This window comes from Anaerosphaera aminiphila DSM 21120, assembly GCF_900129925.1.
Taxonomy (GTDB): domain Bacteria; phylum Bacillota; class Clostridia; order Tissierellales; family Peptoniphilaceae; genus Anaerosphaera; species Anaerosphaera aminiphila.
On record NZ_FQXI01000010.1, the window covers coordinates 1 to 57671 of the forward strand.

Sequence of the window (57671 nt, forward strand, 5' to 3'; positions counted from 1 at the left end):
AATTCTTGTAGTAGGCTGTTTACAACAAGGACAAATACCTGTATTATTAGTAGACTTAATAGAAACTTCTATGGTTTCACTATTTTCTGTTATATTTGTTACAATAATATCTTTAATATTGAGAAGTTTTTGTATATAATTATCTTGCACGTATTTCACCCTTTCTATTTGGTTTAGTCACTTTATATGGTAAAGGATTTTTGGGATACGTGCATTCTTTTTTTGCAAAAAAATAAATGTTGGAGTACTCACCCCAACATTTATTATAGAACCTTTTTAAAATAAATATTATATTACATTGTATAAAACAAATAAGGGGAGTTTATTTAGTGAGTTATTGCTTTCTATTGTGAAAGTATGATATATTAATAGAAATTTATAAGGAGGAGGGATAGAATGAGTAAAAATAAACATATTGAAGAGATGACTACACTGGAAACTGAATTTAACCGTGAAATTGGTGTGTTTGGCGGGGTGAGTATTATTGGCGGAATAATGATAGGTTCAGGAATATTTTATTTAGGTTCTTATGTACTTCAGAGAACTGGAATGAGCTTAGGTCTATCATTATTAGCTTGGATTGTAGGAGGATTGGTAACCCTTTTAGCGGGTCTTTGCTATGCAGAATTAGGGGTTAGTATGCCAAGAGCAGGTGGCTCTACTGTCTACTTAACAGAGGCATTTCACCCTATGGTTGGATTTTTAAGGGGATTTACAGATTGGATTATAGGTGGGCCAGGTTCTGTTGCGGCGATGGCAATAGCTCTTCCTACGGCAATGAGATCTTTCTTTGAGATTTCAGATATGCAAATAAAAATTATAGCTACAGTACTTATAATACTTTTAACGTTTTACAATTTATTTGGAATAAAACAAGGAGCTTTTTTACAAAATATATCAATGGTGGCTAAATTAGTTCCAATACTTATTATACTATTTGCAGCACTATTTATGGGAGAACAGAGCCCTGATCTTACACTAAAACCTATGGTTGGTGGAGATGCTAGTATATTTCAAATAGTAAAAATGATTGCATTTGCAACAGTGGCAAGTTTGTGGGCATATGAGGGTTGGACAAACTTAAACTCAATGACAGAGGAAATGAAAGACCCTAAGAAAAACTTACCTAGAGCACTTATATTTGGAATAGGTGGAATTACAATACTTTACACTCTTTTTAACTATGCAATTTACAAAGTACTTCCATATAATGAAATAGTTTCAAATATTGACGCTGGAAATTTATACCTTGGAACAGAAGCTGCAATAAGAGTTTTGGGAAATACCGGAGGGGTAATAGTATCCATTGGTATGGCGCTTGCAATGTTTGGCGGGCTAAATGGACTGATTATAGCTCAACCTAGAATGTACTATGCAATGGCAGTTGAGGGACATTTTTTTAAATCATTTGCAAAACTTCATCCTAAGTACAAAGTTCCAACAGCGGCACTTATTGTTCAAATGCTTATTTCTATAGTACTGGTATTTTCAAGGGACTTAGATCAATTGACGTCACTAGTAGTATTTACAGCAATGTTATATAATCTACTTACTATAGTTGCGGTAATAGTTATGAGAAAGAAATATCCTGAAATTGAAAGACCTTATAAGATGTTTATGTATCCTTATAGTGTTATTTTGACAATTATATTATTTTCAGGTCTTGTATTAAATACTCTTTTTGAAGACCCTGTAAATGCGTTTTTAGGACTTGTAGTACAAGTGATAGGTGTTGTAGTTTATATCTACTTTGATAAGAAACTAAAAAAAGAGAAGGTGTAATAGTGAAAAAATTATTTTTTGGTGGAAAGTTTTATATAGACAGAGAAAAATTTGCAGAAGCAGTTTTAGTAGAAGATGATAAGATTATAAAAGTTGGAAATATGTCAGAGCTTGAAAAAATGGACTTTGATGAAAAAATTGACTTGACAGGAAAGACAGTACTTCCAGGCTTAAACGACTCTCACTGTCATATATCATCTGTTGGAGCAGCTTACATTCAAGTAGATCTATCGGATTGTAGCTCCATTGATGAAATAGTTGAAATTACAAAAAAATTTATTGAAGAAAATCCTAAACTTGTAAAAAATGGAATTAGAACAATGGGTTGGAATCAAGATTTATTTACAACTGGTGAAAAGAGAATACTAAATAAACATGATGTAGATAGAATTTCAACAGAAATTCCAATAGTTCTTGAAAGAGTATGTGGACACATATGTGCTGTAAATTCAAAAGTTATAGAAATGAAAAATATAACCATTGAAACAGAAGCACCGCGTGGTGGAACTATTGAATTTGATGAAAACAACGAACCTACAGGAGTACTTACAGAAAATGCAGTTCAGTGGATTGAACAAATAATTCCTGAATATACTCAAAAGGAAAAAATAGACTTTATGTGCAAAGCGCTTAAATATGCTGAGAGCGTAGGCCTTACAAGTGTTCAGTCTAATGACGTGGCAGCGCCAAATACCTATGGAGATTTTGATTCAATAAGAAAAATTTATGAAGATGACTTAGTAGATATTAGATATAGACACCAATTTTGTGCTAATACAGAAGAGGAAATGGACAGAGTTTTAAATGTAGAGGCCAAGAAGAGTATTTACAATGGAAATAAAATAAAATTGGGACCAATAAAAATGTTTAAAGATGGAAGTCTTGGTGCCAGTACAGCGCAGATGAGAAATGGTTACGTTGCAGACAAAGACAATCACGGCGTATGTGCTATGGAATATGACTTCCAAGAAAAACTGGTTGCAGAAGCCAGCAAGAGGGGATTTCAAGTTGTAACTCACGTTATTGGAGACGGCGCAATAGAAGAGACAGTTGACGCCTATGAAAAGAGCTTTGAAAATGGGAAAAATAACTTAAGACACTCTCTAATACACTGTCAAATAACAGATAGACCACTTTTAGAGAGAATTGCAAAATTAGACGTGGGAGTTTATTATCAACCAATATTTTTAGACTATGATATGCACGTTGTAGAAGACAGAGTTGGCACTGAACTTTCAAGTACATCCTATGCTTTTAACACACTTGATAAGCTTGGAGCACATATTGGATATGGAACAGATGCGCCTGTTGAGGACTTAAATCCATTTCCAAATATATATGCAGCTGTAACTAGATGTGATAAAACTGGATATCCTGAAGGGGGATTTTTTCCTGAAGAAAAAGTGGATATCTATACGGCAATTGACGCCTATACAATCGGTTCAAGTTATTTAGAATTTGAAGAAGATATAAAGGGAAGAATTAAAGAGGGTTATCTTGCAGATTTTACAGTATTAGACGAAGATATATTTGAAATTGACCCAATGAAAATAAAAGATATAAAAGCAGCAATGACAATTATTGGTGGAAAAGTAGTATATAGTAAATAAATAAAAATGCCAGATTTCTGGCATTTTTTCTATAAGTAAACCAATTAATATAAAAAAAGGAGTGGTAGTATGGATTTAAGTTTGTGGACAGTGCTGGACAATTTAAGAGAAAACTATGAGTGGATTGAGTTGACACATGATTTAAGCCCTGAAACTCCTCACTGGATTGGATGGGACAATCTTGAAGTTGAGGAAAAATGTAATTTGAGTAATTCTATATTTAATGCCAGTGCCTATAAAACTGTAGGTCAGTATGGAACTCATGTAGATGCTCCAATTCACATGGTAGACGGTGGAAGAACTCTAGATAAAATTGAACTTAGGGAAATGGTCTATCCACTGTGTGTAATTGATTTAGAGGATAAAGTTTCCAAAAATGAAAACTATGTAATGGAACTTAATGACATTTTAGAGTGGGAAGAAAAATATGGCAAAATTCCAAAGGGAGCTTTTGTAGTATTTCAAAGTGGATGGTCAAAGCGACAGGCAAAAGACATGGATAACTTTGATGATGAGGGAAATAGAAACTTTCCGGGATGGGGTTTAGATGCTTTGAAGTTTTTAGTTGAAGATAGAGAAATAGGAGCAATTGGGCATGAGACATCTGATACGGAGTCGCCAATTAGTTCAGGAAAGACGGACTATGAAGTAGAGTACTATATTTTAGAGCAAGATAAAATTCAAATAGAGTTACTTAAAAATGTGGATAAGTGTCCGCCAAAAGGTGGAATAATTTTCTGTACTTTTCCAAAATTAGTAGGTGGAAGTGGATACCCTGCAAGGTGTTTTGCAATAGTTCCAAAGAATAAGTAGTATAAAAAATAAAAACACCCTAGATTAAAATTTTAATTTAGGGTGTTTTCTAAAGCGTATTTTTATAAATTTAAAATACAACTGTCAACATCATTTTAAAATCCTCTAAGGCATGTAGAGAATGAGGAGAGCCTGCAGGCATTAAAATACTCTCGCCTTCGCTGACACTGAAATTTTCTCCATCTATTACTATTTCAGATTTTCCCTCTAAAATAGTCACAAGTGCATCTCCACTACTTTCATGAGTGCTTATTTCTTCACCCTTTGAAAATGCAAAAAGTGTAATGCTCACATTGTCATTTTGAGATATTGTCTTACTTACAACTTGTCCTTCTGCCAGATTTACCAATTCAGACAATTTTAAAACTTCGCTTGGATTAATATTCTTAGTGCGTCTATTCATTAAATTACATCCTTAAAATTTACTTTCTACGACTATTTCAAATATATTTATTACTTTAACTCATAGGAATTTTCAGATATTTTTTCCAAAGTGTAATTTGTATTAGATAAAACACCTTTCATATATTCACTTCTTAAATCCCAGTATAAGCTTTCATTTTTATAAGTGTTCCAGTATTCTGCATGAACATCTTCATGAATTGTAAATACTACGCTGTTTTCATTGTCTACTGCAGAAAGTACATGGTCACAGGGCATATCATCTAAAAATTTAGATATCATAAGTCGATAGGCATCAGAAGGTGAACCGTTAAAGTTTTCACTTTTTCCAAGCGCATTAAAAAGAGAAAAAATTTCTTCTTTAAATTCAGGTTTTTCACTTAGTAACAGTGAAGTTGCCGCTGCAAATTTTTCTTCAACTAATTCCACTCTCTTTTGAATCCAACCATGAATATTTAATTCATCTACAATTTCTTCCAGTGGTCCTTCTTCAAGAATACCCTTCTCATTAACTGTATAGACTAAGTCATTAAGTTTTTTTCTTTTTGCAATTTCTAAAATTGAATTTGTAACACTGTTTAAAAATGTTATTTTACCATACATTAAATGGTGTATAAATCCTAAAGTTTGACTCATTTGTAGCCCCTCTCATTTATATAGCCGAATATACTGAGTAATTTTTTAATATAGAAAGTAAAATAATTTTACTTAAAATCTTCTTAAAAAATTATTGCAATTAATACTTAAATATATAGTACATGTATTGGAAAAGTTTTTCTGTAACATATGTTACGAGTTCTCAGAATATATATAAGTGTTGTAGTTTAAATTTCAGTATTTTATATTATGCATGAAAGGGATATAATGGATATATAATTTAATTTTGGAGGTGTATTATGAAAAAAAAGGGAATTTTTAATAGTTTATTATTTAAATTAGTTTTGGGAATTATACTAGGTATGGTAGTTGGATTAATAGCCAATGAGTCGGTAATAGTAGTTATAGACGTTATAAAAAACATCTTGGGAGATTTAATTAGCTACGTTGTTCCATTAATAATCTTGGGATTTATTGCCCCGGCGATAGTGAGTTTAAAAGAAAGTGCAGGAAAAATACTTACGGTAACACTTTTAATTTGTTACATATCATCAGTAGGAGCTGCAACATTTAGTTTAATTGCCGGAGAAATTATAATTCCGCACTTAAACATAGTGAGTAATACTGCAGATGCCAGAGTAATACCGGAGTCGATATTTAGCCTTTCAATAGATCCGATAATGCCTGTTATGACAGCTCTTGTCACAGCAGTGTTAATAGGTCTTGCTGTAATATGGACTAAATCTGAAACTTGGGAAAAATTGTTGTTAGAACTTAACAATATTGTACTTTCAATAGTTGATAAAGTAATAATAGCAATACTTCCGGTTTATATTGCATCTACATTTGCAGAACTTGCATATCAAGGTACAATACTTTATGAATTACCTGTATTTTTAAAAGTTATATTAATTGTAATTGTAGGGCATTTTATTTGGATGGCCTTACTTTATTCAATTGGAGGAATTATTTCAAAGACAAATCCAAGTGAAGTATTTAAACACTATGGACCGGCCTATGTAACAGCACTTGGCACAATGTCATCAGCTGCAACACTGCCAGTGTCATTAAAATCTGCAAGAAAGGCAAAAATTCTAGATCCTAAAATTAGAGACTTTGTAATACCTCTTTGTTCAAATGCTCACCTATGTGGTTCAGTGTTGACAGAGACATTTTTTGTAATGGTAGTGTCACAAATTTTATATGGAAAAATACCTGAGTTTCACACAATGATAGTATTTATTCTACTTCTTGGTATATTTGCAATAGCTGCGCCTGGTGTTCCGGGAGGAACAGTAGTTGCTTCACTTGGACTTATAATTTCAGTACTTGGATTTGACAGTACAGGAACAGCGCTAATGCTTTCAATATTTGCACTTCAAGATAGTTTTGGAACAGCTTGTAACATAACTGGTGATGGAGCTATAGCTTTAATGGTAACTGGAATATTTAAAAAAGTTCCAGGAAGAAATGGAAATCCTGAGTATGTTCCACCTGTTGAAGAATAAAAGTAAGTGTATTTGGAGGAAGATATTATGAATTATATAGAGTATATGAAAAGGGAGCTAGTTCCTGCTTTTGGATGTACGGAGCCCATAGCTCTCGCTTATACTTCTGCAAAAGCAAGAGAAATACTGGGTGAAAATCCCGATAAAATAATTGCCAGAGTTTCAGGCAATATAATAAAAAATGCAAACAGCGTAAAAGTACCTGGAACTGATGGCAGAAGAGGTCTTGAAATATCTATAGTATCAGGAGCTTTTTTAGGAGATTCTTCCAGAGAATTAGAAGTATTGGCAGGTATTGATAAGAGCAAGTTAAAAGGATGTGACAGTTTAATAGAAGATGGAATAGTAAATATAGAACTGGTTCCGGGAATAGCGAATTTATATATTGAAATAGAGGCTCACAGAGGAGAGAACTATTCAAAAGTAGTAGTGGAAAATGACCATACAAATATTGTATTAATAGAGAAAAATGACGAGGTCATATTAAGCGAGAAGAGAAAAAACAGCAGTGAAGAGAGTGTAGATTTTTCTTTTAATAAGATATATGACTTTGCAAAAACTTGCGACTACAGAGATATTAAATCTATTTTAGACATGGAAATAAATTACAACTATGAAATAGCCAAAGAGGGAATAAAAAACGACTGGGGTTCTAATATAGGAAGTATAATATATAAAAATGCCAGAGATTTTAATGAAGAGCTAGTGGCCTATGCAGCTGCAGGTTCTGATGCCAGAATGAGTGGATGTGAAAAACCTGTAGTGATAAATTCAGGAAGTGGAAATCAAGGTCTTACAGTTTCAGTTCCAATAATATTTTATGCAAGAGAAAATAAAATAAACAGTGATGAACTCTATAGAGCATTAGTATTTGCAAACTTAATAGGTTTGTATTTAAAGCAGAGAATAGGTAAACTGTCAGCTTATTGTGGTGTGGTTTCGGCTGCATCGGCAGCAGTTGTGGGAATTGCATATTTAGAAGGTGCTTCAGAAAAAATATTGGAGGAGACTCTTTCAAACAGTCTTGTAGTAAATTCAGGACTGTTATGTGACGGAGCAAAGCCGTCATGTGCAATGAAGATAGCATCCAGTCTTAGAAATGCATTTTTGGCATATGAACAAGCTAAAAGCGGAAATAGTTTTGAAGTTGGAGATGGAATAGTAAAACCAACTGTAGATGAAACTATTAGAGCTATTGGAAATATTGCCAAGTATGGAATGAAAAAAACTGATGAAGTTATTTTAAATGAAATGCTTGGGAATGAAAACTATATAAAAGAATTTAGCAGTTAAAAATAGAGAGTAAATTATCAGTTGATAGTTTACTCTCACTCTTTTTTTAAGCTTAAAATAGAAACGGCAAAGAGTATAGATAGCATGCCAAGAAGATCCATTAGTGTAAACCTCTCACCAAGTAATAAAATAGAGAATACAAGGGCAGAGACAGCCTCTAAACCTGTAATTAAAGAACCCTTCACAGGTCCTATAATACTCACACCAGTTAAAAACAGTGAAAAAGAAAATACTGTTCCAAATAAAACCATACCAGATAATGCCAGAACAGTCATTACATCAAAGTTTACATTTTGAGTCCAAGGTTTATTTATAAGAGTTATAATTGCTCCGCCAATAATCATTGCAGATCCAGTGACTACAGAAGTTGGGTATTTGTGTAGTAGTTCTATTGGAAGAAGTGTGTACATAACGACGCCAAAAGCTGCCAATAGTCCCCAAAATAGTCCGTCAGGACTTATTACAAGGGTATTTAATTTTAAATGTGTTGCCAGAATAACTGTCCCAAGAACTGCCAAGATTATAGATGCAACTTCAACTATATGTGGAAGTCTCTTTTCTTTGACACATACTCCAATCATTATAAAAACGGTACTTAAAAATTGCAGCACTGTTGCAGTGGGGGCATTAGTTCGAGCGATAGCTTGTAAGTAAGCGTATTGACAGCAGAGTATTCCCAAAATTGCAAATAAGACTAGTTTAACAGTGTCATTTTTATTTTTAAATATTAAAAAAGTTTTTTCTCCGTTTTGAAACAGTGAAATAATAAAGAGTATAACTCCTGAAAACACCAGTCTAACGTTTACTATGTATTGAGGATTTAATCCCTTGGTATTTAAAAGATACTGGCCACAAGTTCCAGAGAAACCCCAAAAAATTGCACCCAGCATGGTAAAAATAAGACCTTTTAACATATTAGTTTCCCTTTTATGCATAAACACCCCACCTTTAATATATTTATTATATCTATTATAATAATAAAGGTAAAGGTAAAGCTAGAATGCATTGGGTATATAAAATTAGGAGATGATATTTTGGATAAGAAATTATTAATATATGGATTTAATAGAGATGAATTAAAATATAATACAATTTGTGAAACTGCAAAGAATTACGATATTGAAGTAGGCGAAATTTCCTATGAGGACATTTCACAAAAAGTTGGAACTCTTATGAAGTTTCCTGGATATGAAAGAGAAGACAAAAAAGCAGTGGAGGCTCCTGAAATAGAATTTTTACTATTTTCGGATTTTGATAGGGAACCACTAATGAGCTTTTTAAAAGATTTAAGAGAAGCAGGTTTGGCAGTTCCCTATAAATCAGTTGTTACAGAAACTTCAAAAGATTGGGAATTTTCTTACCTACTGGAGCATATACAGGAAGAGCACTTAGTTATGACTAAGTTTAATGAACTGGGAAAGTTAGTTAAAAGAGCTCAAGATGTTTTAGAAAAAAAAGAAAGTAAAAATTTAAGAGAGACATTGGAATATGTAATTGAAATTAAAAATTTTAGTGAAATTAATGAAGAAATTATTGAAGAGAGATATAATAAATTAGTAGAAGCATTAAAAGAGGAGGAGTAAAATGGAAAAATTGAGTTTGGCAAGAGATATGATTGACTATATTGATAAAAGCCCCTGTTCATACTTTGCCGTAGAAAACATTAAAGACTATTTGTTGGAAAGTGGATTTAAAGAATTAAAAGTAAGTGACACTTGGAAACTTCAGGAAAAAGGTTCTTACTTTACTATAAACAACGACAGTGCAATAATTGCATTTACAATTGGAGATAGCAATAATATTGAAGATTATGGCTTTAAAATTATAGGTTCACACAGTGACTCTCCAAGTTTTAGAATAAAGGGAAATCCTGAAATTAACAAGTTAAATACAGTAACACTAAATACGGAAGTATATGGAGGAGCAATACTCTACTCTTGGTTTGACAGACCACTTTCAGTTGCGGGAAGAGTAGTTTTAAAGTCAGATGACGTCTTAAATCCAAGTGTTAGACTCCTAAATATAGACAAGGACTTAATGATTATACCAAGTCTTGCAATTCACATGAATAGAGATGTAAATAAGGGATTTGAATTTAACCCTCAAAAACATACATTGCCACTTCTAACACTTACAGAGGAAGAAATAAGTGAAGATTTCTTTTTAGAAGTGTTGGCAGATGAATTAAAAGTAGCTAAAGAAGAAATTTTAGAATATGACATGTATTTATATGATAGAGAAAAGGGAAAGATAATAGGACTTAAAGATGAGTTTATCTCTGTGGGGCGATTAGATAATTTAGCTATGGCATATACAAGTACAGTTGCACTAGTTAAAAACCAACCAACTAAGGGTGTAAACGTAATGGTCTGTACAGATAATGAAGAAGTTGGAAGTAGATCTAGACAAGGTGCAGACAGCCCAATGATTTCCGACGTACTTGAGAGAATTGCAATAGGACTTAATAAGAACAGAGAAGAATTTTTAAGAGCTGTTGAAAAAAGTTATATAATCTCTGCCGATATGGCACATGCTGCACATCCAAACTTTGAAGAAATGGCTGACCCTACAAATAAACCGAAACTAGGCAAGGGACCTGCTATAAAATATGCTGCAAATAAAGCTTATACATCAGATGCAATTTCAGGTGGAATATTTAAACAACTTTGTGAAAAGGCAAATGTTCCATGCCAAACATTTTACAATAGATCAGATAAAGTTGGTGGCTCTACAATTGGACCTATTACAGCAAGTCAACTAAATATCAGATCAGTTGATATAGGAAATCCAATGTTATCAATGCATTCAATAAGAGAACTTGCATCAGTAGATGACAATTTGTATCTATATAAGGTATTTGAAGAGCTTTATAAATAAAAAAAGCCCGTGAAAAATTCACGGGTTTTAAATTTTTAAAATAAATTATTTTAATTGACAGTAAATTTCAACCAATCGAACTTCGTTCTCTTGGAAAATTCTTGCATAAAATCTATGACGAAACCATAGGTTTCTATAGATTGTTAGGTTAGGTCTCAGTCGTAGTTTTCAACCAAGTCTTTCAGCCTTGGGAAAATCTGACATTGGACCTACGACGAAATCAAAGATTTCTGTTAGGTCTCAAATTGTTACACGCACATTCCACCGTTTATTCCAATAATTTGACCGGTCATATAGGAATTTTTTTCAGATACAATGTAAGCTGCAAGTTCTGCAATTTCCCTTGGATCTGCAAGCCTTAGCATGGGGATGTCGTTACATATAAGCTGTAAGTCCTCATTGGAGTAGCACTTCATCATATCAGTATTTACCACACCTGGAGCTATGGCATTCACTCTAATATTTGATGGGGCTAGTTCCACTGCAAGTGACTTAGTAAGAGATTCCACTGCACCCTTAGTTGCAGAGTATGCCACTTCACAAGAAGCTCCATTTGAGCCCCAAATTGAGGAAATATTTAAAATCACACCATCGTGTTTTTTTAGCATATAGGGAAGAGCACAGTGAATAGTGTTGTACATTCCAAATACATTAATATTAAAAATTTCTTGAAACTCAAGGGGGGAAAGATCTTGAAATAGAGAGGTCTTTGAAATTCCCGCATTGTTAATTAGAATATCCACTCCTCCAAATTTTTCTTCAATAGTATTAAATAAAGACTCCACTTCTGAAAGTTGTGAAATGTCAGCTTTTATTGCAAGAGCATCAACATTTAAGCTTCTAATTTCATTTTGAAGTTCTATTGCTGAAGACTCACTGTTGTTGTAATTTATAATTATTCTATAGTTCAACTCGCCAAGTTTTTTTGCAATAGCTCTGCCAATTCCACGAGAAGAACCTGTAATTAAGACTGTTTTCATAATATCACCAAAGTCATTATATATTAATGAAACTATAAAAGAAAGTGTGGCAATGTGTTATTAATATTTAGCTATGGGTATTAACAAACTATTGGAGGGACATTATGAAATTACAAACTGTAGAAATGTTAAAAAAGAGAAGAAGTTATTATGCACTGGATAAAAATATAAAATCAAGTGAAGAAGATATAAAAAATGCCATAAGAGATGTGGTGTACTATTCGCCAACGCCTTTTAATGTGCAGTCTGAAAGGGCAGTAGTTCTAATGGGTGAAAACCATGATTATCTCTGGAAAAACATAGTTATGGAAACTCTTAGAAGTATTGTAAATGATGAAGAAAAATTTAAGAGTACTGAAGAAAAAATAAATGGATTTAAAAGTGGCTATGGCACTATTTTAATATTTGAAGATGGAAAAGCTCTAGAAGAAGCAAAAAGTGGTTTAGGCAGTTACGGTTCAAATTTAGACTTGTGGTCAGAACATGCAAATGGAATAGTTACTATAGGCTTGTGGACAGCCTTGGGAGAGCTTGGACTGGGAGCAAATTTGCAACATTACAATCCCGTAATTGACGATGAAGTAAAAGAAAAGTGGAATATTCCAAGAGAGTGGATTTTAAAATCTCAAATGGTATTTGGAAATATTTTGCAGGAGCCAAAGGAGAAGTCCAAGGTAGATATTGATAAGAGAGTTTTATTTAAATAATATGTTTTATCTATAATTAGCTTTATAAGATAGCAAATGTATATAGGATTAAAAATTACTTGATATTTAGCCCTATTCTAGTTATAATAAACAAAAGCTATGAAGAGACGAGTAGGTTTAAAAAGGATTTTTTAGAGAGTGTTGATGGTGAAAAAACACAAATTACTTTAAGCTGAAAAAAGACTTGAAGCACTTTGGAGGATTTTTTTGATTTCAAAGCGTGCACGTCCTACGTTACAGGACAAAAGTATGGTAGTACTTTGCGAGGTATATGTTGTGAGACATATATAAAAATGGGTGGTAACACGAATTTTAACTTTCGTCCCAGAGAGAGACTCTCTTTGGTTCGAAAGTTTTTTTAATTATGTAAAGTTTACATAATTTATAGGAGGAGGAATAAAATGAAAAGTTTAAAAAAAGTAGGAGCAATGTTGTTGGCAGTTACTATGCTGGTTCCCTTAGTAGCATGTGGTGGAGCAAATAAGGCAAACACAGCAGAAAAGCCAGATCCAAATGCTGAGGCTACACCTGTACTTAGAGTTGGTATGGAATGTGGATATGCTCCATATAACTGGACGCAACAAGATGATTCAAATGGTGCAGTAAAAATAGACGAATCTAATGAATTTGCAGGCGGCTACGATGTGGAAATTGCCAAAAAAGTAGCTGAGGGACTTGGTAGAGAACTGGTTATAGTAAAAACTCAGTGGGATGGACTTCCACCGGCAGTACAATCTGATAAAATTGATGTAATAATGGCGGGAATGAGTCCAACGGCAGCTAGAGCAGAACAAATTGACTTTACAGCTCCTTACTGGGTAAGTGACTATGTAATGATAGTTCAAAAAGGCTCAAAATATGAAAATGCAACTTCATTAGAAGACTTTGCAGGAGCAAAAATTACTGGACAGTTAAATACAGTTCACTATGACATATTAGATCAAATTAAAGGTGTGGACAAACAAGAAGCTATGGAAGATTTTCCACAGATGAGAGTTGCACTACAAAGCGGTGTAATTGACGGATATATTGCAGAAGTTCCAGAGTCAATGTCAATTGAAATGGCAATGCCTGACTTAGTATCAGTTCACTTTGATGAAGGCAAGGGATTTGAAGTTAAAGATAACGAAAATACCATTGCGGCAGGTCTAAAAAAAGGGTCTGAGCTAAAAGGTGAAATAGATGAAATTTTAAATGCATTGACAGAAGAAGACAGACAAGAACTGATGACTCAAGCAGTTAAAAATCAACCTGCAGCTAACTAAGAAGGGGTAAAATGGAAAAGATTATTCAAATATTTCAAAACAATTATCAAATGTTCTTAGATGGAACTATAGTAACTCTTAAAATTTCTATATTGGGTACTATAGTTGGTCTGCTAATAGGAATGGTAGTTGGAGCAATAAAGACAATTCCAAAACAAAAAGGTGGCAAGGGAGTAATTCAAAAAGTAGTTACGGCTCTATTAAACTTATATATATTAGTATTTAGAGGCACACCTATGATAGTTCAGGCAATGTTATTCTACTATGGAATAGCACTGTTCTATGGAGTCCAAATTGATAGGACAATTGCTGCTTATTTAATAGTTTCCATAAATACGGGAGCATATATGTCTGAAGTAGTAAGAGGTGGAATTATTTCCATAGACAAGGGACAATTTGAGGCAGCATATGCCAGCGGAATGAGTCACGTTCAAACTATGTTATATGTAGTGGCTCCTCAAACTTTGAGAAATATACTCCCAGCAACGGGAAATGAATTTGTCATAAATATTAAAGATACATCAGTTTTAAATGTAATATCAGTTTCAGAGTTGTTCTTTGCAGCAAAGTCTATATCAGGACAGACTTTTGACATGTTTAACACTTATGCAGTCGTTGCTTTAATTTATCTATTTTTGACAACAGTAATTACACAGATTTTAAGATTGATTGAAAAGAAATTTGAAGGACCAGAGAGTTATGAACTTCAAATGGGCAATCAAATGCAAATATGAGGTGCGACGTGGAAGAAATATTAAGAGTAGAAAATTTGAGAAAGAGCTTTGGAAAAAATGAAGTTCTAAAGGGAATAAGCTTTACAGTGAACAAGGGAGAAGTTGTATCCATAATCGGCTCTTCAGGTTCAGGAAAGAGCACACTTTTAAGATGTATTAATCAATTGGAAGAACCTACATCAGGAGCAATATATTTTGAAGGCGAGAACTTATTAGGCGAACATGTAAATATTAGAAAGGCAAGAGCTAAGATGGCAATGGTCTTTCAGTCATTTAACTTGTACAATAATTTAAACGCACTTAAAAATTGTACTATAGGGCCTGTAAAAGTTCTTGGAATTTCAGAAGAAGAAGCTAAAAAAAGAGCTGTGGAAAATCTTGAGAAAGTTGGAATGGCAGAATATGTAAATGCAAAGCCATCTCAACTATCAGGTGGTCAAAAGCAAAGAGTTGCAATAGCAAGGGCACTTTGTATGGAGCCTGCTCTAATGTTATTTGACGAGCCCACATCTGCACTTGACCCAGAAATGGTAGAGGAAGTATTAAATATAATGATTGCTCTTGCAAAAGCTGGACAGACTATGATAGTAGTAACTCATGAAATGCAATTTGCAAAGGACGTATCTTCAAAAGTTATTTTTGTAGACAAGGGAATAATAGCTGAAGAGGGAAGTCCAAAGGAAATATTTGAAAATCCAAGAGAGAATAGAACTAGAGAATTTATAAAAAAAGTATATTAACTTAAAATAAATCAGGCCTAAAATACAGGTCTGATTTATTTTAAAATTAAGGAAAAAATTTTTAAAAAATCGGAAAAGACAAGTTAAATGTGATATATTAAGAATAATATATTTATATGCCTAAAATGGAAAAAAACATTGAAAAAAGTTGTAAAATCCAGTATAATAATAAAAATTACATAAAAGGAGGCCTTAATCTTGAATATTGTAAAAAATATGGTCAAGAGCTCTCGGAAGTCTTGCAGTAATCAAAATGTCTCTTCCAAATACATGAGAGTTTATTATTAAGGGAAGCTATTGGGAAAAATATTTGGAGGAATAAAAAATGAAAAAGAAATTATATCTATTATCAACAGTATTAATACTAATGGGAATTTTAACGGCTTGTGGTAATAAAACTGCAAATAATAAGGCGGCAAACAGTGAAACGGCAAATAATAAAACTGAAAATAATTCTACTATAGAAAGTATGGAAGTGACTCCTACAGAAATAACTGGAGAAAATGTAGATAGAATAAAGGAAAAGGGAACAATAGTACTTGGAACAGCAGCAGAGTATCCACCATACGAATGGCATGTAATAGATGGCGGAAAAGACGATATAGTTGGAGTAGATATTGAAATAGCTAAAGTAGTAGCTGAAAAACTAGGAGTTAAGCTAGAAATAAAAGACATGCAATTTGATGGACTGCTAGCTGCATTAAAAGCAGATGAAATTGACTTTGTAATAGCGGGAATGGTAATTACTGAAGAGAGAAAAGAGGCAGCAGACTTTTCAGAACCTTACTTTGAACAAGGCCAGGACATAGTTATTAGAAAAGAAGATGCAGATAAGTACAAGTCCCTAGATGATTTAAAAGGTAAAAAAATAGGAACGCAACTTGCATCAACTCAACAGTTTTATGCAGAAGAAAATTTTGATTCAGAAATAGTTTCAATACCGGACAATAACAATATGATAATGGAACTTAAAAATGGAACATTAGACGCAGTGTTTATTACAAACTATCCAGCACAACAATTTACAAATAGAAATGAAGAGCTTATGATTGTAGAACTGGACATACCTAATGAAGATGGATCCGGAATAGCTGTAAAAAAGGGAAATTCTGATTTAGTAGAAGTTATGAATGAAGTAGTAAAAGAAATGAAAGAAAAGAATATAATAGAATCATGGTTTGATTCATATATGAAGTTATCTGAAGAGTCTAATTAAAAATTCCCCTGACAGGGAATTTTTTATAGGAGGTATAGCATGGGATTTATAGAAAGTCAGATAACTTTTATAACGAAATACTGGCAATCTTACTTGTCAGGAGCAGGAGTGACTATCCTACTTTCAATAATTGGAGTTGTGTTAGGTTCAATTCTCGGAATAGTAATTTGTTTAATGAGGATGAGCAAAAGTAAGTTAGTAAGGGGAATTTCTACAGCTTACGTAGAAATAATAAGAGGAACTCCAATGGTAGTTCAACTACTTATAATTTACTTTGGATTAAAACAAATAATTCCACCAAACATGGAGCTACTTAGGAATTCAATACTACTGTGCTCTATAGCTATATGTATAAATTCATCAGCTTATATAGCGGAACTAATTAGAGGTGGGATTGAATCTGTGGACAAGGGACAATTTGAAGCAGGTCGTTGTTTGGGACTTAGTGAAAAGCAAACTATGAGAAGAATTATATTTCCTCAGGCCTTTAAAAATATACTGCCTTCACTGGGAAATGAGTTTATAGCTCTTATAAAGGAAACTGCAATAGTTTTGACAGTAGGTGTTACAGACTTAACCTATAGAGCAAATGTAATTAAGGGCGCAACTTTTGAGGTAGTAAGACCTCTTGTATATGCGGCAATACTTTATTTTATAATGACATTTACCCTTTCAAAAGTACTGGGAAGAGTTGAGAGGAGTCTTGCAAATGATTAAAGTTAACAAGTTGGAAAAAAATTTTGGAGACTTAAAGGTTTTAAAGGGAATAGATCAAAATATTTCTGACGGAGAGGTGCTTGTAATAATTGGGCCTAGTGGATCTGGAAAATCAACATTTTTAAGATGCCTTAACTTGCTTGAAATGCCAACAGGTGGAAAAATTTACTTTGATGATATAGACATTACAGCTAAGGACACTAATATAGATGAAATTAGAGAAAAAATGGGAATGGTGTTTCAGTCCTTTAATTTATTTCCACATATGACTATTTTAGAAAATATAACTCTTGCTCCAATGATTGTAAAGGGACTTAGTAAGGAAGAAGCAGAAGCAAAGGCAATGGAACTTTTAAAGATGGTCAACTTAGAAGAGAAAAGGGATACTTATCCTAAGAAGCTCTCAGGAGGGCAACAGCAGAGAATTGCAATTGTAAGGGCTCTTGCTATGGAACCTAAAGTAATGCTCTTTGATGAGCCTACATCTGCCCTAGATCCTGAAATGGTAGGAGAGGTGCTGGATGTTATGAAGGCCTTGGCAAAAGATGGAATGACTATGATAATAGTAACTCATGAAATGGGCTTTGCAAAAGAAGTTGCAGATAGAGTAATATTTATGGATGAGGGAATGATTGTAGAGGAAAATATACCTGAAGAGTTATTTGACAATCCAAAAGAAAATAGAACCAGAGATTTTTTAAGTAAGATTTTATAAATAGATGCTAAAAACCCAACCTTAGATTTTAAATTTAAGATTGGGTTTATTTTTATTTTTTAATTTTATATCCAGTATTGGGCATAAGTTTTTTTTCTAAAAAGCCCAGTAGTAAGTCTGAAAGTATTGCCATTAGGGCAGTAGGTAGAGCGCCTGCTAAAATAATAGAATATCCATGTGCCACATTCACACCTCTTGAAATAATATCTCCAAGACCGCCAGCACCAATAAAGGTACCTATGGCAGTAACGCCTATTGCAACTACTAGAGCATTTCTAATTCCACCCATTATAACAGACAGGCAAAGTGGCAATTCAACTTTAATAATACTTTGAAGTCTTGTCATGCCCATTCCCTTAGCAGCATCTACAATATCAGGGCTAATTGAATTAATACCTGTTGTAGTATTTTTTAAAATGGGAAGTAGGCTATATAAAAACACAGCCATTATAACAGTATTTGAGCCGATTCCCATTGCAAGCATTAGTATAGCGAGCATTGCTAAGGACGGAACAGTTTGAAGTACATTGGCAAATCCTATTATTGTATTGGACAACTTATATCTCTTTGATATAAAAAATCCTAGTGGTATCCCAACAACTGCTGCAATTAATACCCCATAGATGGAAATTAAAAAATGTCTTGTAAATTGTTCCAGTACATAAGAACTGTTAGCAGAATAATAGGTGAGCATTCCTCTAATCATAATTTCACCTCATTTTCAAAGTAGTTGTGTTCTTCAAGAAATTTAGTTGCAACAATGTGCGGTTCATCTAAATCTTCGTCACCTTCTCTGTTCATTTTTTGCATATCTTCAGAAGAAATTTTTTCCACTAGAGATTTAAAAATAGTGTCTAGTTCAGGATATTTTTCAACAATTTCTTTAGATGCAACTGGAGAGCAGTCATAAGCTGGAAACAACATTTTATCATCTTCTAATATAACTAAGTCGTAGGAGTTAATTCTACCATCAGTTGAATAACCTAGGACTACGTCCATTTCTTTATTGTCCAGAGCAGAGTATACTAACCCGATTTCCATAGGGAAAATTTTACTAAAGGAGTAGCCATAGATCTCTTTAAAGTCTTCATAGCCATCGCCTTTTCTGTCTATCCAAGATGTATCCACTCCAACTTTAATATTGTCTTTTAAATTTTCTAAGTCTGAGACAGTTTTTAAGTTGTTTTTCTCGGCAAATGTTCTAGATACCATAAATGCGTAGGTATTTTCAAATCCATATGAATCATACCAAATTCTGTTGTATCTCTTTAAATATTCACTTTGGCAAAGTTTAAGAGCTTCTTTTGGATCTTTAACAGGTTCAAGGCCAAGCTCTCCGGTTAGAGAAGTTCCTGTGTACATACCACTACTCACATTCACATCGCCATTTTGCATTGCAGTGTGAATTAAAGTGGAGGAACCAAGGTTATTTATTAAACTCACATTTAAATCTGTGTGGTGTTCTATCATCTGCTTTAATATTTCTGCTAGAACTTGTCTTTCAGTAGTATTTCCAGATGCTATTACAACGTCTTTTTTTACATTTCCTCCAAGTCCGGGGAAAGTACATCCGGTAAGGATTAAAAAACACATAAGTGTTATAAATATTTTTTTAAGCTTCAACGATTTCCCCTCCTGACGTCTTATAAGGAGACATTTTCTGTTCTACTTTTCCAAGTAGAAAGTCACATAAAAGTGCCATAACAGTAACGGGGATTGTTCCCCAGACAATCATAGGAGGAATATAATTTTGAAGTCCCGTAAATATAAAGTCTCCCAGTCCACCGGCACCAATATAGGAAGCAAGAGTTGTCCAAGCTATTACATATACAGCAGATAATCTAATGCCACTCATAATAACGGGCATTGCCATAGGAATCTTAACTTGAAATAGAACTTGTTTTTCAGTCAGGCCCATTCCCTTGGCAGCATCTATAGTATTTGTATCTACTCCTATAATTCCCAAATAGGTATTTCGTAAAATAGGAAGTAGGGAATATATAAATAGTGCGATTATTGCAGGTAATTTTCCAACGCCTATTATAGTCATAATTGAAAGTAGAGCAAATGATGGAATAGTCTGTAGTACAGACGCCACAGTCATTACTATTTTTGAGGCAAGTTTAGACTTTGAAATGGCAATGCCAACGGGAACTGCAACGATAACTCCAAGAATGAGAGCTGTGGCTGCAATAAATAAGTGCTCACCTGATTTAGATAGAATTTTCATATAATTTTCTACTAAATAATTAAGCATTAGAATCACCTTCTGCTTCATTTAATAAGTGAACTACATCGGAAAAATCTTCTCCACTGTCTTCGGCATTTTCATCATCACTCCAGATATTTGTGTATATAATATCAACTATAGAAGCACGTGTGACAATTCCCACAAGTTTATTTTCATTATCTACAACAGGTAGATTTTTAACCTTTAGTACGTAAAACTGGTGTATTGCTTCAATAATTTTTGTATCATTTGGAATTGAAAAGGCATCAGTCATAATATCTCTCATTTGAGGATTTCTTCTTCCTACTTTTCCAAGGTCAAATATTCCAACAACTCCTTTTAAGTGAAGTTCTTTGTCAGTGATAAAAAGCGTGTCAACACGTTTTTCTCTCATAAGGCTTATTGCCTCATAGGCAGTGTTTTGTTCTTCAATTGAAACTGGATTTTTAATCATTATAGTTTCAACAGTATTATAAGAAGTTTTTGCCTCATTTAATTTTTCTTCACCAAGCAAGTTTTTAACGTAGTCAGTTGCAGGGTGCTTAAGGATATTTTCAGGAGTGTCTTGTTGAATTACATGGCCCTTGTCCATAATTACAATTTTATCAGCAAGAGTCAATGCTTCAGTCATATCGTGAGTCACAAAGACTATGGTCTTTCCAAGTTCTCTTTGTAGTTTTTTCACAAGCTTTTGCAGTGAATCTCTAGTAATTGGGTCAAGAGCTCCAAAGGGCTCGTCCATTAGAATTATATCTTGATCAGCTGCAAGAGCACGTATTACTCCGATTCTCTGTTGTTGGCCACCTGATAGTTCAGATGGATATTTTTCCAAATAGTCTACTGGCAAATCAACTTTTTGAATAAGTCCCTCGGCAAGGGCTCTTAGTTTACTTTCATCCCACTTTAAAAGTCTAGGTACCATAACTATGTTGTCATATATACTCATATGTGGCATTAGTCCTATTTGTTGAATTACATATCCAATCTTTCTTCTGAGATCAACGGGATTTAAAGACATAATATTTTGTCCGTCTATAAGTACTTCTCCGCTAGTGGGCTCATTCATTCTATTAATCATTCTCATACATGTTGTCTTCCCGGAACCTGAGGTTCCTATAAAACACACAAATTCACCTGTATTAATTTCTATATTTACATCTTCGCAGGCAATTTGATTTCCAGGATAGATCTTTGTAACATTTTTGAATTCAATCATATTATTTCCTTTCTGAAACTTAAGTTACTAATAAATAATTTAAAAAAATATACTTAAAAGTGTATGAATTATACATACACAATAATAAGTATAACAAAAAATGAAAATCATATCAAAATTAAGAATAATTCAACTATTTTTTTGTAAGAATTGTTTTAATATTAGGCTAATTAATAAAATAACTATAGGTGCTAATAAATATATTATAGAATCATAAGATAACAGATATAAGTTGGCGGGGGATAGTATTGAAAACAGAGAATATCTATTTTTTGTATATAGTAAAAACACAGCTAACAAACTAAATATAGTAAATATTGGAATTAATATTAAACTCATTTTTTCAGTTAAAAAATCTACAACTATGGCATTAAATAAATACAGTAGTATTGAATATAGAGCATAGTTAACAATATTAAAATTAGAGCTAAGTACAAGTACTATTAAAAATATTACTAAGGGTATAGTGAGACCTGAAAGTAAAAATTGAAATTTTAATTTATTTCCCTTCGCCGTTTCAAATAATTTTGACTTTGAGTTTAGCAAAAAGTAATCATAGCAGTTTAAAAGGCTTAGCATAAAGAGCATAACACTTACAGTTTCAACAATTGGAAACACCTTATCTGTCCCATAACCTTCGTAGTTAAATTTAAAGCTGTTGTTTTTCTCAATTTCATAGGATTTTAAGTATGCACTTTTACTTAAATTAGTAAGTTTTATTGTATATTCTCTGGAAATAATTTTAAAGTAAGAGGAGTATATATCTTCTCTTGAAATTCCGGAAAACATAACCCCTTTAGAGTACTGGGTAAAAATTTCTTCAGAACTACCGGTGTCAACTATATATCCGTAGTTGGCGCTTTCAAGCTCTACTTCTTGAAGTAACTCTTCTTGAGATTTAACTTCATAGTATTTAAAAATACTCTCTTTACCTAATAGATCTTTAATTAATATACTGCTGTTTTCAGATTTATCTCCATTATAAAGTGCAACTTTTAAACTATTAGTACTACTTAAATTTAAATTGTTGTATAGAAAGAGTATTACTACTGCACTTATAAGTGTTATAAAAAAGTAGGAGGATTTTAAATTTCTCTTAGTAAAAATTAAAAATTTCATATAAATTTCCTCCTTGTAAAGTTTAGTGATAGAGCAAGTAGTAAAATACTGTAGATAAATATTGAGATTAAATTAAAAATATTAAAATTTTGTACTAATCCCATGGGAAGTATTGAAATTATTTGAAGTACTGTCTTTGGAAAAATAGATTTTGGAATTATTAAATTTGAACAAAATATATTAAATATAATAATTAACAGTGTTATAAAAATAGTCTTTGAATTATTTAAAATATTTAAAAGTAGTGAATTTAAACTGCTAATAAATATAGAAATTGATAAAACTCCAAAAAAATTGTAAAAAGACAAAGTATTTTTTAATTTAAAGTCAATTAAAAATAGTAGGAAAGTCCCTATAAAGCTAAGTATTAAGGTAGAACTAACTATATCTGAAAGCTCAATTAAATATGGTGAGTGGCCCTTTACTTTTAAAAATGAAATGTTGTTATAGTAGTTATTGTCTTTAAGAGCTACAAATACAATTGAAAATATTAAGAGTAAAATGTAGATTATAGATAAAACTAAGTTGGATTTTTCCACTACTTCTATTTTAAAGTTATCTTCTCTATTTAAAATAGAGTTTAAAAACACTTTATTTAAACTTAAATTTCTAGTGTCTCTATTAAGGTCTTTAATGTTGTCGGAAATGTAAATATTAGTCTGCGCATCTGAGAGCATTTCTTCAGCACTGGATATTAAAGACTTAAAAGATCCTTTAACGAGCTGAGAATTTTCTGCAAAGTAAATAGTAGCAGGTTTATTTTCTCCGGAGATTATGGAATTGTAAAACTTGCTGGGAACATCTATTAGTATATTGATTTTGTTTTTGTGCAAATTATTTAAAGACTCTTCAAAATCTACACTCTTATTTATTTTAATAGAGGATTTCGTGCTATCCGTTTGATTTATAATATTCAATAAAAAGTTGTTTTTGTAGTCATTGTCTTTAAAGTAAATATCCACGCTGATTTTTTCTGCACTTGTAGATAGAGATATGTAGAAGATGCCCATAATAATGGGCATAAGAGCACATATTATGGGCAATAATTTTATTTTTTTCTTAAAGTTATATAAGAAATATTTCAATTATATTCTCCTTTAGATTAATTTATAACTTATGGGACTTAAAGTCCGTACATAACTGTCATTAATGGCATAAGACTGGATTCCACATTAGTCATAATTTCAGTTTCCAAACTGTTTAGTTCTTCCTCAGTAAGTTTTAAAATTTCAGTTGAGTTTTCAGGTGCAGTTATTTCAGGTGCTTCAACAGACAGTTTAATATTTCCACTTAGAACTATAGGTTCTTGTGAAGGTGTACTTATTGTAATGTTGTCAAATATCTGGTTATAAGAAACCCCTTCAACAACGTCTTCATATTTTCCAGATAAAGTTATATCCATTTTTTCACCTGCAACAGCATTAAATGCAGTTGAATTACCTGTAAATGACTTATCAGCTGGTGAATAGGTGGATGAAATAGAAAGTATTGTTTCGTCATTTTCTGAGATTAAGAAATCAGAAGTATTTTGACTTTCTCCGGCAACAGTTTTATATGTCATAGTAAAGGTATCTAGCTCATCACTAAATTCCACTGTAATATCATCTGTAGTGTTTTTCTTTCCGGCTAGATACACATTCATAACTTCTTTTTCTTTTGCATCAGTTGCAAAGTTTGGCAGATTAAATGCTACAAGTTTACCTTCTTTATTTAAAGTAGCTTTTAGTGTAACTTTTTCTTTTAGTTCAGCATTTTCAATTTCTGTTTTAGTTTGCTTAAGTGAGTCGATTTGTGATTGAAAATCTGAGTTCATTAAACTGTCAGTACCGGCAATAGATTCTATTTGTTTTTCATTTACTGATATAGCAAAGTCAATAGACTTATTTAAATAAGCTTTTAAATCAGTACTGTTAACTTCAATGCTAAATTGTTCTAAATCTGTCTGTGCAAGTTTTTCTGAAGTTACTTTGTCAGTTTCTACTTTGGTAATATTCATATTTTTTACAAGAGTAGACTGTTCAGTTTTAACAAATGCGAAAAATTCTTTTTTCTGTTCTGCAAATGTCTTGGCATTTCCAAATAAATCAATACTCAAGTTTTTAGCTTCTTCAGTATCAATATTCATAAGTGTTGCCAAAGCAGAAGTTTCTAAGTCAGCACCTAGAGTTTTAGCGTTTATTTTAAAGGCTTTGTCATAGGCAAAGGGAGTATCAAGATAAATTTCATCGCCTAGAAATTTTGTATTTAAAGATAGAGTTGAAAGGTTCCCCAAGTTGGCTCCCATTTCAAATTCAGCTTTTTTAGCCTTATTATTTTGCTTAAATCTTAAATTAATACCTGCCTTGTCAATTCCCATACTTGCAAGAAGTTCAGTGTTAACATTCATATCTAAGTCAAAAGCTCCATTGTCTAATATTTTTTTAGACATTTCACTTTCGCCAAGACCAGGGGTTAAGTCATTAGCTGTATTGTGAAACTCAGTAATTACACCTAAAAAAGCATCTTTAAGTTCAGCTTTTGGGTTGTCTTTTCCAAGTTTACCATAGGCAAAGTAACTTCCAGCTAATACTACTAGTGCTATAATAACACCGATTATGGTCTTATTATTAGCAGCACCTCTTAATTTTTTCATTCAATTTCCTCCAATTGTGAATTTGATAGATAGTATTTTTTGTCGGCAATGTACAATGTGCTGTCCAAGTGTGTAGTATATATTAAAGACATACCTTGATCTTTCTTTTCATTTAATACATTAATAATTAAGTCTATGGCCTTTGAATCCAAGCTTACAAAGGGTTCATCTAGAATTAATAAGTCCACCTCATCTATTAGACAACAGCAAATAGATAGTTTTTTCTTCATTCCACCAGATAAGTTTTTTACCTTTACAGGAAATAATACTCTTAAATCAAATAAGTCTATAACTTCGTTATTTAAAGAATTTCTATCACTTATAAAGAGTTTTAGATTATCCTTTACACTTAAATCTTCAATTAAAATATTATCCTGTGGTAGGTAAGACATTCGCAGATAGGGCTTTTTGACAATAGTGCCACTATACTTCTTTAACGAACAAATACATTTTAGAAGTGTAGACTTACCAGAGCCGTTTTCTCCTAAAATGCATATAAAGTTTTTTTCATTTATTTTAAGATTAATCTCATCTAGGATTAATCTGTTTTTATAAAAGGCAGATAAATTTTTTATATCTATTAACATAATAATCACCACAAAACTAAAAATATCTTTTCAATTATACCACAGTGTGGAAGTCATAGATAGTAAAAGAGTATATTTTATTAAATAAAAAAATTGTGGCATGTAGCCACAATTTATTCAACAGATGTAACTGTATATCCACTGTCTTCAACAGCTTTTTTTAGTGTGGAGTCGTCGAGATTTTCTCCATTGACAACAGCTTTCTTTTTAAAAAGTGAAACTTTAACAGAGTCAACATTGTCTAAAGATTTAAGGGCTTCTTCAACTCTAGCAGAGCAATGTTCACATGTCATTCCGTCAACGTGTAAAGTTTTTTCCATAGTACACCTCCAATAAATATTATATACCCAAAGTAAATGATAATAAAATTCAAAATAATTATATTTGCAAAATATTATTAAAATTCAACTGTATAATCTTAAGTTTACCAGTTTAAATAGTTGTTTTAAAAATTGACAACAATGGCTGTATTTGTTAGGATAACTATTGAACAATGTTCTTTCGAATTGGAGAAAATAAATTTTTATGTACTGCTTAGTAGTTTAAGCTTATAAGTTTAAAAATATAGGAGGGTCTAGTTGATAAGAGTATCTAAAGCGCCAGAAGTTAGAAAACAAGAGTTAATAGATGTGGCGTTGGACTTATTTCAAAAAAAGGGGTACGATTCCGTATCTGTGCGTGATATTTTAAAAGTAGTAAATGGACATCCGGGAATGTTTTACTACTATTTTAAGTCTAAACAGGAAATATATAATGAAGCCATGCATCAAATGATAAAAAGAGAAATAGACAGGAGAACTGAAATATTAAAAGACAGTTCTATATCAATAGAGAGTAGAGCAAAGAGTTTGTTAAATACTATTGAAGATGGAATAAATAAGTACTATAGTTCCTTTAATTCTCCGGAGAGTGTGTCCTTTGAAAGTACGGTGTTAATAAAATTTTTAACGGCATTTGCAAAGCCGGTGTCAGATTTTTTATTAGAGGCAAGGGAGAGAAAAATTATTTCAGAAGAGTCGGGATTAAATGAAGAAACGGCCTATCCTATGGCGCTGTTTTTAATTCATGGGTGCTTTGGGCTGGTGCACTTAAATAATAGTCCAAAGTCTGCTGAAAATACAAAGTATTTTGAACAATTCATTTGTAATTTTTTAAAAATAAATCCCTCTATATTTAAATAAAAATATAGGGCAAGTGTAACTGGAGGATAAAATGGCATTTATTGAAGTTAAGAATTTATATAAGCGATATGATATGGGAGAAACTGTAATAATGGCAAATGACAATTTAAATTTTGAAATTGAAAGAGGAGAATTTGCACTTATAATAGGGCCTTCAGGAGCGGGAAAATCTACATTTTTAAATATACTGGGCGGAATGGACAGGGCTTCAGATGGAAGTATACTGATAGATGGAAAAGATATAACGAAGTTAAATGAAAGAGAACTAACTACATATAGAAGGTACGACATGGGCTTTGTATTTCAATTTTATAATTTAATGCCAAATTTAACTGCTTTAGAAAATGTAGAACTTGCCACACAAATTGTAAAGGATGCAAAGGATCCAAAAAAAGTTTTAGAAGATGTGGGACTTAAAGATAGAATGGACAATTTTCCATCTCAGCTTTCAGGTGGTGAACAGCAGAGAGTGTCAATAGCAAGGGCGATTGCCAAAAATCCAAAACTGCTTATGTGTGATGAGCCAACTGGAGCTCTTGACTATAAGACGGGAAAGCAAATACTTAGTTTGCTAAAGGACTTGAGTAGAAGTACAAATACTACTGTAATAGTAATTACTCACAACAAAGCCATTGCACCGGCAGCAGATAGAGTTATAGAAATAGCAGATTCAAAAATCAGAAATGTTACATTAAATAAAAATCCGGAGAGTATAGATAATATAGAGTGGTGAGGATGGTGGAGATATGAGTCTTTTGGGAAAAGATACACTTAGAGAAATAAAAAATACTTTTTCAAAATATATTTCCATAATACTTATAGTGGGACTTGGAGTTTTTGTATTTATTGGACTAGTTGCCACAGGACCTATAATGAGAAATACTTCAGAAACCTATGTAGATAAATACAACTTTGAAGATATTCTTGTGAGCATACCTATGGGTTTTGAAAGTGAAGATGAAAAAATTGTAGAATCTCAAAGTGGGCTCTATGAGCTTGAATATGGATACGACATAGATTTAGGTGTAAGTGATTCAACTCTTTTAATAAAGGTCTTAAACATGCCCTACAAAATCAATATGCCCATAATAAAAGAGGGAAGGGCTCCTGAAAATATGGGCGAGATAATGCTGGACTTAAATTTAAAAGATAGAGGCTATAAAATTGGAGATAGAGTTGACTTTAAAAGAGAAGTTGACAAGTTTAGCTTAGAAGATGAAGAAACAGAAGATGTATTAAAGGATTATTCTTATGAAGTTGTGGGATTTTGTGAGAGTTTAAACTATATTTCAAATGACAATAAGGGCTATTCGGAAAGAGGTCTTGGAGAAATTAAGGGATTTGGATTTGTAAGTCCCTTTGAATTTCAAAATAACCCCACCTATGCACGATTAATATATGAGAGCACTAAGGGACTTACTACAACTTCCAGAGAATATAAAAATGAAATTGAAGAATATAAAAGAGCCTTGGACTTGGATTTTAAATATCGTCCGGAAAATAGACTGGTCAGTTTAAGAAGTGATATAGAAGATGAGCTTGAAGAAGGCGAAGAAAAAATAGATGATGCAAAGACTAAACTTTCAGATGCAAAGACAGAATTAAGTGATGGAAGAGAAGAACTGGCAGACGGTAAAAGAGAGTATGCTGAGGGTAAAGATGAGTTTGACACGCAAACTAAAGAAGCCAGAGATAAACTAAATGAGGCAAAGGATAAACTATACAAATCTGAAAAAGACATTGACGATGCGGAAATAGAACTAAGTGATGGGCAGAAAAAACTTTCAGATGGACGAAAAGAATTAGACGATGCAAAAACTGAGCTAGCTACCGGAAAAATTGAATACACTCAGGGGAAAATGGAATATGAAAGTGGATTGGCCAAGTTAGAGGCCAGTAAAACTCAACTTGAAGAAGGAGAAAAACAACTACAGGACGGGCGAAAAAAACTTGATGAAGCTTGGGAAAAAATAAAAGAGTCCACTGATCAACTAAACTCCGGAGAAAAAGAAATAGCAGAAAATAAAAAACTACTTGAAGATGGAGAAAAACTGCTGCAAGATGCAATAGCTCAAATTGGTTCGGGGATGGGTTTAAGTGGAGCAAGTATTGGAGAAATTGAAGAACAGATAAATTCAATGTCAAATATGCTTCCAAGTGCAAAATCTCTAATCGATGGGCACAGAGAAATATTACAGGGGATAAGTTTAGCAGAGAGTTCTTTAAATGATTTAACTGCAAAGAGCGAGTACCTAAGAGCTCAAATAGAATCTCTTAGAGAACAGTTAAATTCGCCAGGTTTATCAGAAGAACAAAAGGCTCAAATAAACAGTCAAATTGCAGAGTTGGAACAATCTAAAGCTCAATTGGACAGTGGCATTACACAGGCAAGAGAAACTTTAATATCACTAAATGCAAAAAATGAAGTAATTGAAAACAGCATAAGTGAAATAAATTCCAGCTTACCTCAGGGAATGGATATAGAAAGAGACTATAATTCACTGGTTTCTCAATTAGAAGTTGCAAAATTCGGAATCAGCGAAATAAAAGAAAAGTCAAAAGAATTAGAAGATGGCAAGCAAAAACTTGCTGCTGCTGAAAAAGAAATAACAGATGGAAAAAAACAACTTGCCGACGGTGTGAAGGAAGCAGAATCGGGAGAAAGTGAATACTTAGAAAATAAAAAGAAAATAGATGATGGCAAGGCAGAGTACAAGTCAGGCGAAAGTGAATTGGAGTCTGCAAAAAAACAGCTTGCCGATGCAAGTACTGAGCTCTCTGATGGACAAAGAGAATATGAAGATGGAGAAAAGACATATATTGAAAGCTATGAGGAGTTTTTAGAGGGCAGATCTGAATTAGATGCGGGGAAGATGGCTTTTACGGAGGGAAGAAAGACTTACAATGAGGGAAGCGAAGAATATGCAGAAGAAGTAAAAAAAGGCGAAGACAAGTTAAAAGAAGCCAGAGAAAAACTATATAAAGGGCAAGCAGATTTGGCAGAGGGCGAAAGAGAATTTAAAGACAAGAGTTTAGAAGCTGACGAAAAAATTGCAGACGGAGAGAAAAAAATTGCAGATGCCAGAAGAATAATGGGAATTTTAAAACAGCCTAGATATACTATTACACCAAGGTATAACAATGCTGATTTAAACACATATTTAAATGATGCAAGAAGTATGGACTTGTTATCTTTAATATTTCCCGTGTTTTTCTTTATGATTTCACTTTTAGTTTCCTTTACTACAATGACTAGAATGGTAGAAGAGCAGAGAACTATAATAGGAACCTATAAAGCGTTGGGTTATGCAAACTCTGAAATATCCAGAAAATTTTTCATATATGGAGGGTCGGCCTCAATAATAGGAGGAGTTATTGGAGCGCTGCTTGGAAGTTTTATTCTTCCGGAGATAATAGGAATAGCCTATTCTACAGGCACTATATTTCAAGATAAGTTAATTCTTCAGTTTTATTTATTTAGATCAATCTTGGCAATAGCAATTGGATTTTTCTTTACAGCTGTTGCAGCAAAAATTTCTGTAAATAATACGCTTAAAGAAAATGCTGCGAACCTTCTAAGAGTAAAACCTCCAAAAAGTGGAAATAGAATATTCTTAGAGAGAATAACCCCGATTTGGAGCAGAATGAACTTTTTCTTTAAAGTAACAGCTAGAAATTTATTTAGATATAAAAATAGAATGATTATGACAATAATAGGTGTCATGGGATGTATGGCACTTTTAGTACTTGGATTTGGAATCAGATCCTCAATTGAGGGAATAGAAGGTATACAATTTCACGAATTGTTAAAATACGATATTGCAGTTACCTATGATAGAGATGTAGATGAAAACTCATATACTCAGTACAAGGAGTTTTTAAAATCCAAAGAACTTCAGGGAATATCAGTTTATGAAGAATCGTTGGAATCGGATTATAAGGAACTAAATCAAAATATTGTACTAGTAGTACCTGAAGAAAATGAAGAACTATACGACTACATCAATGTAAGGAACAGAAGGACAGGAGAAAAAATAGAACTGCCTAGTAGAGGTGTAGTAGTAAGTGAAAAATTTGCAAAACTTAAAAAACTAAGAGTTGGAGATTTAGTAAAAGTTAAGGATATAGAAAATAGAGAATATGAAGTAGAAGTTAAGGCAATAGATGAAATGTATGTAGGACACTATATGTTTATGGATAGGGGTTACTATGAAAAAGTCTTTGGAAGGAGCTATGAGCCAAACACTGATTTATTAAAACTGGAAAACTACTCCAATGAAGACATTGAAAAATTGAGCACAGACTTTATATCTCATAAGTCAGTACTTTCAGTAGTAGATGTAAGTTCTATAAAAACTTTAGTAAATCAACTAATGGGATCTATTTCAAAAGTGGAACTGATTATTACTGTAGCTTCAAGTTTACTTGCAATGGTAGTACTCTATAATTTGACAAATATTAATATTGAAGAGCGAATTAGAGAAATATCCACAATTAAAGTTCTTGGATTTTATCCAAAGGAGACAACGGAATATATCTACAGAGAAACCTGGATACTTACAATAATAGGAATGCTATTTGGAACAGTGGTTGGAAAAGGGCTTCACTATGGAGTTCTTCAAATGGTAGTGCCTTATGAGGCGATGATGGATCCTAAATTAAAGGCAACAAGTTATTTAATAGCAGCATTAATTACTGTTACTGTTAGTTTAGTAATAATGGTAATTTTCCACAATAAACTAAAAAGAATAGATATGGTAGAAGCTTTAAAGACAAATGAGTAAAAGTGGCTAATAGGTTTGTTATATCTAAAGTCTATATGGTATAATGTGTCTGTAAAAAATTTGCGGGGGAATATGATTGAAGAAAATAATTGTAAAGAAAAGTTTAAATCTTCATGGGTCTGTTAGAATTAGCGGTGCTAAAAATGCTGCATTGCCAATACTTGCTGCTTCAATTTTGGGCACAGAAGACATTGTGTTAGAAGATGTTCCAGAACTTAAAGATGTTGAGATAATGGCTGAAGTACTAAGGTCATTAGGTTGTGAAGTAAAAAAAATCGGAAAAAATAAATTTATAATAAATTCTAAAAATTTAAACTCATATGAGACAAAATATGAGCTAATGAGTCAAATGAGAGCGTCATTTTTAGTAATGGGACCACTTCTTGGGAGAATGGGAAAAACTGTAAATTCCCTGCCGGGAGGTTGCAATATTGGTTCAAGGCCAATAGATTTACACTTAAAGGGCTTTGAGGCACTGGGAGCTGTAGTTGAAAACAACGTTGGAGATATTACAGCTTATAGTGAAAATTTAGTTGGCGCTAGAATTTATTTAGACTTTCCATCTGTGGGAGCAACTGAAAATATTATAATGGCTGCTGTACTTGCAGAAGGTGAGACGGTAATAGAAAATGCTGCAATGGAGCCGGAAATAGTTGATCTTGCAAACTTCTTGAGAAAACTTGGAGCAAAGGTAACAGGTGCCGGAACTTCAACTATTAGAATAAATGGAGTCAAGGAATTAAAAGGGTGTACTCATCAAATAATACCTGACAGAATTGAAGCCGGAACATTTATGGTTGCAGCGGCAATATGCCAAGGAGATATTACAGTTGAAAATGTAATCAGTTCACATATGAAGCCAATAGTTGCAAAACTAAAGGAATGTGGAGCAGAGGTCATTGAAGATGACGATAAAATAAGAGTAATAGGAAATTCAGAACTTAAGCCAATTACTATAAAGACTATGCCCTATCCTGGATTTCCAACTGATATGCAAGCTCAGTTTTTAGCGCTTATGACTCAATTAAAGGGAGTTAGTATTGCCAAGGAAACTGTGTTTGAAAACAGATTTATGCACGTTGATGAACTTGTAAAAATGGGTGCAGATATTGTAGTAAATGACAGAGAGGCAGTAGTAAGTGGCGGCAAAAAGCTCAAAGGAGAAAAAGTTAAGGCAACGGACTTAAGAGCAGGCGCAGCACTAATACTTGCGGGAATTGTGGCTGAAGGGGAAACTGAAATATCTGAAATATACCATATAGACAGAGGATACGAAGATATAGAAGAAAAATTTAGAAGCATTGGTGCAAATATAAATAGAGTAGACAGATAAAAAAACTCACGGTTATTTAAACCGTGAGTTTTTAAATGTTTTATAAACTTATTTAACAGACTTTAATTCAATTGTAAAATCAAGGGATGAATTTCCGTCGAAGGTACCTGACATTTCAACAACGTCGTCTTCAGTTGGAAGTTCATTTCTATTATCTTCATATACAAAGTAATTGTGAGTTATATTTTCTTTTCCCTGAAGAACTTTTACAATTTCTTGTTCACTTAAAAAAGTGTAGCTGTTCATATTGGAAATTGAAATTTTTAATTCTTTCACTTCTTTTAAATCAACATTTCCATCACCGTCATAGAGTACAAAACTTTCAACCTTGTATTCAGGTCTATTGTCTTGCAAACTTATGTACTCGTCAGAATCTTTACCAAATTCACTTTCAATAAGTTTTTCATCTTCAGCGGTAAATTTAGAAACTGTAATTTCAGCACTGTAGTTTTCAGTTCGTCCTTCAAAGTGAGTGATAATATCGCTTTTTGTATCTTCTTCAGTAATTGGGGCATTGTTATTTTTATTGTTTGTATTGGCAGTGTTTTCTTCTTTACTTCCACATCCAACTAACATTAGCATTAATGCAAAAACAATAGTTAATTTTTTCATAAGCCACCTCCTATTTAATATAATATATCACAAATGTGGTAACAATAAAAAATAAATGTGAAATTGCTGTAATTGATAATTTACCTAGTGATGTAGTTTTTTAAAGTTCATATAGGGTTTATATACAGCTGCAATTATAATAAGAGTGATTACAAGTTCTACAAACACAAAGGAATTGTATTGTAGAGAGTATAGCCAAGGTGCCAAGTTATCCGGAGCATAAAAGCCGAATATTAACCATCCTGACAAAAAGTGGCATACAAATCTAATTAAAATTGCAATGGTAGATCCAACTAGAGTTCCTCTTAAAGTTTTTGGAAAGAAGCCTACTATTCCCAAAACTCCAAATGCAATTATATAGTCTAAAAGTATTGAAAGTGGGTTTAGTATAAATCCTCCAAACATAAATTGGAAGATGCCATAGATAAAAGAGGCAATGAGACCATATTTTCCTCCCCAAGTTGCAGAGAAGAGAATAATGGGCACCATACTGCCTAGAGTAACAGAACCTCCTTGAGGAAGTTGGAAAAGTTTTACATAACTTAAGACCTGAGCAAGAGCTATCATAACTCCTGCTTCAGTTAACATTTTAGTATTATTTTTCATAATTCACCTTTCTAACAGGTGCCAACTTAAGTGTATTTGGAATTCACTACGCCAGCATTATCTGGATCAGCTTAAGGGTTAAATCTCAGCAAAAGCTCCCCTATTCCTGTTTAAATTTTATTTTATTTATTTTTTTGTAATAATATTTATTTCATATAAATCTCTATATTTGTCTAAAGACTCAAGAGCTTTCTTTTTATAGTAGTCTGGTTTTTCAATTAATATGTCTTTAAATACTGAGCTCAGTTCATTGTTTTCTGCCTGCAATTTTGAAATTTCATATAGGGCAAAGTATACAGAGCCTGAAGCTCTAGGGTCTTTCATTTTTTCTGAAAACTTTATTGCACTGGAAATGTGCTTTAGTGCATCTTCATAGTTACTTTGCTTAATTTCTATTAAAGCCATATATGAGTCAAGAACCGGCCTCTTCCAGAAAGAATCAAATCGTCCATATAGTTCATATGCCAAGTCAAAATAGTAAGTAGCTCTTTCCATATTGTCTAAGGCAAAGTAAGATTTTCCTAGATTAATATAGAATACAGATAGACTTGAGAGCGCATTTTTGTTTATAGAAAGTTCAATTGCCTTTTCAAAACTGATTATGGACTCACTATATTCTCCAAGGGCGAATCGAAGTTCTCCTATATAGTTGTAAGCAGCTGCAATATTTATTGCATACCTATTGGCAACATCTTCTGTAACGTTAAAAGTATTTATTGACTCTGTCAGTAATTTTTCAGCTGTGAAATAATTTCCTATCATCATGTTGTATAGACCTTTAAGCCTTAGAAGTATTCCAATTTCTTTGTGATAATTACACTTTACGGCTAAATCCAGAGCAAGTTCAATATATACAATCATGTCTTCAGCATTGTTAGTTTGAATATTGTAGAAAATCATTTGCTTGTAGCCATCAAGTACGTAGTCTCTGTCGTCTAATTCAGTTGCTTTTTGTATTACATATTTTATATCATCTATACCCTCTTTATAGTCGCCATCTCTTATTAAATAACGACCCTTCATATAGAAAAATTCAACTTCCAATATGTTTAACTCCTCAGATTTGTCTTCTTTTCTAAGCTCATTAAACACATTTTCAATTTCATCAAGAGAGTTTTCTATTTTATCTCTGGAAATATATACAATGTTGTTACTTTGAAGTTCTGATGTATTTAAAATTGGAAACAGTTCATGTGAAAAGTTTAAATAATAGTTAAGTGTTTCAATTTTATACTTTAGAGATTTAAGTTCTTCATTGGCATTGGTATAGTGATAGACAAGTTTTGAAAGTAAATAAGGGTCTTTTTTTCTCTTGTCTAATTTTTTTTCAAGCAATTCTCCGATTTTTTTGTGAATGATTTTTTTTCTGGAAGTGGATTGAGTCATATAAATATATTCTCGGAGTTTCGTATGTGTAAAAACTAAAGAAATAGTATTTTTATTAGCCACTTCAGTTAAAATATTTCGTCTTTCAAGTTCTTCCATAGATGGCAGTATTTCAAGCTCACTCTTGCCTGTAATCTCACATATTATTTCCAGTGGTGCCTTGTCATAGAAAAAGCTAACTATATCCAAGAGTTCTTTTTCTGTATTGGAAAGGTATAAAAATCTGGATTTTATAGTATCTATCATCTTAGAAGACATAATATTAATATCGCTATTTGACTTTAAGAGATAGATGTACTCATCTAAAAAGAAACTATTTCCCTCTGTTTCAGAATAGATTTTTTCAAAGGTTTCTTTTTCAAGTTCCAAATTGGGAACTGCCTTTTTAATAAATTCATAGGATTCCTCTGGTGAAAATCTCTCTAGATTTATTTTTTCAATCTTATTGTATCTGTCTAGGGCAACTATTAAATCATCAACGGATTTGTTGTACTGATGCCTGGAAGTCATAATAAACATTGCCTCTGATTTTATATGAAGAATTACAGAAGTTAGAAGCTTTACAGAAGCTTCATCCATCCACTGAATATCTTCAAATATAATAATTATTTTTTTAATTTCAGATATTTTTTTAATGGATTCAACAATTACTTGAGTTACTAAGTCAAAATTTAATGTATCAAGTGGGTCTTTAGTTTCCAATAGTTTAACATCTGAAGAGAAATCGTCAAAATTTGGGAAGAGTTTTGAAATAGTAGAGTTCCAAAAAGTTGGAACTGGAATATTTTCTTCCTTTAAAATTTTACTGAGCTTGTTTATAATTATTCCGAAAGGACGTAAAACATGATTTTCTTCAGCTTGATATGAAAAAGATTCCAAGATAAAAAAGTCTTTTTCCTTATTTTCCAGCACTTTCTTTTTTAAATAGCTCTTTCCAATTCCGGCCTCACCATTTATAAAAAGAGATTTTGAACTCTTATCATTGTAAAAATCTGTAATCATTTCTTCTATTAGTGCAATTTCGTTGTATCTACCATAAAAAAAGTTGTTTTGAAATTTGTTTTTTGAATTAGTTAAGTTAATTTGTTTAATGGAGTCCTCATAAATCGTCTTGGTTTTTTCATCAGGTTCAACTCCAAGTTCAACTTGTAGGATCTTAGATAGATCCTGATAAGTTTCTATAACTTTTCCAGATCGTCCAGTTTTTTGAAAGTACTTCATTAAAAGTCTGAAGTTTCTTTCGTCAAATTCATCAATTTGTGTAAGTTTGTTAATATTTTTTTCTACATCAGCATAAATACCATTTTCAATATCATACTCAATTTTTTGGTAGAGTACATTAGTAAATTTATCTTGGTAGAAACTTCTAGTCTTTGTAATCCAATGCTCATATTCTTCAGCGTCTTTTAAGAAAAAACCCTGCAAAAAGTCACCTTTATATAGTTGTATATTGTTTTCAGGATCCTTAGAAAACATAGTGACATCACATTTAATGTCTAAATCTTCATTAAGTACCAAGATAGACTTCTTAGGCGAAATTATAAAGTCAGGCCCTAAACTCTTTTTTGCTTGGTAAAGTGCGTTACGTAGATTTTTTTTAGCAACCTTTTCATTTTCATCAGGCCATAACAACCCTGCGATTTCATCTCTGGAAACCACGTTATTTACAAGAATATAGTAAATAAGGGCATTGATTTTTGCATATGGGAAAAAAATTTTTTCTCCGTCTTTTGTAATTTGAGGGATTCCAAATAGTTGACAATAAATTTTACTCATAAAACACCTCGTCTAAAAAATGTATAATAATATTCCAAATAAATATCATATTCTTCATTATTCAGTATAATTCAGTTGTATTAAGGTGTCAATGAAGTAAGAAGTTTAAAATACAATAAAAAAAGTCTAAAAAACAAAAAAATGGTTAACAACTTGAAAACACTGACTTTGATAAATTATAGATAAAAATAAAATTTATAGAAATTTAAATCATTATATATAGGAAGATAAATTCAATAGACGATAATTAGACGGAAACGCTGGATATTTGAACACTATTTTAATTTTTAGATTAAAATAGGAAGCTTTGGATTTCACCTTGTTAGCAGGAGAAAGCGATACCATTATTGAATAAATACTATTATTTAGACCTATATTTGATGAGTGAGATGTAAACTGTGTTTATCCAAGAAAATGGTAACGTGTTATAATATTATTTGTAGGATAAAACTTTATATTTATGAATTAACAAAGGAGGAGTAGGAATGTTACTTTTAAACCCCGTAGTTATTTCGGTAATAGTAATGGTTGCTTTGTGTTTAATTAAATTTAACGTAATGCTATCAATCTTAGTTGCGGCAGTTGTAGGCGGGCTTGCAGCTGGAATGCCGATTTACAAAGCAGGCGCAGATAACAATATTATCGACGTACTAATTAGCGGAATGGGTGGAAACTCTGCAACAGCACTTAGTTACATACTATTAGGAGCTTTCGCCGTAGGACTTGCAAGGTCAGGGCTTGGAACAATACTTGCTAAAAAAGTTTCAAAAGTTGTAAGTGGAAAGAAATTTGTGATGATATTTATGTTAGCATTTATAGCTTGTTTTTCACAAAACATAGTGCCAGTTCACATTGCATTTATACCAATTTTAATACCACCACTACTTCCAGTAATGAACAAACTGAAAATAGACAGAAGAGCAGTGGCGTGTGCACTTACATTTGGACTTAAAGCACCTTATTTGGCAATTCCAATGGGATTCGGACTATTATTCCACGGAATATTAGTAGATAATATTTCAATGTTTGGAATGCCAATAACTGAAAGAGATGTAGTATCAGTAATGTGGATAGCAGCACTTTCAATGCTTATTGGACTAGTACTAGTAGTATTTTTACTATATGGTAAAGATAGAGACTATGCCGATGTAGCAATAGAAGGAGCAGCAGATTTAGAAGAAGATGTTCACATGACTAGAGAAGCGTGGGGAGCACTTGCAGGTTGTCTAGTTACAGCAGTAGTATCTATACTTACAACTTCACTTCCTTATGCAGCAATATCAGGTATTTTCACAATGGTACTTACAGGTTGTATTAAGTGGAAAGACATAGATGAAGTTATGAATGGCGGTATTGACATGATGGGTTTCATAGCCTTTGTAATGTTAGTAGCAGCTGGATACGGACATGTATTAACTGAAGGTGGCGGTGTTGAAGTATTAGTTACAACAGTAGCACAATACATGCAAGGATCTAAAATGATAGCAGCAATATTAATGTTAGCTGTTGGACTTTTAATTACAATGGGTATAGGTACATCGTTTGGTACTATACCAATAATTGCAGCAATATACGTTCCACTATGTCAACAAATTGGTTTCTCAACAGGAGCAACAATACTTTTAATTGGTGTTGCAGCAGCTCTTGGAGATGCAGGTTCACCAGCATCAGACTCAACACTAGGACCAACATCTGGTTTAAATGCAGATGGGCAACACAATCATATTTGGGACACTTGTGTTCCAACATTTATAGCTTTTGATATACCACTTATGATAGGTGGAGTTATAGGAGCTTTAATGCTAGGATAAGAATTATATATGTATAACACGTACCTTTCTTGATGGTAGTTTTATTAGTTTTAATGTATATGTTGGAGGGAAAAAAGAATGAATAAAGTAGTTTTAACAGGTAACGATTTAACACTTGAAGATTTAGTAGCAGTAGCAAGAGAACATGCTGTAGTAGAAATAGCAGATAGTGCTGTAGCGGCTATTGAAGCATCAAGACAAATTGTAGATAATATAATAGCAGAAGAAAGAGTAGTTTATGGAGTAACAACTGGTTTTGGTTCACTATGTGAAGTTAGCATTTCTAATGAAGATAGTTCACAACTTCAAGAGAACTTAATCCGTACTCACTCTACAGGATATGGTAATCCACTTGCAGAAGACGAAGTAAGAGCAACAATGCTTATTAGAATAAATTCTCTAGTTAAAGGATATTCCGGAATAAGATTGTCAGTAGTAAATACACTACTAGACATGTTAAACAAAAATGTTATTCCACACATTCCTGAAAAAGGTTCACTAGGAGCATCAGGAGACTTAGCACCACTTGCTCATATGGTTTTACCAATGTTAGGACTTGGTCGTGCATACTATAATGGCGAATTAATGTCTGGTAAAGATGCTATGGCTAAAGCTGGTATTGAAGTTATTACACTTGCAGCTAAAGAAGGACTTGCACTAATAAATGGTACAACAGTACTAACAGGTATTGGAGCACTTGCAACTCATGATGCAATTGAATTATTAAAACTTGCTGATATTGCTGGAGCGCTTTCAATGGAAGCTCATAGAGGAATTATTGATGCTTTCTATGAAAAACTTCACTTAATTCGTCCTCACAAAGGATGTCTTGCAACAGCTAAAAATATTAGAGAACTACTAGATGGTTCAACTTATATTACACATACAGCACAACTTAGAGTTCAAGATGCTTACTCATTACGTTGTATGCCACAAATACACGGTGCAAACAAAGATTCAATTGCATATGTAAAAGAAAAAGTTGAAATAGAAATTAATGCTGGAACTGACAACCCAATAATTACTCCAGACGGAGATGTTATCTCAGGTGGTAACTTCCACGGCGAGCCAATGGCACAACCGTTTGACTTACTTGGAATTGGAGCAGCTGAAATTGGAAACGTATCAGAAAGACGTATTGAAAGATTAGTAAATGCTCAATTATCTGACTTCCCATCTTTCTTAGTTAAACATCCAGGTTTAAACTCCGGTTTTATGATTACACAATATGCAGCAGCAGCACTTGTTTCTGAAAATAAAGTACTAGCTCACCCAGCAAGTGTAGATTCAATTCCTTCATGTGAAAACCAAGAAGACTTTGTTTCTATGGCTACAATTGCAGCTAGAAAAGCAAGAGATATTATTGGAAACTCAAGAAGAGTAGTTGCTACTGAAATTATGGCAGCTTGTCAAGCAATTGACTTTAGAGAAGACGAAGGTAGAAAACTTGGCGTTGGAACTCAAGCAGCTTATGATGTTGTTAGAGAAAATTTAAAATTCATTGAAAATGACAAAGACATTGAAATGTACGACGAACTTGAAAAAATGACAGAACTATTAGTTGATGGAACTATAGTAGATGCAGTTGAAAAGAAAGTTAGTTTTGACATTCAATAATTATTAAATAAATAGAAGTGGCACTGTTTTTACAGTGCTGCTTTTTTTTATAGAAATGAATTTTAAAAAATAGGTGAAAATTACACTAAAAACATTTATTCATAGTATTATATATTAAGAGGTGCACTATGAAGATTAATTTTAAATTTAATAAGAAGACAATTGTAAAAAGAACATTGGGCGTTTTATTTGGAGATATGATTTCTGCATTTGCCCTTGTATATATGTTAAAGCCCAATGAAATGATTTCCGGTGGAGTTACAGGGTTATCTGTATTAATAGAGAACATTACCGGGCTACCACTTGGAGTACTGGTGTTTTTATTGAATATTCCCCTATTTATACTGGGATTATTTTTCTTGGACTTTGAGTTTATGTTTTTTTCAGGAATTTCAATAGCAGTATTGTCTATGTGGCTTGGGTTTTTTGAGGCAGTAAAACCTGTGGGCTACGCCATAACAAATGAAGTGTTTTTGGCCTGTATATTTGGTGGTGTAATAAACGGAGTAGGTGGAGGAATTTTATTTAGAAGTGGATCTTCCGCAGGTGGATTTGACATACCGGCAGCAATAGTAAAGAAGAAATTTAACGTTCCAATAGGAAATGTACTGTTATTTTTAAACTGCTTTATAATAGGAATGAGTTCATTTGTATACTCTGTAGATAAGGCGCTGTTTACTTTAGTGGCACTGTTTATTAGTTACCAGGTTATAGATATGATTCAGCTTGGAGTTGGAAAGCAAAAGCAAGTATTTATAATAAGCTCAGAGTATGAGGAAATAACAAAAGAAATTCATGAAATACTGGACAGAGGAATAACCTTTATAGATGGAGAAGGTTCTTATAATTGCAATAAACTTAAAATAATATATTTAATATGTACATCAAGACAAATTGTAACAGTGAAAGACCTGGTTAGAGAAATAGATCCAAATGCCTTTTTAGCTGTAAGTGATACAGTTGAAATTCAAGGTAAGGGCTTTAAGAAGATAAATATTTAACGCTGAGAAATCGGCGTTTTTTTATTACTTATAATTATTTATAAAATCATCATAAATCTATAGGAATAAACTTATATCCATAGTATCCTTAGTACAGGAGGTGTCAATATGAAAATAAATTTAAATTTAAAAATGAGCAGAAGTACACTTTTAAGAAAATTAGCAGGTATAGTGGTGGGCTGTATGTTTTCAGCTTTTGCAATAGTTTGCTTTTTAAGACCAAATGAAATGATTTCAGGGGGAATTACAGGTCTTGCAATATTAATGGAAAGTATAACGGGGATACCCTTAAGTGTATTAGTATTTATGCTAAATATTCCTATTTTTATATTGGGAATTTTCTTTTTAAATATTGATTTTATGTTTTTTTCAGGAATAGGAATAGTGGTATTTTCTCTGTGGCTGAGTTTTTTTGAAAGGGTTGTACCAACTGGATATGCAGTTACAAATGAAGTGATGTTGGCATGTATATTTGGAGGTGCAGTCAATGGACTGGGGAGCGGAATACTATTTAGAAATGGAACGTCAGCAGGTGGTTTAGATATTCCGGCAGCAATTATGAAGAAAAAATTTAATATTTCAATAGGAAATGTTCTATTTTTATTTAATGTAGTCATAGTTGGATGGAGTTCCATTATATATTCAATTGATAAGGCGCTTTTTACTTTAGTGGTTATTTTCGTAACCAATCAAGTAATAGACACTATTCAGTTGGGAGTTGGAAAGCAAAAGCAAGTATTTATTATTAGCAATAAGTACAGAGAGATAACTAAGGTAATTCACGAAAAAATCGGACGAGGTAGTACTTACATAGATGGAGAGGGAGCTTACAACAATAACAAAGTTAAGATAATATATTTAATTTGCACTTCAAGGCAGATTGTAAAAGTAAAAGACACAGTTAGAGAAATAGATCCAAATGCCTTTGTGGCAGTTAGTGACACTGTTGAAATTGAAGGCAAGGGATTTAAAAAAATAGAAATATAGCATTGAAAGATTCAGTGCTATATTTTTACATATATAGCAAAATAAAATTTAAAATTTTAATAAAGTGTAATATGAGAAGTAAATTTTCGTATTAACTACTGAAGGACAAAATTAGCTCAAGAAATTTGTGAGGAGGTAGTTAATAAAAATAAAAATATTAAAAAAATGTAATATAGTTAGTATTCTTACGTATTAACTATTGAAGGACAAAATTAGCTCATAGTAAGAGGTGAAAGATTTGATAGAAGAAATAAGTGAAGAGATGAATTTAAGTAAATCCTACGTAACACAAAAAGACTTTGAATTTATATATGACAACTTTTTTGACAGAGTGTTTAAATTTGTAAGCTATAGAGTTTCAAATAGAGAAGATTCAAAAGATGTTACGTCTGAAATTTTTCAAAAAATTTATAAATCTATAGATAAATTTGATTCAAATAAGTCTAAGCTTGAAGTTTGGATATTTGCCATTGCCAGAAATACAGTTACTGACTACTACAGAAGTAACAGTAAACACAAAGTCATATCAATAGACAGCTTTAAAGACTTCTTTGCATCAGAAAAATATGTAGAAGATGATTTAGAGAAAAAAGAAGAGTATGACTTTTTAAGAGATGAATTAAAAAAACTAAATAGCAATGAGCAATTGGTTATAAGTTACAAATTTGGAGCTGAACTTTCAAATATAGATATTGCAGAGTTAACTGGAATGTCTAGCTCAAATGTGGCAGTAGTTCTACATAGGAGCATAAAAAAATTAAGAAGTAGAATGGAGGCTTATTATGAATAGAGAAGATAAATTTTCAAAAGATATAGATGAAATGTTAAAAATTGAAGACTTTGAAACCTTAGAAGAAGATTCGGAATATGTCAAAGATTTAGAATTTGCAAGAAAACTATCAAATCTCTACTCCTCAGATGATGAAGTAAAAGAAGAGGTGCATGAAAAAATGAAAGAAAATAAAAATAAGAAGAAAAAGGGATTTAAAGTTGCAGCCGTTGCAGCTGTGGCAGTTTTATTAATTACTCCTATGACATCAACAGGACAGGAATTATATAGAACTATTAAAGAGGCAATTCTTCCGTCGGGAAGAGTTCAAATAATAGAGGAAGAAAGAGTAGCAGAAGGACCAATGGAAATGCCGGTTCCGGAAGAGTTAAAGGGTCAATTATTTGACAAAGATGGAAATGAACTCGCAGTAATGAAAGAAGATACAATACCTTATAATAAAGATGGTGAAAAAGTTAGTGTATCTTATGGAGTTTGGGAAGATGAAAATGGAGTAAAACATGAAGAATATGAAGTGTTTACTGAAGCTGAAGATGTGGTAAAACAAGAAAAGCTTAAAATTTATGAACCGGTAGATAAAGTAGCTGAAGAAAAACTTGCCTTTAATCCATTGGTATTAAAAGATAAAAAGTATGAATATAAATATGCCATGACATTTGCTGAAGATGGTGATAATGAAAAATCAGAGTATGGTAATTTTATCTATGAAAAAGGTGGCAAGGAAATTACTCTTTATGAAAGAGTTTCCAGCGAAGAGTCAGGGTATGGAACAGACGGGGAAAATGTCCAAGAAGTAGACTTAAATGGAGTATCTGCAATTTATTATAACAATAATACACTTGATTTTGAAAGAGATGGACTATTAGTGGGTATTCATTGTAAGGATATAGGTTATGACGAACTTGTAGAAATTTACAACGACCTTGAACTATATAAATAAGTTCTTAATTAAATTCAAAATAAATTCATAGAGAGATTGAGAAAAGTTGAATAATTTTTTCTCAATCTCTCTATTTTAGGGTATATGAGTTTAAATGAGGGTATATAAATAACAATAGTTAATGTGTGTAATAAAGGAGGGCAAAAATGAAAATTTTAATTCCGGTAGACGGTTCTAAGATGACGAAAAATGTAATTGATAAGGCAGAGGAAATCGGAAAGGTGTTTGAGGCAAAACTAATTTTAATGACAGTTTTGGATTCGGCAAATTTAACAGATAGATATTTCTATGCAACAGCCTACACTTCTAAATTAAAAGAACTGGAAAATATGTTGGAGAAACTAAAGGAAGAAAATTCAGACTACCCATATGAAATTGAAACAGTTTTAAAAACGGGAATGCCCTATGATGAAATTGTAAAACTGGCTGATGAAGAAGATGTAGATTTAATAGTTATGGGAAATAGAGGATTGGGAGCTTTCTCAAGAACACTTCTAGGTTCAGTTTCAAACAAGGTTTTAAATCATTCAGATAAGTCGGTTTTAGTTGTAAAGACAGATTTAGAAGAGGAAGATTAAAAAGTACTTATAGGAGGATACTATGAAAATTTTAATACCGGTAGACGGTTCAAAAATCTCAGAAAAAATTGTAGAAGCAGCAAAGAAAATCGGAGAAAAATTTGACGCTGAATTAATTTTATTAAATGTTATAAATGATACAAATTTACACAGTGAATATTATTCTCAAGAACTTTATAACTTTGAATTTACTCAGTCAAAACAAATACTTGAAAATGCAAAAAAATTTCTATTAGATTATCCATATAAGGTATCTACAGTTTCAAAGGAAGGTACAACTTATTTAGAAATAATAAACTTAGCAGATGAAGAAGATGTGGATTTAATAGTAGTAGGAAACCGTGGACTTGGAGTTTTTTCAAGAACACTACTTGGTTCAGTTTCAAATAAGGTCTTAAATCATGCGGAGAAGGCGGTTTTGGTTATAAAAGCTGAATTAGAAGAAGATTGAATAAAGTGTTGTTAAATTATGTTAATAAAACTTACTTTAGGAGGACATTATGAAAATTTTAGTTCCAATAGACGGCTCAAAAATTTCAGAAACAATTTTAGAAACTGTAGAGGAAATCGGAGAAAAATTTAGGGCTGAATTAATATTGTTAAATGTTATTAATGACATTAATTTACAAACAGGATTTTATTCCAATGATCTATATGAATATGAGTCAGATAAATCTCAAGAAATTTTAAGTGAAGCAAAAGAAGAGCTTTCTGATTATCCATATAAAGTGTCGCTTGTTTCAAAAAATGGAAAAGCCTATGAAGAAATTATTAAGTTGGCAGATGAAGAAGATGTAGATTTAATAGCTATGGGAAACAGAGGACTTGGAGCATTTTCAAGAACGCTACTTGGATCAGTTTCAAATAAAGTTTTAAATCACTCAAATAAATCTGTATTAATTGTAAAGACAGAATTGGAAGATGATTAAGTATATTTTAGACGTTATGTTATATGAAATTAGAGGAGGAGTGAATAATGAAGATTTTAATTCCGGTAGATGGCTCAAAAATAACAAAAGAAGTAATTGAAAAGGCAAAGACTGTCGGTGAAAAGTTTGAGGCAAAGTTATTACTACTTACAGTTTTAGACAATGCAAATATGATAGATAGATATTCCTATCCAGTAGCATATGACTCTAAAGTTAAGTTGACAGAAGATATGTTAAAGGATTTGAAGGAGGATTATTCAGATTATCCTTATGGGATAGAAACTTTTATGCGAGTTGGAATGCCATATAATGAAATTATTAAAGTGGCAGATGAAGAAGATGTGGATTTAATAGTAATGGGAAATAGAGGCCTTGGAGCATTTTCAAGAACGTTTTTAGGTTCAGTTTCAAATAAAGTATTAAACCATTCAGACAAGTCTATTTTAATAGTTAAAGCAGATATTGAAGAGGAGTAGTTAAAATATAAAATTTTTAATATCCTGTGATTGAAAATAAGATTATGGGTATAATATATTCAAGACAATATGGAGGAGGATACATATGAAAATTTTAATTCCTATAGACGGTTCAAAAATATCTCAGAAAGCAGTATTAACTGCTAAAGAAATTGGTGAAAAATTTAATGCAAAGTTAATAATACTTACAGTTATTCCTGAGACTAGTATAATTGAGCAATATCCATCAAATTTCCCATATACTTTGGAAATTGAAAAGGCAAATACGGAAAGGGCGGAATTTGTACTATCTGACGTAGAAAAAGCTCTTTCAGATTATCCAAGCGAAGTTCAAACTATATATACAAGTGGAAATCCATCTCAACAAATTACAAAGTTTGCAGAGGAAAATGATGTGGACTTAATAGTAATGGGTAATCGTGGACTTGGAGCTTTCTCAAGAACACTACTTGGCTCAGTTTCAAATAAAGTGTTAAATCATTCAAATGTTTCAGTTTTAATAGTTAAAGGCGATATAGATACAGATAAAAATTAATATTTTTCATTTACTAATTTTGAGAAAAGAGCTTTAAGCTCTTTTTTCGTTTTTAGATCATTGTCTAGGTGGCACTGACACTTGAAAAATATAGCATTATATATTATAATTTAGTGAATATGAGCTATTCTTTAAGGAGAATATAAAAAGTTGAGAATTTAATTATCAATAGTTTTATTCTCACTTAAAACTAGAAGAAAGTATTACCAGAGTTCCTTCGTCAGTATGCGGAGGCTTGTTTTTTATGGAGGTAATTATGCAAAAAAAATATTATTTATCAACACCGATTTATTATCCTAACGACAACGTGCATATAGGACACACTTATTGTACAGTTGCCGCTGATTGTATAAAAAGATATAAAGAACTTCAAGGTTATGATGTATTTTTTACAACTGGTTCTGATGAACATGGTCAAAAAATAGAACTTAAAGCTAAAGAATTTGGACTTGAGCCAAAGGAATATGTAGATAAAATAGTGGACAGTATAAAAAAACTGTGGAAAGACATGGACATAAACTATGATGCCTTTGTGCGTTCAACAGACCCTCAACACGAAAAAAACGTTCAAGATATTTTTCAAAAACTATATGACAAAGGTGAAATTTACAAGTCTGAATATGAGGGATACTACTGTACACCTTGTGAATCTTTTTGGACTGAATCTCAATTAGTGGATGGAAAGTACTGTCCAGACTGTGGTCGTGAAACACATATAGAAAAAGAGGAAGCTTATTTCTTTAGACTTTCAAAATATAGAGATGCACTTTTAAAATTATATGAAGATCATCCTGAGTTTTTAGAACCTGAATCCAGAAAACACGAGATGATTAACAACTTTTTAAAAGAAGGTCTTGATGACTTATCTGTAACTCGATCTTCATTTAACTGGGGCGTAAAAGTTCCCTTTGATGAAAAACATGTAGTATATGTTTGGATAGATGCCTTAAGCTGTTATTTAACAGCTATAGGTTACGGGACTGACGAAGAAAAGTTTAACAAGTACTGGCCAGCAGATGTACATCTTGTTGGAAAAGAAATTGTGAGATTTCACGCAATAATCTGGCCTGCTATACTAATGGCTTTGGATCTACCTATACCTGAAAAGATATTTGGACACGGTTGGATATTATTTGACGACGATAAAATGAGTAAGTCAAAGGGAAATGTTGTGTATCCTGAGCCAATTATAAAACTATATGGAGTAGATTCTCTAAAATACTTTTTATTAAGAGAATTTTCTTTCGGTTCAGACGGCTCTTTTAATAAACAAAAATTTATGAACAGACTTAATTCAGACCTTGCAAACGACCTTGGAAACTTAGTTTCCAGAACAGTTTCAATGATTGAAAAATATAATGATGGATATATACCTGAGCCAACAGTTAAAGAGCCTATAGATGACGAACTTATAAATATTGCTACAACTACTGCGGAAAAAGTAGATAAAGCTATGGAAAACTTTGAATTTTCTGTTGCACTTGAAGCTATTTGGGGCATAGTTAGAAGATCTAACAAATATGTAGATGAGACAACTCCTTGGATACTTGCACGTGAAGAAGAAAACAAAGGAAGACTTGACGCTGTACTTTATAACTTGGCAGAGTCACTTAGAATTGTATCTATTTTAATAAGTCCTTTTATACCTGAGACATCTAAAAAAATTAGAAAATCTCTAAGAATAAAATCTGATATTAAGTTGGAAGATGCAAATGTTTGGGGACTTACAGAAGCAGGAGAAAAAGTTAAAAATATTGGAGTGTTATTCCCAAGACTTGACGTAGAAAAAGAAATTGAAAGACTTGATGAAGAGACAAAAAATTTAACAGAAGAACGTGAAAAAGAAAAAGCTAAGTGGTCAAAAATTCCAATTGAAGAAAAAAAGGAAGAAGTTGAAATTGAAGTTGAAGAAGAATGTACCATTGAAGATTTTTCTAAATTAAAAATAAAAGTAGCTCTTATTGAATCAGTAGAAGATCATCCTAAGGCAGATAGACTTTATTTGTTAAATTTAAAAATCGGCGATGAGAGAAGAACTATAGTATCAAGTATAAAAAATGACTTTACAAAAGAGTATTTAACAGGTAAAAAGATACTTGTAATTACAAATTTAAAACCTGCTAAATTTAGAGGAATAGAATCAAAGGGAATGCTTCTTGCAGCAGAAACAGAAGACGGAAAAATTTCACTTGCAACAATTTTTGAAGATTTACCAGATGGAAGTGAAGTTAGTTAGGAGTGATAATTTGATTGACTCACATGCGCATTTAGATGACAAGAAGTTTGACTATGACAGAGATACTTTAATTACAAATTTAAAACAAAACGGAATTGACTTTGTATACAATATTGGAGCTGACTTGGAGTCTTCAATAGCTTCAGTAGAACTTGCAAATAAATATAGTAACATTCACGCAGTAGTTGGAGTTCATCCTCATGAGGCAAAAACTTACAGCAATGAAGTTGAAGAGAAGTTAATAGAACTGACAAAAGATAAAAAAGTCAGGGCAATTGGCGAAATAGGCTTAGATTTTTACTATGACAATTCGCCAAGAGATGTGCAAAGAGAAGTTTTTAAAAGACAGATTATTTTAGCAGATGCAGTTAAACTTCCCGTTGTAATTCACTCAAGAGATGCTTCTGAGGAGACCTATGACATGATTGAGTGGGCAAAGACAAATTATAGTGATATGGATATATTAATTCACTGTTTTTCGCAAAGTGTTGAAATGATGAGAAAATATATGAAATTAGATTGCTATATTGCACTTGGGGGAGCTGTAACTTTTAAAAATGCAAGAGTTCCAAAGGAAGTAGCAAGGGAAGTAGATATAAATAGATTGCTCTTAGAAACTGACAGCCCCTATATGACTCCAGTTCCCTTTAGAGGTAAGAGAAATGAGCCAATGTATATAAAGTATGTGGCTAGAGAAATTGCCCAGATTAGAGGAATGGATGAAGCGGAACTGGTTAGTATAACAGATGCAAATACTAAGAGGTTCTATAATGATTAAAGAAGTAATAGTAGTAGAGGGTAAAGACGACATAGCAGCCGTAAAGGTGGCCGTAGAGGCAGAAGTAATAGCAACTCATGGGTTTGGCTATGGTAAAAAATTACTGGCTCTATTAGAGGATATAAACAAGAGACGAGGCATTATAATTTTCACTGACCCCGACTATATGGGAAATAAAATCAGAAACGATATATCTCACCATGTAAAAGGAGCAAAACATGCATTTTTACCTCAAGGTCAAGCTACAAAAAAAGATGACATAGGAATAGAAAATGCCTGTGCAGAGGATATAAGAGTAGCAATAGAAAAAGCCAGACCAAACTATGAGGAAAAAACAGCAGAATTTACAAAGAGAGATTTAATTGACTATGGGCTTACAGGTGTAGAGAACTCTTCAGAAAAAAGAGAAAAAGTAGCCCAAGTGTTGAGAATTGGTCATGGAAATTCTAAACAATTTTTAAATAAATTAAACGGTTTTAAAATTAGTAGGGAAGAATTTATAAAAGCAGTGGAAGCGGTGGAATATGGAAAGACTATTTAAGCCCAGCAGAGTAATGGAGCTGTTGTCAAAATACAACTTTAGATTTTCAAAATCACTGGGGCAAAATTTTTTAATTGACGGAAATATAGTAAAAAAAATTGTAGACAGTGCAGAAGTTGAGGAATTTGACAATGTTCTTGAAATAGGTCCCGGAATAGGAACACTTACAGAAGAGCTATCTCTTAGGGCAAAAAAAGTAGTTGCCATAGAAATTGACAACAAACTAAGAGAACTCTTAGATGAGTCCCTACCCTATGAGAATATTAAAATTTACTTTGAAGATGTATTAAAGGCAGATTTAAAAGCTATAATTTCAGAAAATTTTGGAGAAGAGAGTTTTAAAGTTGTTGCAAATCTTCCCTATTATGTGACAACGCCAATAATTTCAAAGTTAATAGAAGAAGATTTAAACATCACATCAATAACTGTAATGATTCAAAAAGAAGTGGCAAAGAGATTTGTTGCAAAACCAGGGACAAAAGACTATGGTTCACTTTCTGTATTTATTCAGTTTTACTCTGATGTAAAATATGAATTCACTGTTCCAAATACTGTATTTATGCCAAAGCCAAATGTGGACTCTGGTGTAGTTAGCTTAAAGATAAAAAGTGAGTTACCTGATATTGACAGAGAAAAGTTTTTTAAAGTTGTAAAGGCATCTTTTTCAAAGAGAAGAAAGACACTTATTAATGCTCTTTCAAGTTATGGATTTTCTGCCACAAAGAGCGAAATATTACAGGCACTTTCAGTATCTAATATAGATCCGACAAGACGTGCCGAGACGTTGACTCCAAGAGAGTTTATTGTACTTTCAATAAATTTTCCAGATATTTAGGAGGAAAAATGGACTACGAATTAAGTGAAGAAGACAGAAAAAGTTTAGAAAGTGATATAGAAGAGTTTGTCAGTGATGAAAGACTGATAAATTTTCTATCAACTATATTTAAAGCTATGGGAGATCCAACAAGACTGAAGATTATTTTTTTACTGTCTAAGTCTCCACTGCGAGTAAATGAGATATCCGAGCTTTTAAATATGAGTCAATCGTCAATTTCACATCAGTTGGCAATTCTTAGAAATCAAGAGCTTATTAAAGTAAAGAGAATTGGCAGATATGCAATATATTCATTAGATGACGAGCATGTGCTCAGACTATTTAATGAAGGTTATAATCACGCAGAGCATAAAAAAAGAAATTGATTAATAATTAATTCATGGGGTATATTAAAAATATGAGGAGGAATATATATGAGTAAAGTAGTAGTATACACATCAAATACTTGTCCATATTGTACTATGGCAAAGGATTATTTAAAAGAAAAGAATATAGCATTTGAGGAAAAAAATGTTCAAACAGATGCTCAAGCTAGAACTGAGTTAATGTCTAAAGGATATACAGGTGTTCCTGTAATTGTTGTGGACAATGAAGAAATAGTTGGTTTTGATAAAGCAAAGCTTGACACATTATTAGATAAATAAAATGAAAAGTAAATAAAAATAAGGATATTCTTTCACAAATATCCTTATTTTTTTATTTCTCTATAAATATTAAATACATATTAAGATTCAAGTGAATTTATCTTATTTAAAGTACTTTCTGAAATATATATGCCCTTTAATATTTCTTCTCTGCTTTTACTTACACTTAGTTCTTTTTCTAGGGCTCTTTCAACAATTTCAATTGCATTTTCCTGTGGAATTGAAATCACACCGTTTAAGTCTCCAACTATAATGTCTCCGGGGTTTACAGTAATGCCTCCACATTTAATAGGAATATTGATTTCAGCAGCCTTTGATTTAGTACTGGATGCGCAAACTACATACTTACAAAAAATCGGGAAATTTATTTCTCTACATCCTTCAATGTCTCTAATAGCACCATCAATTATTACAGCTTCAAGGTCTTTTTGTTTTGCAGTTAAACTTCGCAAATCTCCCCACACTGCATTTTCTTCAGAGCCACTGGTGTCGATAACTATTACATCTCCGGGTTTTGCTATCTCTAAAATTTTCTGTACCATTAGGCTATCGCCTTTTTCCAGTTTAAGAGTTAGGGCAGGGCCAACAATTTTATTTTTATTAATATGGGGTTTTATTAAGTGGTTCATTGAAATATTAAAATCTGCAGCATCAGATAGAGAAGTTATTTCAATGTCTCTTATTTTATTTAGTATTTCTTTAGAAGGTCTCTTAATTTCATACTTACTGTTCATATTTTTTATCCTTACTTATTTTTTCTTTGACTAAGTTAATTCTTCCACCGGCTTTTACATATTCCAACTCATCTTGACTGACAGGTGAACTCACTTTAATTGTAACATTAGAAGTTTCATTGATTAAACTATAAATTTTACCTTCAACTAGAGATGATACATCTATAGATAAGACATCATCTTTTGAAATTTTATTGTAGTCGTCTTCATTTACAAAAGTCAGTGGAAGTATGCCCCAATTGCTCATATTGGCAAGGTGAAGTCTTGCAAAACTCTTAGCAATAACTGCCTTAACACCTAAATATCTGGGAACCATTGCAGCTTGCTCTCTACTTGAACCCTGTCCATAATTTGAACCGGCGACAATAAATCCACCTCCACTTTTTTTAGCCCTTTCAGGAAAACTCTCGTCTACTACGTTAAATCCGTACTTAGAAAGTTCAGGTATATTAGATCTAATTGGTAAAAAGTTAGCTCCAGCTGGACATATGTGGTCAGTTGTAACGTCATTATCCAACTTTAACAGTGTAACTCCACTTAAGATATTCTCCATAGGTTTCATTTCAGGAACGGGCTTTATGTTGGGACCTCTTCTAATTACTATATCTTCCGGACTACTTGAAGGCTCTATAAAAATATTGTAGTCATCTATAAATTTTTCAGGTAGTTCATACTCTACAGGAGAAACATTTAAAGTTCTAGGATCAGTGATAACTCCTGTTAAAGCAGATGCTGCTGCAACTTCCGGAGAACAAAGATAAACTTTTGCTGATTTTGTTCCTGTTCTTCCATAGAAATTTCTAGGAGTAGTTCGCAGTGAAACACCATCAGTTTTAGGAGCAAATCCATTTCCGTTACAGCCTCCGCAAACTGCTTCAAATAATCTAAACCCTGAAGCAGCAATTTTATCAAATGCGCCTCTTGCCATAGCTTCTCTAATAACTGTCCTAGTGGATGGGTAAAGACCGGCATCTACATCTTTGTGTACAGTGTTGCCATCTAAGATATTTGCTACAGACAATACATCATTTAAAGCAGTGTTAGTACAACTTCCAATCATAACTTGATCTATTTTTGTACCAGCAACTTCACTTACGGGAACTACATTTTCAGGTAGATGAGGAAGTGCAATTAATGGTTCCAGTTCTGATAAATTAATTTTAATGACTTCATCATAAGTGGCATCTTTGTCTGCACTGATTGGAGTGTAATCTTTTTCTCTTCCATATGCTCTTAGCCACTTTCTAGTATTTTCATCACTTGGAAATACTGAAGTAGTTGCACCGGTTTCTTGGCCCATATTTGTAATAGTAGATCTCTCTGCAACATTTAGAGTTTTTACTCCGGAGCCTGTATATTCTAGTATTTTTCCAATTCCACCTTTAACTCCTATTCGTCTTAGAACTTCTAAAATTATATTTTTTGCTGATACAAAAGGGGGAAGTTTTCCATCCAGTTCAACTTTTACGATTTTTGGCATAGTAAAGTAAAAAGTTTCTCCTGCAAGGACCATTGCACTATCAAATCCACCTACTCCAATACTTAGCATTCCAATTCCGCCGGCGGCAACAGTGTGAGAATCTCCTCCGATTAGAGATTTTCCAGGGACTCCCCAGTGTTCTAGGTGTAGTTGGTGACATATTCCACTTCCGGGTCTTGCAGTGGTAATACCAAGTTTAGAAGTGATATCTTGAATATATCTGTGGTCATCGTCATTTTTAAAGTCTGCTTGAATCATATTGTGGTCAATATATTGAACGGCCAAGTCTATTTTAATTTTATCTAAATCTAAAGCTTCCAAGGCAAGGTAAGTCATCATAGCATTTAAATCGTGCATTAAAGCTTGATCAGGCTTAATTCCAATACGTGTTCCTCTTTCTAAGTTGCCCTCTACAAGAGAGGAATTAATAAGTTTTTCTGTCAATGTAAGTTTCATTTCATCACTCCGTTCTAAATTTAAAAGGTTGTTGCAATAAAGTTAAATATACCTGTAAATGTTACTAGTGCATCCACAATTAAGTATAAAAATGCCCAGCCAAATAGTTCAGTAAATATTTTATTATTTGGATATAATTTTGTGGCTTCTTCGTTAGAAGAAATAGCGGCCATTATAAGAGCGCCTGCTGTAGAAATAGGACTTATACCTGTGAATGTACCACCAATTACTACCATTGATGCAAGTTCTATGGCATTGGAAATTCCGCCGACATTGGCAGTTATTCCGGATACAGTCGGTATTAAAGTAGGGAATACAACTCCAAGACCTGAACTAAAGAAAGACATTATTCCTGAAACTAATACCATGATAGGTGCAGAAGTTTTTTCGCTCATAACAGAGGATAGAGCACTGATTATTATGTCTATACCTCCTGATTGCAAAATTATTTCCATGAGTATTCCCACTCCTGTAACTAATAATAACACATTCCAAGGAACTGCTTTAATTGCCTTTGAATCTTCTACAACTCCTAAAATTACTAAGATAGAACCTATAGTAAAGGCAACTAACCCAACATTCATCTTAAAAAACAAAGCGCATACCATCATAGTTAAGAGCCCCACTATTGAAATGATTTGCGAACTATTAAATTTAGGAAGAGTTTCTTCCTCAACTTCAATAGATTTTTTAGGTTTCCAACCTTTATAAACTATGAAGGCAACTATAGCATTAATGGAAGCCATTAAAAACATAGATATAAAAACAGGGTTAACAGCATCTAAAATTCCCTGTTCAGCTAAAAGTTGGTGTACTAAAATTCCTTCGGGAGTTATAGGTGACATTCTTGCTGCTTGTGCACCTTTTATTCCTATAATTGATAGCATTATAGGATTAAAACCCGATTGAAGCGCTATTGGAACTGCAATAATTGGCATAATAGCAAGACAAGGTATTGCTCCAGGTCCAATAAAACTCATAAAAAATCCCATTATAAAAAGCACTATGGGAAGGAGCCAAGTTTTTTTACCAACAGATTTTACAATTTTTTTAGCTGTTATTGTAAGTGTATCATTTGAATTTACAATACTAAATAAATATGTAACGCCCAACATAGTTAAAAATAAAGAAGTATTAAATCCAGAAATTATTTCATTTGCACTAATTCCATAAAACTGTGAAATTATAAAAGCAATTCCTATTGAAATAATTCCGACATTGGCATTTCTTGTAAAGCCTAAAATTATTGCTAAAGCAAGTCCGATAATTGATATTATAGCTAAACTTTTCATAATTACCTCCTAAATAAATGTTATACATACAGGACTTTCAGTATTTATAATTCTTCCACTGAATGTCAACCTACCATTTTGAAATAAATATTCAATTATTGTGTCACTATCTTCATTTGCAACATATAATTTATCCCCTTCACTGTTAAATGTTATAAAGCGTGGAGTTTTTCCAAGACAAGATTCATATCCAATTTCTTTCATATAACCTGTATTTTGATTAATTTTATAAATTACCAATGATTCGTGAATTCGATTAGAGCCTATTAAGTAAAGATTGTCGACTGATAGAATAGAAGCGCTTGCTTGTCCATTTCCGGTATATGTTTCGGGCAAAGTGGGCAAGTTTTGCAGAGCACTAACTTTTCCGTTAATTTCATCAAATTCAAGATAAGTCATCATATTGCCTTTTTCATTTATTAAATATAAAAATTTGTTGTTATTATGTACTGAAATATGTCTGGGTTCTGAATGTTCCCTTGCATAAAAAGTGTCTGTTAATGTAAAAGTTCCGTTATCTGAATTAAATTTTACAACATTTAAAGCTGAATAACCTTGGTCTCTCGCCTGGGTTGGAACAAATAAATAATTTTTAGTTTTGTCCCAAATACATTGGTGAGCATAAGATATAGAATTTTCTTCTTTTCCTGGAAAAGTATACTTATCAGATATTTCTCCTAGAGTTCCATCAGAATTTAATTTAATAGAATGTAAACTTCCTCCTTGTAAAGTGGCAACGACTAAATAATTATTTTTTTTGTCCACAGTTAAAAAAACTGGATTTTTGCTTTTTATGTCTATTTGGTTTAAGTTTTCAAGTTTTCCATCACTTAAAATTTTATAGCTGCTAATTGTGGTCAAGTCTCCATGGACAGAATATAAATATTCATTATTGTTATCTAACGTTTGATAAGATGGGTTGTCAATATTATATAGACATTGAATTTCTGTCCAATTATTTGTAATATCATCTATTTGATATACTTTCAATCCCTTTCCTCTGGCATTTCTTTTTTTAGTAGTCCTGGAACCTACATATGCTATTTTCATTTTAAAACCTCCTTATGAATTAAACGTTTTCTTAATATTAAATTTATCATTAAGCTTGCAGTTTTTGAAATATTAAAATACAATCAACCTATAACTAAAAGTTATGGAGGTGAAATTATGAATATAAATCAATTAAAGTATGTCACAACAATTGCTAAGACAAAAAACTTTTCTGAAGCTTCTAAAATATTATACATAAGCCAACCTGCACTAAGTCAATATATAAAAAAACTAGAAGAAGACATGGGTGTAAAGTTGTTTACAAGAGATAAAACAGAAGTAAATATAACTGATGAAGGAAGAGAATTTATATATTATGCAGAAGAAATACTTAAATTACATAGAGAATTATTAATAAAAATGGAAAGTTTTTCGTCAAAAGAAAGAAAAAAATTAACTTTGGGAATTTCACAATTTTATGGAAAGTACTTCATACCTAAATTAATACCGGAATTTGTAAAGTTATGTCCTGAAGCTGAAATAAAAATAATAGAATCGGAATCAAAAATTATTGAAGAGAATTTATTAAAGGGAGAAGTAGAT

Annotated in this window: 56 protein-coding genes, 1 riboswitch and 1 other annotated feature (1 of these 58 running past the window's edge); of the genes, 36 read left to right on the top strand and 20 right to left on the bottom strand. The window is 32.4% G+C overall.

What is annotated here, in order from left to right; all coding sequences use genetic code 11:
* Window positions 1–396 precede the first annotated feature (396 nt).
* The 3 genes from BUB47_RS06775 (at window position 397) to BUB47_RS06785 (ending at window position 4205) form a co-directional block, all read left to right on the top strand.
* A complete protein-coding gene (locus BUB47_RS06775) occupies window positions 397–1782 on the top strand; it encodes an APC family permease (RefSeq protein WP_200779492.1) in 1386 nt (461 codons plus the stop codon).
* A gap of 2 nt (window positions 1783–1784) precedes the next feature.
* Entirely contained in the window at window positions 1785–3392 is a 1608-nt protein-coding gene (locus BUB47_RS06780; RefSeq protein WP_073184973.1) for an amidohydrolase, read from the top strand.
* A 69-nt stretch (window positions 3393–3461) separates the two neighbouring features.
* Complete coding sequence (locus BUB47_RS06785; RefSeq protein WP_073184974.1) at window positions 3462–4205, top strand: cyclase family protein; 744 nt, start codon at window positions 3462–3464, stop codon at window positions 4203–4205.
* Between the two features lie 70 nt (window positions 4206–4275).
* Here BUB47_RS06785 and BUB47_RS06790 read toward each other — a convergent pair whose 3' ends face one another.
* Together BUB47_RS06790 and BUB47_RS06795 are read right to left on the bottom strand one after the other, a co-directional pair.
* Entirely contained in the window at window positions 4276–4608 is a 333-nt protein-coding gene (locus BUB47_RS06790; protein ID WP_073184975.1) for a cupin domain-containing protein, read from the bottom strand.
* Window positions 4609–4658: 50 nt separating this feature from the next.
* The gene (locus tag BUB47_RS06795) at window positions 4659–5243 is read right to left on the bottom strand and encodes a hypothetical protein (RefSeq protein ID WP_073184976.1); all 585 of its coding nucleotides are present in this window, start codon (window positions 5241–5243) and stop codon (window positions 4659–4661) included.
* A 260-nt stretch (window positions 5244–5503) separates the two neighbouring features.
* On the opposite strand from BUB47_RS06795, the gene BUB47_RS06800 reads away from it, so the two are divergent.
* Together BUB47_RS06800 and BUB47_RS06805 are read left to right on the top strand one after the other, a co-directional pair.
* Window positions 5504–6712: a dicarboxylate/amino acid:cation symporter gene (locus BUB47_RS06800; protein ID WP_073184977.1), complete on the top strand. Its 1209-nt coding sequence runs from the start codon at window positions 5504–5506 to the stop codon at window positions 6710–6712.
* A 27-nt stretch (window positions 6713–6739) separates the two neighbouring features.
* Window positions 6740–8005 (top strand): L-cysteine desulfidase family protein, encoded by a 1266-nt coding sequence (locus BUB47_RS06805; RefSeq protein WP_073184978.1) that lies wholly within the window; start codon window positions 6740–6742, stop codon window positions 8003–8005.
* A gap of 35 nt (window positions 8006–8040) precedes the next feature.
* Here the strand turns inward: BUB47_RS06805 and BUB47_RS06810 are convergent, their stop codons facing one another.
* The gene (locus BUB47_RS06810; RefSeq protein WP_073184979.1) at window positions 8041–8940 is read right to left on the bottom strand and encodes a DMT family transporter; all 900 of its coding nucleotides are present in this window, start codon (window positions 8938–8940) and stop codon (window positions 8041–8043) included.
* A gap of 99 nt (window positions 8941–9039) precedes the next feature.
* On the opposite strand from BUB47_RS06810, the gene BUB47_RS06815 reads away from it, so the two are divergent.
* Both BUB47_RS06815 and BUB47_RS06820 read left to right on the top strand, forming a co-directional pair.
* A complete protein-coding gene (locus BUB47_RS06815) occupies window positions 9040–9588 on the top strand; it encodes a DUF3783 domain-containing protein (protein ID WP_073184980.1) in 549 nt (182 codons plus the stop codon).
* Between the two features lies 1 nt (window position 9589).
* Window positions 9590–10882, top strand: a complete 1293-nt coding sequence (locus tag BUB47_RS06820; RefSeq protein WP_073184981.1) for a M18 family aminopeptidase — start codon at window positions 9590–9592, stop codon at window positions 10880–10882.
* 248 nt (window positions 10883–11130) lie between these two features.
* On the opposite strand, the gene ymfI is transcribed toward BUB47_RS06820, so the two are convergent.
* The gene (ymfI, locus tag BUB47_RS06825) at window positions 11131–11862 is read right to left on the bottom strand and encodes an elongation factor P 5-aminopentanone reductase (protein ID WP_073184982.1); all 732 of its coding nucleotides are present in this window, start codon (window positions 11860–11862) and stop codon (window positions 11131–11133) included.
* A 104-nt stretch (window positions 11863–11966) separates the two neighbouring features.
* Here ymfI and BUB47_RS06830 point away from each other — a divergent pair, with 104 nt between their 5' ends.
* The 7 genes from BUB47_RS06830 to BUB47_RS06860 all read left to right on the top strand — a co-directional run bounded on the left by BUB47_RS06830 (window position 11967) and on the right by BUB47_RS06860 (window position 17956).
* Entirely contained in the window at window positions 11967–12569 is a 603-nt protein-coding gene (locus BUB47_RS06830) for a nitroreductase family protein (protein WP_073184983.1), read from the top strand.
* Window positions 12570–12659: 90 nt separating this feature from the next.
* Window positions 12660–12899, top strand: a binding site (T-box leader).
* Window positions 12900–12970: 71 nt separating this feature from the next.
* Window positions 12971–13834, top strand: coding sequence for a transporter substrate-binding domain-containing protein (locus tag BUB47_RS06835; protein WP_073184984.1), 864 nt, complete (start codon window positions 12971–12973; stop codon window positions 13832–13834).
* 11 nt (window positions 13835–13845) lie between these two features.
* On the top strand, window positions 13846–14568 hold the full coding sequence (locus BUB47_RS06840) for an amino acid ABC transporter permease (RefSeq protein WP_073184985.1): 723 nt from the start codon (window positions 13846–13848) through the stop codon (window positions 14566–14568).
* Between the two features lie 8 nt (window positions 14569–14576).
* Window positions 14577–15308, top strand: a complete 732-nt coding sequence (locus BUB47_RS06845; RefSeq protein WP_327021367.1) for an amino acid ABC transporter ATP-binding protein — start codon at window positions 14577–14579, stop codon at window positions 15306–15308.
* Between the two features lie 325 nt (window positions 15309–15633).
* Window positions 15634–16524 carry a transporter substrate-binding domain-containing protein gene (locus BUB47_RS06850; RefSeq protein ID WP_073184987.1) on the top strand — a complete coding sequence of 297 codons (891 nt, stop codon included), beginning with the start codon at window positions 15634–15636 and terminating at the stop codon, window positions 16522–16524.
* Between the two features lie 39 nt (window positions 16525–16563).
* Entirely contained in the window at window positions 16564–17241 is a 678-nt protein-coding gene (locus BUB47_RS06855; RefSeq protein ID WP_073184988.1) for an amino acid ABC transporter permease, read from the top strand.
* Window positions 17234–17956 carry an amino acid ABC transporter ATP-binding protein gene (locus BUB47_RS06860; RefSeq protein ID WP_073184989.1) on the top strand — a complete coding sequence of 241 codons (723 nt, stop codon included), beginning with the start codon at window positions 17234–17236 and terminating at the stop codon, window positions 17954–17956. The genes BUB47_RS06855 and BUB47_RS06860 overlap by 8 nt, the downstream gene beginning before the upstream one ends.
* 52 nt (window positions 17957–18008) lie before the next feature.
* Here the strand turns inward: BUB47_RS06860 and BUB47_RS06865 are convergent, their stop codons facing one another.
* From BUB47_RS06865 to BUB47_RS06905, 9 genes are all read right to left on the bottom strand, one after another.
* Window positions 18009–18662 (bottom strand): ABC transporter permease, encoded by a 654-nt coding sequence (locus tag BUB47_RS06865; protein WP_073184990.1) that lies wholly within the window; start codon window positions 18660–18662, stop codon window positions 18009–18011.
* Entirely contained in the window at window positions 18659–19579 is a 921-nt protein-coding gene (locus BUB47_RS06870; RefSeq protein WP_407639560.1) for an osmoprotectant ABC transporter substrate-binding protein, read from the bottom strand. The genes BUB47_RS06865 and BUB47_RS06870 overlap by 4 nt, the downstream gene beginning before the upstream one ends.
* The gene (locus BUB47_RS06875; RefSeq protein ID WP_073184991.1) at window positions 19569–20213 is read right to left on the bottom strand and encodes an ABC transporter permease; all 645 of its coding nucleotides are present in this window, start codon (window positions 20211–20213) and stop codon (window positions 19569–19571) included. The genes BUB47_RS06870 and BUB47_RS06875 overlap by 11 nt, the downstream gene beginning before the upstream one ends.
* On the bottom strand, window positions 20206–21402 hold the full coding sequence (locus BUB47_RS06880) for an ABC transporter ATP-binding protein (RefSeq protein ID WP_073184992.1): 1197 nt from the start codon (window positions 21400–21402) through the stop codon (window positions 20206–20208). Before BUB47_RS06880 ends, BUB47_RS06875 begins: the two co-directional genes overlap by 8 nt.
* Before the next feature lie 129 nt (window positions 21403–21531).
* The gene (locus tag BUB47_RS06885) at window positions 21532–22521 is read right to left on the bottom strand and encodes a hypothetical protein (RefSeq protein ID WP_073184993.1); all 990 of its coding nucleotides are present in this window, start codon (window positions 22519–22521) and stop codon (window positions 21532–21534) included.
* Complete coding sequence (locus BUB47_RS06890; protein ID WP_073184994.1) at window positions 22518–23606, bottom strand: ABC transporter permease; 1089 nt, start codon at window positions 23604–23606, stop codon at window positions 22518–22520. The genes BUB47_RS06885 and BUB47_RS06890 overlap by 4 nt, the downstream gene beginning before the upstream one ends.
* A gap of 38 nt (window positions 23607–23644) precedes the next feature.
* Window positions 23645–25153 (bottom strand): hypothetical protein, encoded by a 1509-nt coding sequence (locus BUB47_RS06895; protein WP_073184995.1) that lies wholly within the window; start codon window positions 25151–25153, stop codon window positions 23645–23647.
* Window positions 25150–25740: an ATP-binding cassette domain-containing protein gene (locus BUB47_RS06900; protein WP_073184996.1), complete on the bottom strand. Its 591-nt coding sequence runs from the start codon at window positions 25738–25740 to the stop codon at window positions 25150–25152. The genes BUB47_RS06895 and BUB47_RS06900 overlap by 4 nt, the downstream gene beginning before the upstream one ends.
* Window positions 25741–25853: 113 nt before the next feature.
* Window positions 25854–26060: a heavy-metal-associated domain-containing protein gene (locus tag BUB47_RS06905; RefSeq protein WP_073184997.1), complete on the bottom strand. Its 207-nt coding sequence runs from the start codon at window positions 26058–26060 to the stop codon at window positions 25854–25856.
* Between the two features lie 258 nt (window positions 26061–26318).
* Here BUB47_RS06905 and BUB47_RS06910 point away from each other — a divergent pair, with 258 nt between their 5' ends.
* The 4 genes from BUB47_RS06910 to murA all read left to right on the top strand — a co-directional run bounded on the left by BUB47_RS06910 (window position 26319) and on the right by murA (window position 33038).
* Complete coding sequence (locus tag BUB47_RS06910) at window positions 26319–26921, top strand: TetR/AcrR family transcriptional regulator (protein ID WP_073184998.1); 603 nt, start codon at window positions 26319–26321, stop codon at window positions 26919–26921.
* A 31-nt stretch (window positions 26922–26952) separates the two neighbouring features.
* Window positions 26953–27654 (top strand): ABC transporter ATP-binding protein, encoded by a 702-nt coding sequence (locus tag BUB47_RS06915; protein WP_073184999.1) that lies wholly within the window; start codon window positions 26953–26955, stop codon window positions 27652–27654.
* Between the two features lie 13 nt (window positions 27655–27667).
* Window positions 27668–31705 (top strand): FtsX-like permease family protein, encoded by a 4038-nt coding sequence (locus tag BUB47_RS06920; RefSeq protein ID WP_073185000.1) that lies wholly within the window; start codon window positions 27668–27670, stop codon window positions 31703–31705.
* A 76-nt stretch (window positions 31706–31781) separates the two neighbouring features.
* Window positions 31782–33038, top strand: coding sequence for a UDP-N-acetylglucosamine 1-carboxyvinyltransferase (murA, locus tag BUB47_RS06925; protein WP_073185001.1), 1257 nt, complete (start codon window positions 31782–31784; stop codon window positions 33036–33038).
* Between the two features lie 48 nt (window positions 33039–33086).
* Here murA and BUB47_RS06930 read toward each other — a convergent pair whose 3' ends face one another.
* The 3 genes from BUB47_RS06930 to BUB47_RS06940 form a co-directional block, all read right to left on the bottom strand.
* Entirely contained in the window at window positions 33087–33650 is a 564-nt protein-coding gene (locus BUB47_RS06930; protein WP_073185002.1) for a hypothetical protein, read from the bottom strand.
* An 84-nt stretch (window positions 33651–33734) separates the two neighbouring features.
* Window positions 33735–34256 carry an energy-coupled thiamine transporter ThiT gene (gene thiT, locus BUB47_RS06935; protein ID WP_073185003.1) on the bottom strand — a complete coding sequence of 174 codons (522 nt, stop codon included), beginning with the start codon at window positions 34254–34256 and terminating at the stop codon, window positions 33735–33737.
* Window positions 34257–34282: 26 nt separating this feature from the next.
* Window positions 34283–34368: riboswitch (TPP riboswitch) on the bottom strand.
* 14 nt (window positions 34369–34382) lie between these two features.
* Window positions 34383–37418, bottom strand: coding sequence for an ATP-binding protein (locus tag BUB47_RS06940; protein ID WP_073185004.1), 3036 nt, complete (start codon window positions 37416–37418; stop codon window positions 34383–34385).
* A gap of 485 nt (window positions 37419–37903) precedes the next feature.
* Here BUB47_RS06940 and BUB47_RS06945 point away from each other — a divergent pair, with 485 nt between their 5' ends.
* The 17 genes from BUB47_RS06945 (at window position 37904) to BUB47_RS07025 (ending at window position 52116) form a co-directional block, all read left to right on the top strand.
* Window positions 37904–39229 carry a Na+/H+ antiporter family protein gene (locus tag BUB47_RS06945; RefSeq protein ID WP_073185005.1) on the top strand — a complete coding sequence of 442 codons (1326 nt, stop codon included), beginning with the start codon at window positions 37904–37906 and terminating at the stop codon, window positions 39227–39229.
* Between the two features lie 78 nt (window positions 39230–39307).
* Window positions 39308–40846, top strand: a complete 1539-nt coding sequence (gene hutH, locus BUB47_RS06950) for a histidine ammonia-lyase (RefSeq protein ID WP_073185006.1) — start codon at window positions 39308–39310, stop codon at window positions 40844–40846.
* A gap of 128 nt (window positions 40847–40974) precedes the next feature.
* On the top strand, window positions 40975–41847 hold the full coding sequence (locus tag BUB47_RS06955) for a YitT family protein (protein WP_073185007.1): 873 nt from the start codon (window positions 40975–40977) through the stop codon (window positions 41845–41847).
* Window positions 41848–41955: 108 nt separating this feature from the next.
* Window positions 41956–42834: a YitT family protein gene (locus tag BUB47_RS06960; RefSeq protein ID WP_073185008.1), complete on the top strand. Its 879-nt coding sequence runs from the start codon at window positions 41956–41958 to the stop codon at window positions 42832–42834.
* A 238-nt stretch (window positions 42835–43072) separates the two neighbouring features.
* Complete coding sequence (locus BUB47_RS06965) at window positions 43073–43624, top strand: RNA polymerase sigma factor (RefSeq protein ID WP_083529129.1); 552 nt, start codon at window positions 43073–43075, stop codon at window positions 43622–43624.
* Window positions 43617–44564, top strand: a complete 948-nt coding sequence (locus BUB47_RS06970; protein WP_073185009.1) for a DUF4367 domain-containing protein — start codon at window positions 43617–43619, stop codon at window positions 44562–44564. The genes BUB47_RS06965 and BUB47_RS06970 overlap by 8 nt, the downstream gene beginning before the upstream one ends.
* A gap of 146 nt (window positions 44565–44710) precedes the next feature.
* Window positions 44711–45142, top strand: coding sequence for a universal stress protein (locus BUB47_RS06975; RefSeq protein ID WP_073185010.1), 432 nt, complete (start codon window positions 44711–44713; stop codon window positions 45140–45142).
* A 22-nt stretch (window positions 45143–45164) separates the two neighbouring features.
* The gene (locus BUB47_RS06980) at window positions 45165–45593 is read left to right on the top strand and encodes a universal stress protein (RefSeq protein WP_073185011.1); all 429 of its coding nucleotides are present in this window, start codon (window positions 45165–45167) and stop codon (window positions 45591–45593) included.
* Between the two features lie 49 nt (window positions 45594–45642).
* Complete coding sequence (locus BUB47_RS06985; RefSeq protein WP_073185012.1) at window positions 45643–46071, top strand: universal stress protein; 429 nt, start codon at window positions 45643–45645, stop codon at window positions 46069–46071.
* 47 nt (window positions 46072–46118) lie between these two features.
* Complete coding sequence (locus BUB47_RS06990) at window positions 46119–46547, top strand: universal stress protein (protein ID WP_073185013.1); 429 nt, start codon at window positions 46119–46121, stop codon at window positions 46545–46547.
* A gap of 85 nt (window positions 46548–46632) precedes the next feature.
* Window positions 46633–47082: a universal stress protein gene (locus tag BUB47_RS06995; protein WP_073185014.1), complete on the top strand. Its 450-nt coding sequence runs from the start codon at window positions 46633–46635 to the stop codon at window positions 47080–47082.
* 256 nt (window positions 47083–47338) lie between these two features.
* Window positions 47339–49318: a methionine--tRNA ligase gene (metG, locus tag BUB47_RS07000; protein ID WP_073185015.1), complete on the top strand. Its 1980-nt coding sequence runs from the start codon at window positions 47339–47341 to the stop codon at window positions 49316–49318.
* 10 nt (window positions 49319–49328) lie between these two features.
* The gene (locus BUB47_RS07005; protein ID WP_073185016.1) at window positions 49329–50096 is read left to right on the top strand and encodes a TatD family hydrolase; all 768 of its coding nucleotides are present in this window, start codon (window positions 49329–49331) and stop codon (window positions 50094–50096) included.
* Entirely contained in the window at window positions 50089–50637 is a 549-nt protein-coding gene (gene rnmV, locus BUB47_RS07010) for a ribonuclease M5 (RefSeq protein WP_073185017.1), read from the top strand. Before BUB47_RS07005 ends, rnmV begins: the two co-directional genes overlap by 8 nt.
* A complete protein-coding gene (gene rsmA / locus BUB47_RS07015; protein WP_073185018.1) occupies window positions 50621–51472 on the top strand; it encodes a 16S rRNA (adenine(1518)-N(6)/adenine(1519)-N(6))-dimethyltransferase RsmA in 852 nt (283 codons plus the stop codon). The genes rnmV and rsmA overlap by 17 nt, the downstream gene beginning before the upstream one ends.
* 8 nt (window positions 51473–51480) lie before the next feature.
* A complete protein-coding gene (locus BUB47_RS07020; RefSeq protein ID WP_073185019.1) occupies window positions 51481–51837 on the top strand; it encodes an ArsR/SmtB family transcription factor in 357 nt (118 codons plus the stop codon).
* 48 nt (window positions 51838–51885) lie between these two features.
* Window positions 51886–52116, top strand: coding sequence for a glutaredoxin family protein (locus BUB47_RS07025; protein WP_073185020.1), 231 nt, complete (start codon window positions 51886–51888; stop codon window positions 52114–52116).
* A gap of 80 nt (window positions 52117–52196) precedes the next feature.
* On the opposite strand, the gene BUB47_RS07030 is transcribed toward BUB47_RS07025, so the two are convergent.
* From BUB47_RS07030 to BUB47_RS07045, 4 genes are read right to left on the bottom strand one after another with little or no spacing between them, the layout of a single operon-like run.
* Window positions 52197–52850: an RraA family protein gene (locus BUB47_RS07030; protein WP_083529131.1), complete on the bottom strand. Its 654-nt coding sequence runs from the start codon at window positions 52848–52850 to the stop codon at window positions 52197–52199.
* Window positions 52840–54786: an aconitate hydratase gene (locus tag BUB47_RS07035; protein WP_073185021.1), complete on the bottom strand. Its 1947-nt coding sequence runs from the start codon at window positions 54784–54786 to the stop codon at window positions 52840–52842. The genes BUB47_RS07030 and BUB47_RS07035 overlap by 11 nt, the downstream gene beginning before the upstream one ends.
* A gap of 20 nt (window positions 54787–54806) precedes the next feature.
* Window positions 54807–56078, bottom strand: a complete 1272-nt coding sequence (locus BUB47_RS07040; RefSeq protein WP_073185022.1) for an SLC13 family permease — start codon at window positions 56076–56078, stop codon at window positions 54807–54809.
* A gap of 9 nt (window positions 56079–56087) precedes the next feature.
* Window positions 56088–57128 (bottom strand): lactonase family protein, encoded by a 1041-nt coding sequence (locus BUB47_RS07045; protein ID WP_073185023.1) that lies wholly within the window; start codon window positions 57126–57128, stop codon window positions 56088–56090.
* 117 nt (window positions 57129–57245) lie between these two features.
* Between BUB47_RS07045 and BUB47_RS07050 the strand changes: the two genes are divergently transcribed.
* On the top strand, window positions 57246–57671 hold the 5' end (the start) of the coding sequence (locus tag BUB47_RS07050; protein ID WP_073185024.1) for a LysR family transcriptional regulator. The gene runs 453 nt beyond the window's last position; 426 of the gene's 879 nt are visible here — the first part of the coding sequence; the start codon lies at window positions 57246–57248; its stop codon lies beyond the right edge, outside the window.

Excerpts from the sequence above, each read along its gene's own strand:
- BUB47_RS06775 (WP_200779492.1), top strand. The coding sequence starts at position 397 with ATGAGTAAAAATAAACATATTGAAGAGATGACTACACTGGAAACTGAA.
- BUB47_RS06785 (WP_073184974.1), top strand. The coding sequence starts at position 3,462 with ATGGATTTAAGTTTGTGGACAGTGCTGGACAATTTAAGAGAAAACTAT.
- BUB47_RS06790 (WP_073184975.1), bottom strand. The coding sequence starts at position 4,608 with ATGAATAGACGCACTAAGAATATTAATCCAAGCGAAGTTTTAAAATTG.
- BUB47_RS06795 (WP_073184976.1), bottom strand. The coding sequence starts at position 5,243 with ATGAGTCAAACTTTAGGATTTATACACCATTTAATGTATGGTAAAATA.
- BUB47_RS06800 (WP_073184977.1), top strand. The coding sequence starts at position 5,504 with ATGAAAAAAAAGGGAATTTTTAATAGTTTATTATTTAAATTAGTTTTG.
- BUB47_RS06805 (WP_073184978.1), top strand. The coding sequence starts at position 6,740 with ATGAATTATATAGAGTATATGAAAAGGGAGCTAGTTCCTGCTTTTGGA.
- BUB47_RS06810 (WP_073184979.1), bottom strand. The coding sequence starts at position 8,940 with ATGCATAAAAGGGAAACTAATATGTTAAAAGGTCTTATTTTTACCATG.
- BUB47_RS06820 (WP_073184981.1), top strand. The coding sequence starts at position 9,590 with ATGGAAAAATTGAGTTTGGCAAGAGATATGATTGACTATATTGATAAA.
- ymfI (WP_073184982.1), bottom strand. The coding sequence starts at position 11,862 with ATGAAAACAGTCTTAATTACAGGTTCTTCTCGTGGAATTGGCAGAGCT.
- BUB47_RS06830 (WP_073184983.1), top strand. The coding sequence starts at position 11,967 with ATGAAATTACAAACTGTAGAAATGTTAAAAAAGAGAAGAAGTTATTAT.
- BUB47_RS06835 (WP_073184984.1), top strand. The coding sequence starts at position 12,971 with ATGAAAAGTTTAAAAAAAGTAGGAGCAATGTTGTTGGCAGTTACTATG.
- BUB47_RS06840 (WP_073184985.1), top strand. The coding sequence starts at position 13,846 with ATGGAAAAGATTATTCAAATATTTCAAAACAATTATCAAATGTTCTTA.
- BUB47_RS06850 (WP_073184987.1), top strand. The coding sequence starts at position 15,634 with ATGAAAAAGAAATTATATCTATTATCAACAGTATTAATACTAATGGGA.
- BUB47_RS06855 (WP_073184988.1), top strand. The coding sequence starts at position 16,564 with ATGGGATTTATAGAAAGTCAGATAACTTTTATAACGAAATACTGGCAA.
- BUB47_RS06860 (WP_073184989.1), top strand. The coding sequence starts at position 17,234 with ATGATTAAAGTTAACAAGTTGGAAAAAAATTTTGGAGACTTAAAGGTT.
- BUB47_RS06865 (WP_073184990.1), bottom strand. The coding sequence starts at position 18,662 with ATGATTAGAGGAATGCTCACCTATTATTCTGCTAACAGTTCTTATGTA.
- BUB47_RS06875 (WP_073184991.1), bottom strand. The coding sequence starts at position 20,213 with ATGCTTAATTATTTAGTAGAAAATTATATGAAAATTCTATCTAAATCA.
- BUB47_RS06880 (WP_073184992.1), bottom strand. The coding sequence starts at position 21,402 with ATGATTGAATTCAAAAATGTTACAAAGATCTATCCTGGAAATCAAATT.
- BUB47_RS06885 (WP_073184993.1), bottom strand. The coding sequence starts at position 22,521 with ATGAAATTTTTAATTTTTACTAAGAGAAATTTAAAATCCTCCTACTTT.
- BUB47_RS06895 (WP_073184995.1), bottom strand. The coding sequence starts at position 25,153 with ATGAAAAAATTAAGAGGTGCTGCTAATAATAAGACCATAATCGGTGTT.
- BUB47_RS06900 (WP_073184996.1), bottom strand. The coding sequence starts at position 25,740 with ATGTTAATAGATATAAAAAATTTATCTGCCTTTTATAAAAACAGATTA.
- BUB47_RS06905 (WP_073184997.1), bottom strand. The coding sequence starts at position 26,060 with ATGGAAAAAACTTTACACGTTGACGGAATGACATGTGAACATTGCTCT.
- BUB47_RS06915 (WP_073184999.1), top strand. The coding sequence starts at position 26,953 with ATGGCATTTATTGAAGTTAAGAATTTATATAAGCGATATGATATGGGA.
- BUB47_RS06920 (WP_073185000.1), top strand. The coding sequence starts at position 27,668 with ATGAGTCTTTTGGGAAAAGATACACTTAGAGAAATAAAAAATACTTTT.
- BUB47_RS06930 (WP_073185002.1), bottom strand. The coding sequence starts at position 33,650 with ATGAAAAAATTAACTATTGTTTTTGCATTAATGCTAATGTTAGTTGGA.
- thiT (WP_073185003.1), bottom strand. The coding sequence starts at position 34,256 with ATGAAAAATAATACTAAAATGTTAACTGAAGCAGGAGTTATGATAGCT.
- BUB47_RS06940 (WP_073185004.1), bottom strand. The coding sequence starts at position 37,418 with ATGAGTAAAATTTATTGTCAACTATTTGGAATCCCTCAAATTACAAAA.
- BUB47_RS06945 (WP_073185005.1), top strand. The coding sequence starts at position 37,904 with ATGTTACTTTTAAACCCCGTAGTTATTTCGGTAATAGTAATGGTTGCT.
- hutH (WP_073185006.1), top strand. The coding sequence starts at position 39,308 with ATGAATAAAGTAGTTTTAACAGGTAACGATTTAACACTTGAAGATTTA.
- BUB47_RS06955 (WP_073185007.1), top strand. The coding sequence starts at position 40,975 with ATGAAGATTAATTTTAAATTTAATAAGAAGACAATTGTAAAAAGAACA.
- BUB47_RS06960 (WP_073185008.1), top strand. The coding sequence starts at position 41,956 with ATGAAAATAAATTTAAATTTAAAAATGAGCAGAAGTACACTTTTAAGA.
- BUB47_RS06970 (WP_073185009.1), top strand. The coding sequence starts at position 43,617 with ATGAATAGAGAAGATAAATTTTCAAAAGATATAGATGAAATGTTAAAA.
- BUB47_RS06975 (WP_073185010.1), top strand. The coding sequence starts at position 44,711 with ATGAAAATTTTAATTCCGGTAGACGGTTCTAAGATGACGAAAAATGTA.
- BUB47_RS06980 (WP_073185011.1), top strand. The coding sequence starts at position 45,165 with ATGAAAATTTTAATACCGGTAGACGGTTCAAAAATCTCAGAAAAAATT.
- BUB47_RS06985 (WP_073185012.1), top strand. The coding sequence starts at position 45,643 with ATGAAAATTTTAGTTCCAATAGACGGCTCAAAAATTTCAGAAACAATT.
- BUB47_RS06990 (WP_073185013.1), top strand. The coding sequence starts at position 46,119 with ATGAAGATTTTAATTCCGGTAGATGGCTCAAAAATAACAAAAGAAGTA.
- BUB47_RS06995 (WP_073185014.1), top strand. The coding sequence starts at position 46,633 with ATGAAAATTTTAATTCCTATAGACGGTTCAAAAATATCTCAGAAAGCA.
- metG (WP_073185015.1), top strand. The coding sequence starts at position 47,339 with ATGCAAAAAAAATATTATTTATCAACACCGATTTATTATCCTAACGAC.
- rnmV (WP_073185017.1), top strand. The coding sequence starts at position 50,089 with ATGATTAAAGAAGTAATAGTAGTAGAGGGTAAAGACGACATAGCAGCC.
- rsmA (WP_073185018.1), top strand. The coding sequence starts at position 50,621 with ATGGAAAGACTATTTAAGCCCAGCAGAGTAATGGAGCTGTTGTCAAAA.
- BUB47_RS07020 (WP_073185019.1), top strand. The coding sequence starts at position 51,481 with ATGGACTACGAATTAAGTGAAGAAGACAGAAAAAGTTTAGAAAGTGAT.
- BUB47_RS07025 (WP_073185020.1), top strand. The coding sequence starts at position 51,886 with ATGAGTAAAGTAGTAGTATACACATCAAATACTTGTCCATATTGTACT.
- BUB47_RS07030 (WP_083529131.1), bottom strand. The coding sequence starts at position 52,850 with ATGAACAGTAAGTATGAAATTAAGAGACCTTCTAAAGAAATACTAAAT.
- BUB47_RS07035 (WP_073185021.1), bottom strand. The coding sequence starts at position 54,786 with ATGAAACTTACATTGACAGAAAAACTTATTAATTCCTCTCTTGTAGAG.
- BUB47_RS07040 (WP_073185022.1), bottom strand. The coding sequence starts at position 56,078 with ATGAAAAGTTTAGCTATAATATCAATTATCGGACTTGCTTTAGCAATA.
- BUB47_RS07045 (WP_073185023.1), bottom strand. The coding sequence starts at position 57,128 with ATGAAAATAGCATATGTAGGTTCCAGGACTACTAAAAAAAGAAATGCC.